The 57,671-nt window shown below is 43.7% G+C and carries 52 protein-coding genes and 1 riboswitch (1 of these 53 running past the window's edge); of the genes, 39 read left to right on the forward strand and 13 right to left on the reverse strand.

The window, feature by feature from the left end:
• Nucleotides 1–42: 42 nt before the first annotated feature.
• On the reverse strand, nucleotides 43–699 hold the full coding sequence (gene upp / locus DKT73_RS13860; RefSeq protein ID WP_111639156.1) for a uracil phosphoribosyltransferase: 657 nt from the start codon (nucleotides 697–699) through the stop codon (nucleotides 43–45).
• A gap of 268 nt (nucleotides 700–967) precedes the next feature.
• Here upp and lon point away from each other — a divergent pair, with 268 nt between their 5' ends.
• Nucleotides 968–3,406, forward strand: a complete 2,439-nt coding sequence (lon, locus tag DKT73_RS13865) for an endopeptidase La (RefSeq protein ID WP_111639157.1) — start codon at nucleotides 968–970, stop codon at nucleotides 3,404–3,406.
• A 148-nt stretch (nucleotides 3,407–3,554) separates the two neighbouring features.
• Nucleotides 3,555–4,934: an MATE family efflux transporter gene (locus DKT73_RS13870; protein WP_111639158.1), complete on the forward strand. Its 1,380-nt coding sequence runs from the start codon at nucleotides 3,555–3,557 to the stop codon at nucleotides 4,932–4,934.
• A gap of 48 nt (nucleotides 4,935–4,982) precedes the next feature.
• Here DKT73_RS13870 and DKT73_RS13875 read toward each other — a convergent pair whose 3' ends face one another.
• Entirely contained in the window at nucleotides 4,983–5,741 is a 759-nt protein-coding gene (locus tag DKT73_RS13875) for a TlyA family RNA methyltransferase (protein ID WP_111639159.1), read from the reverse strand.
• Nucleotides 5,742–5,864: 123 nt separating this feature from the next.
• On the opposite strand from DKT73_RS13875, the gene DKT73_RS13880 reads away from it, so the two are divergent.
• On the forward strand, nucleotides 5,865–6,701 hold the full coding sequence (locus DKT73_RS13880) for a sulfurtransferase (RefSeq protein ID WP_111639160.1): 837 nt from the start codon (nucleotides 5,865–5,867) through the stop codon (nucleotides 6,699–6,701).
• Between the two features lie 66 nt (nucleotides 6,702–6,767).
• Here the strand turns inward: DKT73_RS13880 and DKT73_RS13885 are convergent, their stop codons facing one another.
• A complete protein-coding gene (locus DKT73_RS13885; protein WP_111639161.1) occupies nucleotides 6,768–7,085 on the reverse strand; it encodes a hypothetical protein in 318 nt (105 codons plus the stop codon).
• A gap of 689 nt (nucleotides 7,086–7,774) precedes the next feature.
• On the opposite strand from DKT73_RS13885, the gene DKT73_RS13890 reads away from it, so the two are divergent.
• Complete coding sequence (locus tag DKT73_RS13890; RefSeq protein WP_111639162.1) at nucleotides 7,775–9,601, forward strand: DUF3413 domain-containing protein; 1,827 nt, start codon at nucleotides 7,775–7,777, stop codon at nucleotides 9,599–9,601.
• A gap of 33 nt (nucleotides 9,602–9,634) precedes the next feature.
• On the opposite strand, the gene DKT73_RS13895 is transcribed toward DKT73_RS13890, so the two are convergent.
• From DKT73_RS13895 to DKT73_RS13915, 5 genes are all read right to left on the reverse strand, one after another.
• The gene (locus DKT73_RS13895; RefSeq protein WP_111639163.1) at nucleotides 9,635–10,684 is read right to left on the reverse strand and encodes a glycosyltransferase family 4 protein; all 1,050 of its coding nucleotides are present in this window, start codon (nucleotides 10,682–10,684) and stop codon (nucleotides 9,635–9,637) included.
• A gap of 18 nt (nucleotides 10,685–10,702) precedes the next feature.
• A complete protein-coding gene (locus tag DKT73_RS13900; protein ID WP_111639164.1) occupies nucleotides 10,703–11,488 on the reverse strand; it encodes a glycosyltransferase family 2 protein in 786 nt (261 codons plus the stop codon).
• Nucleotides 11,489–11,609: 121 nt separating this feature from the next.
• Complete coding sequence (gene waaF, locus DKT73_RS13905; protein ID WP_111639165.1) at nucleotides 11,610–12,614, reverse strand: lipopolysaccharide heptosyltransferase II; 1,005 nt, start codon at nucleotides 12,612–12,614, stop codon at nucleotides 11,610–11,612.
• Nucleotides 12,607–13,554 (reverse strand): ADP-glyceromanno-heptose 6-epimerase, encoded by a 948-nt coding sequence (gene rfaD / locus DKT73_RS13910; protein WP_111639166.1) that lies wholly within the window; start codon nucleotides 13,552–13,554, stop codon nucleotides 12,607–12,609. Before rfaD ends, waaF begins: the two co-directional genes overlap by 8 nt.
• Nucleotides 13,555–13,612: 58 nt before the next feature.
• A complete protein-coding gene (locus DKT73_RS13915; RefSeq protein WP_111639167.1) occupies nucleotides 13,613–14,761 on the reverse strand; it encodes an AGE family epimerase/isomerase in 1,149 nt (382 codons plus the stop codon).
• A gap of 96 nt (nucleotides 14,762–14,857) precedes the next feature.
• Between DKT73_RS13915 and hldE the strand changes: the two genes are divergently transcribed.
• From hldE to DKT73_RS13955, 8 genes are all read left to right on the forward strand, one after another.
• The gene (hldE, locus tag DKT73_RS13920; RefSeq protein ID WP_111639269.1) at nucleotides 14,858–16,285 is read left to right on the forward strand and encodes a bifunctional D-glycero-beta-D-manno-heptose-7-phosphate kinase/D-glycero-beta-D-manno-heptose 1-phosphate adenylyltransferase HldE; all 1,428 of its coding nucleotides are present in this window, start codon (nucleotides 14,858–14,860) and stop codon (nucleotides 16,283–16,285) included.
• A complete protein-coding gene (gene msbA, locus DKT73_RS13925) occupies nucleotides 16,286–18,076 on the forward strand; it encodes a lipid A export permease/ATP-binding protein MsbA (protein WP_111639168.1) in 1,791 nt (596 codons plus the stop codon).
• 2 nt (nucleotides 18,077–18,078) lie between these two features.
• Entirely contained in the window at nucleotides 18,079–19,305 is a 1,227-nt protein-coding gene (locus tag DKT73_RS13930; protein ID WP_111639169.1) for a 3-deoxy-D-manno-octulosonic acid transferase, read from the forward strand.
• 22 nt (nucleotides 19,306–19,327) lie between these two features.
• Nucleotides 19,328–19,447, forward strand: a riboswitch (TPP riboswitch).
• An 80-nt stretch (nucleotides 19,448–19,527) separates the two neighbouring features.
• Nucleotides 19,528–20,541: a thiamine ABC transporter substrate binding subunit gene (thiB, locus tag DKT73_RS13935; RefSeq protein WP_111639170.1), complete on the forward strand. Its 1,014-nt coding sequence runs from the start codon at nucleotides 19,528–19,530 to the stop codon at nucleotides 20,539–20,541.
• A gap of 11 nt (nucleotides 20,542–20,552) precedes the next feature.
• A complete protein-coding gene (gene thiP, locus DKT73_RS13940) occupies nucleotides 20,553–22,145 on the forward strand; it encodes a thiamine/thiamine pyrophosphate ABC transporter permease (RefSeq protein ID WP_232827883.1) in 1,593 nt (530 codons plus the stop codon).
• A gap of 58 nt (nucleotides 22,146–22,203) precedes the next feature.
• Nucleotides 22,204–22,836 carry a thiamine ABC transporter ATP-binding protein gene (locus tag DKT73_RS13945; RefSeq protein WP_232827884.1) on the forward strand — a complete coding sequence of 211 codons (633 nt, stop codon included), beginning with the start codon at nucleotides 22,204–22,206 and terminating at the stop codon, nucleotides 22,834–22,836.
• A 423-nt stretch (nucleotides 22,837–23,259) separates the two neighbouring features.
• Entirely contained in the window at nucleotides 23,260–24,153 is an 894-nt protein-coding gene (locus tag DKT73_RS13950; protein WP_111639172.1) for a glycosyl transferase, read from the forward strand.
• Nucleotides 24,154–24,274: 121 nt separating this feature from the next.
• Nucleotides 24,275–25,102 (forward strand): DMT family transporter, encoded by an 828-nt coding sequence (locus DKT73_RS13955; protein ID WP_111639271.1) that lies wholly within the window; start codon nucleotides 24,275–24,277, stop codon nucleotides 25,100–25,102.
• Here DKT73_RS13955 and DKT73_RS13960 read toward each other — a convergent pair.
• The 3 genes from DKT73_RS13960 to DKT73_RS13970 form a co-directional block, all read right to left on the reverse strand.
• Entirely contained in the window at nucleotides 25,099–25,992 is an 894-nt protein-coding gene (locus DKT73_RS13960) for a DMT family transporter (protein WP_111639173.1), read from the reverse strand. The genes DKT73_RS13955 and DKT73_RS13960 overlap by 4 nt on opposite strands.
• Nucleotides 25,993–26,000: 8 nt before the next feature.
• Nucleotides 26,001–26,903, reverse strand: coding sequence for a DMT family transporter (locus DKT73_RS13965; RefSeq protein ID WP_111639174.1), 903 nt, complete (start codon nucleotides 26,901–26,903; stop codon nucleotides 26,001–26,003).
• Between the two features lie 72 nt (nucleotides 26,904–26,975).
• The gene (locus DKT73_RS13970) at nucleotides 26,976–27,701 is read right to left on the reverse strand and encodes a MipA/OmpV family protein (RefSeq protein WP_232827885.1); all 726 of its coding nucleotides are present in this window, start codon (nucleotides 27,699–27,701) and stop codon (nucleotides 26,976–26,978) included.
• Nucleotides 27,702–28,019: 318 nt separating this feature from the next.
• Here DKT73_RS13970 and rpsF point away from each other — a divergent pair, with 318 nt between their 5' ends.
• From rpsF to DKT73_RS14000, 6 genes are all read left to right on the forward strand, one after another.
• Nucleotides 28,020–28,424: a 30S ribosomal protein S6 gene (gene rpsF, locus DKT73_RS13975; protein WP_111639176.1), complete on the forward strand. Its 405-nt coding sequence runs from the start codon at nucleotides 28,020–28,022 to the stop codon at nucleotides 28,422–28,424.
• A 23-nt stretch (nucleotides 28,425–28,447) separates the two neighbouring features.
• On the forward strand, nucleotides 28,448–28,678 hold the full coding sequence (rpsR, locus tag DKT73_RS13980; RefSeq protein WP_013662377.1) for a 30S ribosomal protein S18: 231 nt from the start codon (nucleotides 28,448–28,450) through the stop codon (nucleotides 28,676–28,678).
• A gap of 21 nt (nucleotides 28,679–28,699) precedes the next feature.
• Nucleotides 28,700–29,560, forward strand: coding sequence for a hypothetical protein (locus DKT73_RS13985; RefSeq protein WP_111639177.1), 861 nt, complete (start codon nucleotides 28,700–28,702; stop codon nucleotides 29,558–29,560).
• Nucleotides 29,561–29,582: 22 nt separating this feature from the next.
• Entirely contained in the window at nucleotides 29,583–30,026 is a 444-nt protein-coding gene (gene rplI, locus DKT73_RS13990) for a 50S ribosomal protein L9 (RefSeq protein WP_111605416.1), read from the forward strand.
• Nucleotides 30,027–30,166: 140 nt separating this feature from the next.
• A complete protein-coding gene (dnaB, locus tag DKT73_RS13995) occupies nucleotides 30,167–31,543 on the forward strand; it encodes a replicative DNA helicase (RefSeq protein ID WP_111639178.1) in 1,377 nt (458 codons plus the stop codon).
• A 97-nt stretch (nucleotides 31,544–31,640) separates the two neighbouring features.
• Nucleotides 31,641–33,194 (forward strand): methyl-accepting chemotaxis protein, encoded by a 1,554-nt coding sequence (locus tag DKT73_RS14000; protein ID WP_232827886.1) that lies wholly within the window; start codon nucleotides 31,641–31,643, stop codon nucleotides 33,192–33,194.
• A 105-nt stretch (nucleotides 33,195–33,299) separates the two neighbouring features.
• Here the strand turns inward: DKT73_RS14000 and bioA are convergent, their stop codons facing one another.
• Together bioA and DKT73_RS20315 are read right to left on the reverse strand one after the other, a co-directional pair.
• The gene (bioA, locus tag DKT73_RS14005) at nucleotides 33,300–34,586 is read right to left on the reverse strand and encodes an adenosylmethionine--8-amino-7-oxononanoate transaminase (RefSeq protein WP_111639180.1); all 1,287 of its coding nucleotides are present in this window, start codon (nucleotides 34,584–34,586) and stop codon (nucleotides 33,300–33,302) included.
• Between the two features lie 84 nt (nucleotides 34,587–34,670).
• The gene (locus tag DKT73_RS20315; RefSeq protein ID WP_232827887.1) at nucleotides 34,671–35,147 is read right to left on the reverse strand and encodes a ComF family protein; all 477 of its coding nucleotides are present in this window, start codon (nucleotides 35,145–35,147) and stop codon (nucleotides 34,671–34,673) included.
• 342 nt (nucleotides 35,148–35,489) lie between these two features.
• Here DKT73_RS20315 and bioB point away from each other — a divergent pair, with 342 nt between their 5' ends.
• The 21 genes from bioB to fliM form a co-directional block, all read left to right on the forward strand.
• Nucleotides 35,490–36,560 carry a biotin synthase BioB gene (gene bioB / locus DKT73_RS14015; protein WP_408631196.1) on the forward strand — a complete coding sequence of 357 codons (1,071 nt, stop codon included), beginning with the start codon at nucleotides 35,490–35,492 and terminating at the stop codon, nucleotides 36,558–36,560.
• Complete coding sequence (bioF, locus tag DKT73_RS14020; RefSeq protein WP_111639182.1) at nucleotides 36,544–37,740, forward strand: 8-amino-7-oxononanoate synthase; 1,197 nt, start codon at nucleotides 36,544–36,546, stop codon at nucleotides 37,738–37,740. The genes bioB and bioF overlap by 17 nt, the downstream gene beginning before the upstream one ends.
• A gap of 12 nt (nucleotides 37,741–37,752) precedes the next feature.
• Nucleotides 37,753–38,556 (forward strand): alpha/beta fold hydrolase, encoded by an 804-nt coding sequence (locus tag DKT73_RS14025; RefSeq protein ID WP_111639183.1) that lies wholly within the window; start codon nucleotides 37,753–37,755, stop codon nucleotides 38,554–38,556.
• Nucleotides 38,540–39,352 carry a malonyl-ACP O-methyltransferase BioC gene (bioC, locus tag DKT73_RS14030; RefSeq protein ID WP_111639184.1) on the forward strand — a complete coding sequence of 271 codons (813 nt, stop codon included), beginning with the start codon at nucleotides 38,540–38,542 and terminating at the stop codon, nucleotides 39,350–39,352. The genes DKT73_RS14025 and bioC overlap by 17 nt, the downstream gene beginning before the upstream one ends.
• Nucleotides 39,353–39,361: 9 nt before the next feature.
• Nucleotides 39,362–40,039, forward strand: a complete 678-nt coding sequence (gene bioD, locus DKT73_RS14035) for a dethiobiotin synthase (protein WP_111639185.1) — start codon at nucleotides 39,362–39,364, stop codon at nucleotides 40,037–40,039.
• A gap of 89 nt (nucleotides 40,040–40,128) precedes the next feature.
• Nucleotides 40,129–40,599: a helix-turn-helix domain-containing protein gene (locus tag DKT73_RS14040; RefSeq protein ID WP_111639186.1), complete on the forward strand. Its 471-nt coding sequence runs from the start codon at nucleotides 40,129–40,131 to the stop codon at nucleotides 40,597–40,599.
• Entirely contained in the window at nucleotides 40,599–41,753 is a 1,155-nt protein-coding gene (locus tag DKT73_RS14045; RefSeq protein ID WP_111639187.1) for a sensor histidine kinase, read from the forward strand. The genes DKT73_RS14040 and DKT73_RS14045 overlap by 1 nt, the downstream gene beginning before the upstream one ends.
• A 1-nt stretch (nucleotide 41,754) precedes the next feature.
• Nucleotides 41,755–43,101 carry a sigma-54-dependent transcriptional regulator gene (locus DKT73_RS14050; RefSeq protein ID WP_111639188.1) on the forward strand — a complete coding sequence of 449 codons (1,347 nt, stop codon included), beginning with the start codon at nucleotides 41,755–41,757 and terminating at the stop codon, nucleotides 43,099–43,101.
• Between the two features lie 89 nt (nucleotides 43,102–43,190).
• The gene (gene fliE / locus DKT73_RS14055) at nucleotides 43,191–43,553 is read left to right on the forward strand and encodes a flagellar hook-basal body complex protein FliE (RefSeq protein WP_111639189.1); all 363 of its coding nucleotides are present in this window, start codon (nucleotides 43,191–43,193) and stop codon (nucleotides 43,551–43,553) included.
• A 27-nt stretch (nucleotides 43,554–43,580) separates the two neighbouring features.
• Nucleotides 43,581–45,257 (forward strand): flagellar basal-body MS-ring/collar protein FliF, encoded by a 1,677-nt coding sequence (fliF, locus tag DKT73_RS14060; RefSeq protein WP_111639190.1) that lies wholly within the window; start codon nucleotides 43,581–43,583, stop codon nucleotides 45,255–45,257.
• The gene (gene fliG / locus DKT73_RS14065; RefSeq protein WP_111605402.1) at nucleotides 45,254–46,264 is read left to right on the forward strand and encodes a flagellar motor switch protein FliG; all 1,011 of its coding nucleotides are present in this window, start codon (nucleotides 45,254–45,256) and stop codon (nucleotides 46,262–46,264) included. Before fliF ends, fliG begins: the two co-directional genes overlap by 4 nt.
• Nucleotides 46,265–46,271: 7 nt before the next feature.
• On the forward strand, nucleotides 46,272–47,069 hold the full coding sequence (locus tag DKT73_RS14070; protein ID WP_111639191.1) for a FliH/SctL family protein: 798 nt from the start codon (nucleotides 46,272–46,274) through the stop codon (nucleotides 47,067–47,069).
• Nucleotides 47,070–47,074: 5 nt separating this feature from the next.
• Nucleotides 47,075–48,406 carry a flagellar protein export ATPase FliI gene (fliI, locus tag DKT73_RS14075; RefSeq protein ID WP_111639192.1) on the forward strand — a complete coding sequence of 444 codons (1,332 nt, stop codon included), beginning with the start codon at nucleotides 47,075–47,077 and terminating at the stop codon, nucleotides 48,404–48,406.
• A 124-nt stretch (nucleotides 48,407–48,530) separates the two neighbouring features.
• Nucleotides 48,531–48,962, forward strand: coding sequence for a flagellar export protein FliJ (fliJ, locus tag DKT73_RS14080; protein ID WP_111639193.1), 432 nt, complete (start codon nucleotides 48,531–48,533; stop codon nucleotides 48,960–48,962).
• A gap of 55 nt (nucleotides 48,963–49,017) precedes the next feature.
• A complete protein-coding gene (locus tag DKT73_RS14085; protein ID WP_111639194.1) occupies nucleotides 49,018–50,889 on the forward strand; it encodes a hypothetical protein in 1,872 nt (623 codons plus the stop codon).
• 20 nt (nucleotides 50,890–50,909) lie between these two features.
• Nucleotides 50,910–52,793 carry a hypothetical protein gene (locus tag DKT73_RS14090; protein ID WP_111639195.1) on the forward strand — a complete coding sequence of 628 codons (1,884 nt, stop codon included), beginning with the start codon at nucleotides 50,910–50,912 and terminating at the stop codon, nucleotides 52,791–52,793.
• A 42-nt stretch (nucleotides 52,794–52,835) separates the two neighbouring features.
• Nucleotides 52,836–53,138 (forward strand): STAS domain-containing protein, encoded by a 303-nt coding sequence (locus DKT73_RS14095; RefSeq protein ID WP_111639196.1) that lies wholly within the window; start codon nucleotides 52,836–52,838, stop codon nucleotides 53,136–53,138.
• A gap of 15 nt (nucleotides 53,139–53,153) precedes the next feature.
• Nucleotides 53,154–54,854, forward strand: a complete 1,701-nt coding sequence (locus DKT73_RS14100) for a SpoIIE family protein phosphatase (protein ID WP_232827888.1) — start codon at nucleotides 53,154–53,156, stop codon at nucleotides 54,852–54,854.
• A 61-nt stretch (nucleotides 54,855–54,915) separates the two neighbouring features.
• On the forward strand, nucleotides 54,916–56,559 hold the full coding sequence (locus DKT73_RS14105) for a flagellar hook-length control protein FliK (protein ID WP_111639198.1): 1,644 nt from the start codon (nucleotides 54,916–54,918) through the stop codon (nucleotides 56,557–56,559).
• A 119-nt stretch (nucleotides 56,560–56,678) separates the two neighbouring features.
• Nucleotides 56,679–57,182: a flagellar basal body-associated FliL family protein gene (locus tag DKT73_RS14110; RefSeq protein WP_111639199.1), complete on the forward strand. Its 504-nt coding sequence runs from the start codon at nucleotides 56,679–56,681 to the stop codon at nucleotides 57,180–57,182.
• Between the two features lie 4 nt (nucleotides 57,183–57,186).
• Nucleotides 57,187–57,671, forward strand: partial view of a flagellar motor switch protein FliM gene (gene fliM / locus DKT73_RS14115; protein WP_111639200.1) — the 5' end (the start) only. 490 nt of this gene lie beyond the right edge of the window; only the first 485 of its 975 coding nucleotides appear in the window; its start codon is at nucleotides 57,187–57,189; its stop codon lies beyond the right edge, outside the window.

Raw genomic sequence — 57,671 nt, forward strand, 5'->3', positions numbered from 1 at the left:
AAAAACTGTCAACCTATTTTAGGACGACACAGACGTCGCGGCTTAGCGCGTGCCGTAGATACGATCTCCTGCATCGCCGACACCTGGGCGAATATAGGCGTGCTCGTCAAGTCCTCGATCGATTGAGCCTATGTACATGGCAACGTCTGGGTGGGCGGCTTTAAATGCTTGAATCCCTTCAGGTGCGGCAAACAAACAGATGAAACGAATATCGGTCGCACCCATGTCTTTCATTTTTTCGATCGCCATGATCGCAGAATTGCCCGTTGCAAGCATAGGATCAACCACAATAATGGTACGTTCGTTAACCGAATGTGGCATTTTCAAATAATATTCGACTGGCTGTTTGGTTTCAGGGTCACGATACAAACCGACGTGTCCCACGCGAGCAGACGGTGATAATTTTAATACGCCCTCAGCCAAGCCGTTTCCTGCTCTCATGATGGTAACGATACAAAGCTTTTTGCCTTTTAAAACCGGACACATGGCTTTTTCAAGAGGGGTTTCTATTTCAACGTCAGTCGTTTCTAAATCTCGTGTCGCTTCGTAGCCAATTAGCGTACCGAGTTCTTCTACAAGCATACGAAATTCACGAGTGCTGGTATTTTTGTCGCGAAGACTAGTGAGTTTGTGCTTCACAAAAGGGTGTTTGATCACAAATATATCATTGTAAGCCTTAAGGAGTTCATCGCGGGTCATTAGCCTTTCCTTTTTTGATCACTTTGGAAGTGTGAGATTGATCGAGTTATGTATAAATCATAGCGCTTATAATAACACTAAGTTGGTATTGACCAAATAACTAATCCTGTCTGCACGGTTAGTTGTTAGTGAAGTGAGTAAGGATTGGGAAAAGTATAGGGTGGTGTTGTTTTCGAAAATATTGTCATTACATAGGATATAACCGAGTAGAAAGTAGCAAAGGTCTATTTTTGAAGTTTGAACCTGTAGATTCATTGAGAAATGTATTATGAACGATGACGAACAATATTCAGATGCGCAAGAAGGAAATGAGGTCATGTCAGAAGAGGAGAGTGTGGTAATCAGCGATCCTAGAGGCTTGGCGCTTCCCGATGATGTTTTGCCTGAGACTTTATTTATTTTACCCATCTCAAGCCGTCCTTTTTTTCCTGCTCAGGTGCAGCCTGTCATGGTGGATGCTGAACAATGGGAAGACACATTAGAAAGAATTGCGGAACACCCACAAGCGGCGGTAGGTTTAGTCTATGCCGATAAAAAAGCGAAAAAAGCCCCTTCTGTTGATGAGTTTCGTGCGATTGGTTGCGTTGCGAGGGTGCATAGAGCTGAGAAACAAAACGATAAATTAACGTTTTTAGCGCAAGGTGTGAAACGTTTCGAAGTCATTGAATGGTTGAGTGAAGAGGCGCCTTATTTAGCTCGTGTACGTTACATTACCGATGTGAAGTCCAATGATGATGAATCGAAAGCTTATTCCATAGCGATACTGGATGCGATTAAGCAGTTGATTCGCTTAAACCCGCTATTTAGTGAAGATTTGAGACAATATTTGGGGCGGTTTTCCTTTAATGAGTCAGGCTTATTAGCGGATTTTGCTGCGTCGATTACCTCTGCCGAAGCCGAAGATTTGTATGATGTTTTAGCGACCATTTCTATCCCCGCACGTATGCATTTGTCGCTTACATTGTTGAGAAAAGAGTTGGAAATTGCGCGTCTTCAGAATGAAATAAGCGCAGAAGTGAACGATAAGATCAGCAAGCATCAAAGAGACTTTTTTCTAAAAGAGCAGCTGAAAGTCATTCAGAAAGAGTTAGGCATTTCGAAAGACGATCGGACCTCCGATGTGGAAACCTTTCAAGCCCGGCTGGAAGGAAAAACTTTATCAAAAGCGGTGAACGATAAAATCCAAGAAGAGCTACATAAGCTGAGTATCCTTGAGACAGGTTCGCCAGAATATGGTGTGACCCGTAATTATTTAGATTGGGCAACAGCGTTACCTTGGGGTGTTCATTCAAAAGATAATTTAGATATTAAACTGGCACGCGACGTTCTTGAGTCTCATCATGCGGGGCTTGGCGATATAAAAGATCGCATTGTGGAGTTTTTAGCCCTAGGCGCGCACCGTGGCGAAATGGGAGGCAGCATTTTATTGCTGGTTGGTCCGCCTGGTGTGGGGAAAACGTCCATTGGCAAATCGATTGCAGAATCTTTGAACCGTAAGTTCTATCGTTTTAGTTTAGGCGGTATGCGCGATGAGGCTGAAATTAAAGGCCATCGACGTACCTATATTGGTGCCTTGCCGGGTAAATTTGTTCAGGCGTTGAAAGATGTTGAGGTGGAAAACCCTGTCATCATGCTGGATGAGATCGATAAAATTGGCTCTTCCTTCCAAGGAGATCCAGCGTCTTCTTTGTTAGAGGCGCTGGATCCTGAGCAGAACAGTGAGTTTTTAGATCATTATTTAGACATGCGTATTGATTTATCGAAGGCATTGTTTATATGCACTGCCAACCAGTTGGATACGATTCCGCCTCCTTTGCTGGATCGAATGGACGTTATTCGTTTGTCTGGTTATATCGGCGACGAAAAGCTGGCGATTGCCAAACAGCATTTGTGGCCGAAATTGTTGAAGAAAAACAAACTTCTTAAAAAACAGCTCAATATTACCGACGCGGCCTTACGCCACATCATCGAACATTATGCCCGCGAAGCAGGTGTTCGAGGACTGGATAAGTTGCTGCAAAAAGTATTGCGCAAATGTGTGGTTGAACTGATGACGGGCGAAAAAGAACGCATCAGTATTGGTGTTAAGGACGTTGAAACCTTATTGGGTATGCCTTATTTCCGACCTGAAAAAACATTGCAAGGAGTTGGTGTGGTAACCGGTTTGGCTTGGACTTCCATGGGAGGAGCCACTTTGCCGATTGAAGCCAATAAAGTGCATGAATTAACGCGCGGCTTGAAACTCACAGGTAAGCTGGGCGATGTTATGAAAGAGTCTGCGGAAATTGCTTATTCGTATGTATTTTCTCATACGAAGAGTTATCAGAAAGCCCCTGAGTTTTTTGATAAGAGCCTTGTGCATTTGCATGTGCCTGAGGGAGCAACACCAAAAGATGGTCCAAGTGCCGGTATTTCCATGGCGACTGCGTTGTTATCCTTAGCGAAAGGTGAGCCAGTACGTCGTGGGCTGGCCATGACAGGAGAATTAACCCTGACCGGGCAAGTGCTTGCTGTGGGCGGGATTCGCGAGAAAATCATCGCTGCTAAGCGTAGTAAGATCAGTGAAGTGATTTTGCCAGAGCCAAACCGTCGTGATTTTGAAGAATTGCCAGAATCGGTAAAAGAGGGGATGACGGTGCATTTTGCTGAACGATTCGCGGACGTGGAAAAAATTGTCTTCAATCGAGGAAATACATCTATCCATTAGGGTAGAGAGAGCATAACAGCAAAGTAAATATTTTCTCTCTTCGTTATACATGAGAAAATACCGAACCGGATAAGTTTTGCTTGTCCGGTTTTTTATTGTTTGGCGCGTCATCTGCCTTCTGGACAGGCGTCATTTTTAGGGGAAAACAATGCCCAGTCAGGCAAAACTCACACAAGGTTCAACGTTTAAGCATGTGGTAAGCATGTCAGCCACTGGCGCGTTAGGCCTAATGTGTATGTTCTTGGTTGATCTGGTCGACATGCTGTTTCTTTCTATGCTGGGTGAGAAGGAAGCTGTGGCTGCGGTGGGTTTTGCCAGCACCATTATGTTTTTTACCATTTCTTTGAGCATTGCGGTGTCTATTTCTGCAACCGCCTTGGTGTCAAAAGCCATTGGTGAAGGGAATGTCGAGCTTGCCAAGCGTCGTGCTGTCAATGTATTGGCATTTGGGATGGTATTTTCGTCTGCTGTTGTTTGGTTTTTATGGTCAAATATCCCTCATATTTTATTGTATATTGGCGCAACGGGCCGAACTTTAGATTTAGCCACTGATTATTTGCAAATTCTGGTGATTGGCATGCCAGCGGTTATGATCGGTATGATAGGTTCTGGAATAATGCGGGCCTTAGGCGATGCGCGTCGTGCTATGTATGCCACTCTGGTGGGAGGACTGGTGAATGCGGTGTTGGACCCTATTTTTATTTTTGCTTTTGGATTAGGGGTTCAAGGCGCAGCGATTGCTTCGTTGATTGCACGCTTTTCTATGGTGGCGGTGTCTTATTACGGTGTCGTGCACGTCCATAAGATGCTTGGTGAATTTGATCTGATGGACTTTTTCAAAGATGTGCCAGTCATCTCAATGATCGCAGTCCCTGCTATGCTGACGAATATGTCATCGCCATTAGCAAACGCGATTGTGATGGAGCATACCGCGTCCTTTGGAGACGATGCGGTGGCGGCTGTTGCCATTATTGGGCGGATTATTCCGGTTGTTTTTGGCGGGGTGTTTGCTTTGTCTGGAGCGGTTGGGCCCATCTTGGGGCAGAATTATGGCGCTGGGCGTTTTGACAGGATGCACAGCACCATCAGTAGTGCTGTGGTGTATGCGTTTGGGTATTGTTTGGTATTGTGTTTCGCCTTGTATCAAATACAAGATTGGTTGGTGGTGACTTTTAATGCAACACAAGGCAGTGCTGACATCATTCGGTTCTTTGCGACGTTTGTCTCCTTTAGTTTTTTCTTCCAAAGTTTGTTATTTATTGCGATTGCTGTTTTTAATAACCTAGGTAAACCTTTAACCAGCACCTTATTGAACTTTGGTCGTGCCACATTGGGTACATGGCCATTGATCACTGTTTTCTCCCTTTTTATGGGCGCAGAAGGGATACTTTTTGGGCAAGCTATTGGCTCTGTGATTTTTGGCTGTTTGGGTTTTTGCATGGCGAGAAATTATATTGCTGAGCTGGAAGAAAAAGAAGCTCAAGAAATATTGCCTAGCAACCATCATAGTTATGATGAAATTCTTTGAAAATGCCGTGATTCGTAATGGTGATATGTTAACCTTCTACTGCGTTTACTAGAGTCGGGTGGCCCAAAGTAAAAATTCTTGATTGCCATCCCCGCCTTTAATAGGGCTTTCAATATAACACCTTACGTCAAAGCCAAGCGCACTGACGAACGCTTTCATGTCTTGTTCGAGTTTGTCTACGCGCGGCTTGTTTTTCACAATGCCTCCTTTGCCAATAAATTCCTTTCCTACCTCAAACTGTGGTTTAACCAGAGTAATAAGATGCCCATGTGTCGTGAGCAAACTTGACAGTTGCGGCAAAATTTTAGTTTGAGAGATAAAGGAGACATCCATGACAGCGAGGTCAAAGCCGTTTTCAGGAAAATGTCCCTGTAAGTCTTCAATTGATAAGTGACGCGCATTAATCCCTTCTAAACAGACAATCTTTTGATGGTTACGCAGACGAGGGTCTAACTGGTCATGGCCGACTTCGATACCAACAACTTTTTTTGCGCCGTGTTGAACCGCGCAGTCACTAAAGCCTCCGGTAGATTGGCCGATATCTAGGACGTGGAAGCCATTGATGTTTAATTGAGTATGCCGTAGCGCGCCTTCTAGCTTTAATGCACCGCGAGACACATATTTATCGGCCTCATCCTCGGTAAGGTTAAGCTCGACATCCGAGGCGAGTTTTAAGCTAGGTTTGGTTACTTTTATCCACTGTGAGTTCTGTTTGTACGATATTCGCCCTTCACTGATAAAGGCTTGAGCCTGTGAGCGCGATTTGGCAAGGCCTTGCTCGGTAAGAATTAGGTCGATGCGTAACATAAAAAAAGACTCGATAGTAAGATAACGGTGGTGAATATTAGCAAAAAATACATAATCAAAGTAGATTTAAACCAACAGAAAGGTCTGTTTTAAGACCGTGGATGACTGTCTGAGGAAAAGCCTGTGTTATTAAAAACGCTAATAAATACAAATGAACTGGCCATATTGCTTGGGCAGCCGGATGTAGTGGTTTTAGATTGTCGATTTTATTTGACCGACCACGCTAAAGGTAAGTCTGAATATGATAAGGGCCATATTCCTGGGGCTCTTTTTGTGGATGTACATCATGAGTTGGCCTCAGCAGAAACCGCACAGACTGGTCGACACCCTTTGCCAGATGAAGAGGTTTTCTCGAGGCAGCTGCAAGATTGGGGCATTGATGTCAATTCTCAGGTCGTGGTATACGATGATATGGGAGGAGCAATTGCCGCGCGTGCTTGGTGGATGCTTAGCCAGCAAAATATCCCTGTTCGAGTATTAAATGGTGGTTTTCCGGCTTGGCGTAAGCAAGGTAAAGACATTTCTGTCGTGCCTGGAGTGGCAAAGCCGATATCGAATCAACTTAAGGTATCCTTTCCTTGGGCAATCAGTGAGCAAGCCATTGTTGAAAACCTCGAAACACATCAATTTCAGTTGGTCGATGCACGGGCTGCAGATCGCTTTAATGGCGAAAATGAAACCATCGATCCTGTTGCTGGGCATATTCCCGGTGCCATTAATCGCCCTTTTTTGGATAATTTAGACCCTGAAGGGTATTTTAAACCCGCTGAGCAATTACATGTTGAGTGGCAAGATTGGCTGTCCAATAATGGTGATGGATACGTGTATTACTGTGGATCTGGTGTGACCGCTTGTCATAATGTTTTAGCCCTAAATTATGCAGGAATAGAGGCAAAACAAGTGTATGTAGGATCATGGAGTCAGTGGTCGAAGAGAATGCTAAGAGCATTAACATCGTAATCTTATTTACGTTTGATACACTTAGCCTCAATTAGAGGCTAAGTGGCGTTGTTGCAAGGATGGCGACTATTTCGGCGTGGCACCCGCCATGAAAATTTGCACTTGTTGGTGAGTTTCTCCCCAGATATGTGACTTAATGGCGTGTAAGAAGCGTTCTGCTTCTTTCAAGGTGACAATACCGTCCATTAATTTGATGCCAATGCCTTCTTGGGTGAAGAAAAAGTACCAAGAGTGTTTGTCGATAATGACTTCACCTTCGCCATTATCGTAGCTGATTTGTTGAAAAGGATAGTCGCTGGGAACAAAGCACGCAAGCTCTTGTCCTGCCGCGCCATAGTGTAGATCAGGGATATAGCCTTGACGATCGACCAGTTCAAATTTCATATGGAACTCCTTGTTGTTTTTATGGATATTTGCTTTGGTGTTCTCTATTTACTTACCGACTTTTTGGATGTCATTCAAAAAAAACATGATTTGGCATTTTTAATTATGGTACAAACTGTAAAATAGCGTCTTTTAAGTACAAATTCTATCTTTATAATTAAAGGGTAGGTGCAATGATAATAGCCGTGCCTGAAACAAGCTAGGTTCGCATCTCAAATACTACAATCATCGTCCCTAGGGCGGTTTGGTGAAGGTTGCTAAGCCGTAACTTTCGTTGCATAGCCTAATAATTTAAGGCAAGCGATTGTGTACGAGAATACGACACGAAAAGTCTCTATGGTCGAGTCTATTTTTAAGGATAATTCTAAATTGGTAGGTTTTTTCCGTTTAGTGATGGAGGCTGGATTAGAAAAATTTAGGGCTTCGGCAATTCAGGAAACTATGAAACGTATTAAAGTGAAAGAATAGTCGGTTGTTTATAACCCTTCTCTTTCAGAGAGAGGTTTTTTAATTAAAAAGTAATGAAAATTAGAGAAATATAAAAAATTCTCTTATGTAATTGGTATGAATCGAATGACGGAAGATATCCTTGATGTGAAAAGCAAGGTTTATGCATGTGATTTATGTAGCGTAGATTTTTAAGTAAATATTTTTACTTATACTATTAATCTTATATTTTGGGTTTTGTTATGGCTGTTAGTAGTAAACGTTCTGTTTTTGGCTATTTTTTAATAATTAACATCTTTATATCTATTTTTTTATCTCTACGGTATTTTTCGTTCTTACCAGAGTTTCCGACAGATATATTAGGCGTTTCTTTCATTGTGACGGGCTTAATAGGGCAAATGGCGCTATTGGGGGGAATATTAGGTTTTATTGTTTTTTTCTTCGTTTTCTTGCCTAGAAAAGTATTTTATCTCTTTGTGAGCTTATTTGCATCTGCTGCCTTATTTTTACTGCTGATAGACACCTTTGTTTTTGCTCAATATCGGTTTCATATTAATGAAGTGGTTCTGAAGCTGGTTTTTTCAGGTGATGTGGTCGATTTTTCTATTCTCACTTGGCTGATCGCAATAATTGGATTTTTTGTTATATTGTCTGTTGAATATTTTTTATTGAATTTTCTTACTGCACGTACAGGAAAAATGATCAAAAAAAGATATTTTGTTTCCTTATTTTTTCTATGTATCTTGGCGAGTAATATTATTCACATTTGGGCAGCAGCCAATGCTTATCAGCCTGTTACTATAAGCAAAAGCTATTTGCCGCTCTTTCAGCCTGCTACGGCAAATAGCTTTATGCGTAAGCATGGTTGGATTGATGAAGAAGCATTGGCTCAGCAAAAAGCACTTTCTTTAAAAGTCAGCAGTAATCTTAATTATCCAATAGAAACACTCAGTACTGTTTCTGTAGACAAGCCTGTAAACATTCTATTTTTGGTAATAGACTCGTGGCGTTTTGATACTTTTAATGCGGATAACACACCTAACTTGTGGTCTTATGCCCAAGATGGCGTTGCTTTTTCAAATCATATGTCTACTGGAAATGCCACTCGCACAGGTATTTTTGGCCTTTTCTACGGTCTGCCTGGTACTTATTGGCAGTCAGTATTGTCAAATCAAAAGTCCCCTGTCTTTATGGATAGATTGCAGGAATTGCAATATCAGTTAGGAATTTTTGCCTCTGCCTCTTTGACAGATCCAGAGTTTAATCGAACTGTATTTTCTAAAGTTAATAACTTACGCTTGCGCTCGGAAGGAGACTCTCCAGCCAAAAGGGATGAGAGTTTGACGGAAGATTGGCTACGCTGGTATCAACTCAGAGACAAATCGAAACCGACTTTTTCGTTTCTTTTTTACGATGCTCCACATGGCTATGATTTCCCAAGTGATTTTGATAAAAAATATGAGCCCATGTTGAGTGCCGTTAACTACTTGGCTCTTAATAATGATACTGATCCAACTCTTTTTATGAATCGATATAAGACCAGTGTGCGTTATGTCGATGATTTAGCTAAAAAGGTATTGGATGAGCTAAAAAGAAGTGGTGAAGCAGAAAATACTATTTTGGTTATTACAGGTGATCATGCCCAAGAATTAAATGATAATAAATTGAATTATTGGGGGCATAATAGCAACTTTACAGCGGCACAGATTCATGTTCCTTTTGTTATTGTTGGTCCTGGTTTCTCTTCTAAGAACCCTAGTATTAGTCATACTTTAACCAGTCATGAAGATGTTGTTCCAACATTAATGAAAAATTATCTTGGAGTTAGTAGTCCTGTAGACACTTACTCTGAAGGAATTGATCTATTACACGATAATAGTAGAAGAGACTGGGTACTTTCCTCTAGCTATTCAGGCTATGCCATGATCAGTGATGATAGTATTTTAGAAGTCGGTGCAGGAGGTCAATATAAAATATATGATCTTACTAACCGAGTGAAAAAAGAGGCTGAGCCTAACTATATTTATTTGAAAGAAGCGCTAGAAAGTATCAGCCGTTTTAAAAAATAGTAATAAATTGGATGCTAATAACGGCTGAAGGAATTAACCTTCAGCCGTTATTTTTTGATAAAGAGATGTGTAGCTTTCAGCCATTTTCTTTGGTGTGTAGTTTTCGAGTTGTTTTTTTGCACCTTCTACTAATTTAGCTTGAAGGGGCTTATCATTTGAAAGCCTGATAATGGCAGCTTCTAATGCTGAGCTATCATTTACGGGAACAAGTATTCCTGTTTCATTATCAATAACAATGTCTGGAATGCCGCCGACATTAGAGGCAATAATAGGTACGCCCGCATCCATTACATCTAATAGGGTTGATCCTAAGCCTTCGTTTCGAGAGGGAAAGGCGAATAGGTCAAAGTAGGGCAAATAGTCACCAATCTTTGATTTAAACCCCATCCAACTAACATTTTTCATTTCTTTTGATAAGGATTCGAGTTCATCTTTGTCTGCCCCGTCACCAAAAAAGACAAATTGTAGGTTCGGATGACTTTTTTCCAATAAAGCCGCGGCCTCAATAAGTACTTTTTGTCCTTTGTGTTTGTCAACCAATGCACCCACGTGACCAACAATGGTTTTGCCTGGGAATGCACGTCGGAATCGTTCGCCTTCTTCGGGATTGCTCTCTAAGTGGGCAAGGGTACTCGGAATTTGATAAACCTCCCCCCATTGTTTGTCTCGAATTTGCTTAGCGATAAGCGTTGATATACCGACTAATGCGGACGCATTTCGGTATGTCTTTTGATTTAACCACTTGTCTTTTACGGCGGTGTCCACTCTACGAGTGATGATGTAAGGTGTATTTTTTAAGAGTTTATGGACATAGGCCCAATGTACGGCTTTTGCTTCATGAGCATGAACAATATCGACTTTAGGGGTTGCGTAATGTCCTGAGAGTTGATGATTTGCGATCACGAATGACAAATTATCAACATCAGCTAGCCTGTCTCGTAGAGGCGAATCTTCCCGGCATGCAAGCAGTTGCTTGCTATTAAAGTGCTTTGCAAGTGCTCGAATAAGCAGCTCTGTCTGTCTTTCTCCGCCACGGAAGCCTTTGGCGAGATTGACGTGAAGTACGGTTAACGTTTTGCTCAAGGTATATCGCCTGTTTTATTACCAAATGTTTTTGAAGTCGTCTTGTTGGGTGACGCTGGGATCTCGTTGATATTCAAGTAGCTTTGCGTATTTTAAATAGCTATTTACGGCTGCGCTTAAAGCAACGGTCATTCCATCGACGCCGCCCATAAAGCCTCGCTGAAAAATATACTTGCGGATAAAAGCATTTAGACCATGAGTGAAAGGAGAGAATGCATTAGCTCGTTTGCCTTTTGCATACATTATTTTGGCCGCTCTTCCACTAAAGTTACGGCCTGGTTTAGCAAACAATTCACCAATATTTTTAAAAGAATAATGAATGATGTCCGCATCAATATTTTTTACATTTTTCGTTTGAACACTGGCGTGTTGTTTAACATCTGCAAAGCGGGTTTTGTTTGTATCGTATAAACGGATGCAACGATCAGGATACCAACCGCAGTGTTTTATCCAACGATTACCAATCATGTTTTGTCTGCGAAAAGAATAACCTTCGATGTGAGAGGACTCTAAGTCTAGTTTTAGTATGGCTGCGGTCATTTCTGGTGTTAAGCGCTCATCAGCATCTAAGCTCAATACCCATTGGTTACTGGTATGTTTTAGTGCGACATTTTTTTGTATGCCATCGCCCAAGTAAGGCTGATTTACCACAATAGCCCCTAGACTACGAGCAATTTCGATGGTGTTGTCTGTGCTGCCCGAGTCGACGACAACAATTTCATCGCATACTGTTTGCATGGATGTTATACAGGCTGCGATGTTTTTTTCTTCGTTAAGGGTGATGATATTGCCTGAAATTTTCATGCTTGGCTCTTTAATATATTGACGATATTTCTGAATTATAACCTGCTATACATAGCAAAAATTTTTATAATATATCTAGGCATAGACTACAAAATATGCCCATTTTTAAGCAATACAAGATTCATGGAGAAATCACTGTCCTTATGATCATGTCTGGGGTGAGCTGAGTTTGGCAATTGGTATGACCCAATGGGCACGTTCTTTTAAAACATGGAGAACACTCAAGGTGGAGATTATGAATGGTTTTGTTATTCGTTAGTGGTGGGGTGAATTTTTCGCTGGTTGAGCCATAGATGCCGTGAACTTCTGTTCCTACAGCGGCTGCGATGTGCATCAATCCTGAGTCGTTACTGATGGCTTTTTCGGCCGCCGCGAGGAGATCAATAGCGTCAACGAGTTTCGTTTTACCGCATAGATTATGGGCAAACTCACCCAGCCCCTTGGCTATCGCATCACCATCTTCAGCGTCTTTTGGTCCGCCCAAAACCCATATTTGATAACCTGCGTCGATGGCACTTTTGGCCAGTGCGTGAAAATAGTCAATAGGCCATTGTTTGGAGGGACCAAATTCTGCGCCTGCCATGAGGGCGATGGCTGGTCTATTTGACAGATTATGCTGTTGATAAAGGTTTTTTTGATTCTCTAGGTCAACATTCAAAGCAGGAGGCGGAATATCCAAGGGTGGATAAGCGATCTCTTTGGGTAATCCTAACGACGTAAAGCGTTTAACGGTTTGATTTAAAATATTTTTATCGAGCTTGCGACGCTCATTAAGCAACACAAAACGCTGCTCACCCGTAAAGCCAACACGATGTGGTATCTTAGCAAAAAAAGGAACCAGTGCTGATTTCCATGAGCGAGGCATAACAATAGCCTGATCATACTGTTCAGAACGTAAGGAGTGGCCTAGTGTCCGGCGTGTGCTGATGCCCCATTCACCATGACCTGTTGGTAGAGTAATGGCGTGTCTTACTTCTGGCATGCGAGCTAAAATAGGTGACGACCAGTTAGGGCCTATGACGTCAATAATGGCCTCCTTATCACGCTGTTTTAGGGTAATAAAGAGGCTTTGTGCCATTACCATGTCACCTACCCAGGATGGGCCGACAATTAAATATTTAGCCATGTGTATCGAGCCAACCTAAGTAGTCCTGAACACCTTGTGCTAATCCGCGAAAGTTACCCTTATAACCTGCGTCACGCAGTTTACTGATGTCTGCTTCAGTAAAGCTTTGATAAGCACCTTTCAAGTGTTCAGGGAACGGGATGTATTCAATTTCACCTTTGTTATAATGGGCAATGACGGTTTCAGCGATCGTGCGGAAAGGCTCTGCTTTGCCTGTGCCTAGATTGAAAATTCCAGATTTTTCTGGATTTTCAAGGAACCAAAGTTTGGTGTTGACGAGGTCTTCAACATAAATGAAGTCTCGGCTTTGACCGCCTGCTTCATAGCCATCGTAGGCACCAAATAATTTTGGGTTCTCGCCTGCTAGTACTTGGTTTCGAAGATGGAAAGCAACGCTGGCCATGCTGCCTTTATGCTGCTCTCGAGGCCCATACACGTTGAAATAGCGGAAACCAACGATCTGGCTTTTTGCTTTTGGCAACACAGCACGAATGTATTGATCAAATTGAAATTTGGAATAAGCATACATGTTAAGCGGTTTTTCGTTTTCACGGGATTCTTGGAAAATCGGACCAGAGCCGTAAACCGAAGCCGATGATGCATAAGAAAAGGGGGCGTCATGCTTTAAGCAAAAATCCAAGACCGCTTTTGAATATTGGTAATTTACGTCCATGACATATTTGCCGTTCCATTCGGTGGTCGCTGAGCACGCGCCTTCATGGAACACCGCTATGGGGTTAATGCCCAATGTATCATGCTGGATAGCGTCTAAAAAATCGTACATATCCATGTAATCGGCAATATCAAGATCGGATAAGTTTAGACATTTTTTTCCGTCTGTCAGGTCATCGACGAGAAGGATGTTCTTAATGCCTTTGTTATTTAAGGCTTTGATGATATTGCTGCCAATGAATCCGGCGCCACCAGTGACTATATACATAACTTATGTGTCCTATCGTTGTCTTTGTTAAGTAGGCCTTTACAGCGAGACCCTATACCTAAAAAGAATCTTTTAAATCATTACCCATTTTTGCCCATGCTATCACTTCTGTAAGGCCGAGAAAAATATGATAGCTGCTCGTTCCGGGAAGTGGAAAGTCTTTTGCAGAATTATCGTCATTAAGATATTCATTCCAACGCCCATTTGGCAGTAAATAGAACTCTTGTATAAAGCTTAACGCAGTTTCTACGCGGTGGACTTTTTCTTCTCTACCGATTGGCATAACGGTGATGGCCTTAAGGTATTCGGTGATAGGCCAAATACGTTTTTCTTTATCGATAGGTAAATAGGTATTACCGTCTATTTGATTATATATCCCGCCGTTTTCAGCCAATCCATGCTTTGTTGCTGTCCGCCATAACTCTTGTGCTAAATCTGTGTAGTCAGAATTCGGCAATATTTTATTAGCTTGGTAAAGCAACCACACCCATTCAAAGTGATGGCCAGGTTCGACTTGATGACCCGTTTTTTCGTCCAGCTGCCAGTCAGCGCTGAAGAACTCACGTAAAGTTTTTGTTTCTTTGTGATAAAAATGCTTCATTGCCAGTGAGAGCAGAGAGTGAATGGCTTTTTTGTAATCTTCATCTTGCGTTGTTTGGAATGCGGCAACATAGCCTTCTAATAAGTGCATATGTGGGTTTTGGCGACGAATTTGTGTCTCATCAACGGGATAAGACTCATAAAAGCCCCCCGACTGTGCTTGCATATTATCCAATAAGAAACGGTGCGTTTTTTTCATTAAGGTAAGGGCACGATCATCTTTTGTTACCCTATAGTAGTGGCTAAAAGAGAGTAGCACAAAGGCAAGCGCGTAAGCGTCTGACTGCCTATCTTTGATAGAGAGATCGTCGTTTAATGAAAAAATCCAGCGTTTGTTAACATAGTAGTGCGTGACGATAAAATGAAAAAGAGCGGGCAGCATTGCTTCCCATTCAGGTCTATTTCTGAGCTGGCAGGCGTGACTAAAAGTATAGAGTTGACGGCATTGAGTTAATAAACGAACGCGCCCAACAGCGTTGTTTGTCCAGTTATGCGTCATGCTCTCATAGCTGAACCCTTGTTCTGTATTGATGCCGTGAAGAGACCAATTTTTCAGTAGACCATCGAATACAAAAGATTGGCTGGATAAAAGAGCGGAATTCAGCATTGTGTAAAAGCCTTATTTCGTATGTTTTAGTTATGTCCAACTTGGTGAGGGAGTATGATAAGATGAGTGCCTCTAAAAATCGATTATTATGTGGCTATGAACTCTTCGTATCTAAATTTTAAAGATAAACACATCCTAGTTGTTGGGGATGTCATGTTAGATCGCTACTGGCATGGCGGTACCTCACGCATTTCTCCTGAAGCGCCTGTGCAAGTAGTGAAGGTCTCCAATATTGAAGATCGCCCTGGTGGTGCAGCGAACGTTGCGCTTGGTTTGGCCAAATTGGGGGTGTCTGTCACCTTAGTGGGTGTGGTCGGCCAGGATGAGAATGCTGATATTCTTACTCAGTGTTTAGAAAAAGAGGGAGTAAACTGTCGCTTTATTCGCTCAGAAAACTTGCCAACCATTACGAAATTGCGAGTAATGAGTCGTCACCAACAGCTTATTCGTTTGGATTTTGAAGAGCGTGAAGACAGTCTTTCACAGAATGAAGCATTAGCGAAAGTCGTGAAAGAATGTTTACCTGACTCTGATGCGGTGATTTTTTCCGATTACGCAAAAGGCGCTTTAGCGGATGTGCAAACGCTGATTAAGCTGTCTAATGCCGTGAACGTTCCGAGTTTTGTTGATCCAAAGGGCAATGACTTTTCAATTTATCAAGGCGCGACCTTGGTAAAACCAAATTTGCTTGAATTCGAAATGATTGTTGGTAAATGTCATTCGAGTAAAGAGTTAGAGGCAAAAGCCAAGGCGCTTCGTGAACAATTTGGTTGGAAAGCCTTGTTGGTAACGCGTGGTGAAGAGGGGCTGATTTTGTTCAGTGAAGGTAAGCCTCCTTTTTCATTGGCGACCGCTGCCAAAGAGGTCTTTGATGTGACTGGCGCTGGCGATACTGTGGTCGCTGTGCTGACGGCGGTGTATGTAACAAGTAAGCGTTTTATTGATGCGGTGGAGTACGCCAATCAAGCGGCTGGTTATGTCGTTGGTAAGCTAGGAACCGCTTCCATTAGTGCAGAACGACTGGACGCAATTATGTTTCAGCGCTCGCACAGTACAAATTTTGGTGTGTTGTCTCCAGAAGATTTATTGGCGCAAATAAAGTTGGCGCAAATGAACGGAGAAAGAATTGTGTTTACCAACGGTTGCTTTGATATTCTTCATCCAGGCCATGTTGCCTACATGAAGCAGGCCAAAGCACTTGGTGATCGACTTATTGTGGCGGTTAATACCGATGCCTCGGTGAAGCGTCTTAAAGGGGAGAAGCGCCCCATTAATAACTTGATTCACCGTATGTCAGTACTTGAGGGGGTCGGTGCGATTGATTGGGTGACCTGGTTTGACGAAGATACACCGAAAGAAATTATTGAATTTTTAACGCCTGATGTTTTGGTGAAAGGCGGTGATTACACCATAGAAACCATTGTTGGTGCTGAGCATGTGTTGGCTCATGGTGGTGAGGTGAAAGTGTTAACTTTTGTTGATGGGTATTCCACCACGGCGATTATCGAAAAAGCGAACCTATAAATGCAAGATAAAGAAAACATTGAGACTGAAATACCGCTTCAAAAAGTTCCCGCGTCTAGCGTGCAAATCTATTTTCGTCTATTAGGCTATGTGCGTTCGTCTTGGGTGTATTTGCTGCTTAGCGTCATAGGTTATGTTATTTACGCTGCAATGGAACCTGCCTTAGCGGCTCTTTTAAAGCATATTGTTGACATCGTTTCTGCGGGTAATATTTCCGAGAGTCGACTGTTAATTCCAATGGCAATTTTAGGGGTGTTTATTGCTCGTGGTGTTGGTACCTTTTTAGGCAACTATTTTATGGCCAAGGTCGCCAATAATGTGGTGTTTGATTTGCGGACCCATATGTTTAATAAACTTGTGCTTTTGCCTTCTAGTTATTATCACTCCATCCCTACAGGTCGGCTGCTCGCCAAGTTAACTTACGATACCGAACAGGTTATTGGCTCGATCACTCAGGCAATACGGGTCTTATTGCGTGAAGGTCTAACCGTGGTGGGTTTATTAGGTTATATGATCTACATGAACTGGCGTCTCTCCCTGTTATTCTTGTTGGTCGTGCCCTTAATCGGCTTGGTGGTTTCTTATGCATCTAAACGGTTTCGTAAGCTGAGTACGCGTATTCAAAATGCCATGGGTGGGGTGACAGACGTCGCTTCCGAAGCCATCAAAGGGCATGAAGTGGTGAAAATTTTTGGTGGCAGTGAATACGAGATTGAGCGCTTTCATAAAGCGGCTCATGAAAACCGCCGCTCTCAGTTAAAAATGGAAATGACTAAGTCTCTTAATATTCCGATTGTACAGTTTATTTTGGCTGTCATGATGGCCATTTTGATCTGGTTTGCGTTGAGCCCATCCATTAGTTCTCATATGTCTCCAGGGGATTTCATCGCCTTTTTGACGGCGGCTGGTATGCTCGGTAAGCCGATTCGTCAATTAACGGATGTAAACAGCATTTTGCAAAAGGGTATTGCTGCCTCTTACAGTATTTTTGATTTTCTTGATCTGCCAGAAGAAGTCGATAAAGGACAAGCTACAACGACTGCTTTTAAAGGTCATATTGAATGGCGTGATATGTCATTTAAATACCCCGGTGCGGAGAAGCAAACGCTGACCAATATCAATTTGTCTTTGCCAGCAGGCAAGACCTTGGCATTAGTAGGACGTTCGGGTAGTGGTAAGTCGACCATAGCAAATCTGATTGCTCGTTTTTATGATGTTGATGATGGATTGTTAAGCATAGATGGTGTGGCGATCAATGATTATAAGCTAACCGAATTGCGTTCTAATATTGCTTTGGTCAATCAGCAGGTTGTGCTTTTTAATGGCACCATTCGAGAGAATATCGCTTATGGTTCCTTGCGTGATACCGCGATAGAGAATGTGGTCGAAGCAGCGAAAGCGGCCAACGCATGGGACTTTATTCAAGAATTAGATCATGGCTTGGATACTATGGTTGGCGAGAATGGCGTGTTGTTATCGGGTGGTCAGCGTCAGCGTATTGCGATTGCGAGAGCCATATTAAAAAATGCGCCAATTTTGATTTTAGATGAAGCCACTTCGGCACTGGATACGGAGTCCGAGCGGGCTATTCAGGCGGCGTTGGATGGGTTGATGGCGAATCGCACTACCATTGCTATTGCTCATCGGTTATCCACCATTGAGAACGCGGATATTATTGCCGTTGTGGATCATGGTGAAATCATAGAGCAAGGTTCACACAGCGAATTGTTAGCGAAGAATGGTGCGTATGCACAACTTCATAATCAGCAATTTAGTGAGATACCTCTGTAGTTATGTGGTTATATCGAGCGGTACTCTTATTATTGACGCCTATTGTCTTGTTAAAAATTCGACAGTTCAAAAAAAATTATACAGCTTACCGTGCCAAAGAGGCGTTTGGTTTTTGGCCTTCAGTAGAAGCCGATTTATGGATTCATTGCGCGTCGGTTGGAGAAGTGCTGGCTGTTCGGCCATTGGTGCTGCAATGGCGTGAAAAATTTCCTACTCGTCGTCTTTTGATGACGACAATGACGCCAACAGGGGCGGAGCAAGTGGCTAAGGCGTTCCCATTCGCTGAGCACCGTTATTTGCCGATGGATTGGCGTTGCAGTGTGAAAAGAGCCTTGAAGCAATTAACTTGTAAGCATTTACTGGTTGTTGAAACGGAGCTTTGGCCTAATTTATTACAACAGGCAAAACGACAGGGGTTGCGTGTTGAAGTGGTTAACGCACGCTTGAGTGAGCGATCTTTCTTGCGATATCAAAAGTTTTCGCTGGTGTCTCGTCCTTTGTTTGCTTTGCCAGATTGCTTTTTGGCTCATGCTCAAGCGGATGCGGAGCGCTTTGACGCTCTGGGTGCAAAAAAAGTGTTGGTGACAGGCAGTATTAAATTTGATCTTGCTGTGTCAGCTGAGGTATTCCAAGCAAATTGGCGTCGCCAGCTTGGTTCTCGCTTTGTTTGGGTCGGTGGAAGTACTCATCAGGGTGAGGATGAAATGTTATTACGCGCTCACAAGGCGCTTTTACAGAAACAGTCTAATGCTTTGTTGTTGCTTGTTCCTCGTCATCCTGAACGCTTTGAGGCTGTGTATGCTCTGGCTAAGCAGTCATTTGATCGGGTGGCACTTCGCAGTCAAATTCCGCTTGCGCAATGGTCTGATTTTGATGTGGTCATTGGTGACTCCATGGGGGAGCTAATGTATTACTATCAGGCATCGGACATGGCTTTTGTCGGCGGCAGTTTGATTAAACGAGGAGGGCATAATCCTATTGAGCCAGCTTTGCTGGGTAAAACCATTTTGGTTGGTCCTTACACCTTTAACTTTGCTGATATTACCGATCAGCTATTGCAAGTGAATGGTGCGGTTCGTTGCCAAGATGCGGAGCAGCTTGAAAGTGTTGTGCTGGATCTTGCTGGCCAAGCTTCCCAACGTTACCGATTGGGACAAACGGCCTTGCGTTTTGCTGAAAAAAACCAAGGAGCGGTCACTCGTGTGTTGACGGAAATAGACTTCCGTTGAATGACTCTTTACAATAAGCGTTCAATATCTCATGGGGTGCTTTAGCATTTAATACGTGCTAGAGCTGAGAAGCGGTTTTATCGCTAACCCACCGAACCTGATCCAGATTATGCTGGCGTAGGAATCGAGATAGCAAGTTACACTGCCGATATTTATGGGTAGCACAACCGTATCACTTGCCATTTCCCCTGTACGCCGCTCACTTATTTTAGGAGCGACACCTTGAAGACATCTTCGTTAAATACTCTTTTCACTGCAGCCGTTGTCAGTTTTGGCGTGACTTTTTCGCCTTTGATGTTTGCTAAAGACACTCTCAATATATATACCTATGATTCGTTCGCGTCGGACTGGGGGCCGGGTCCTAAAATAAAAGCCAATTTTGAGAAAGAGTGTGCATGCGAAGTTAATTTTGTCGCGTTGGACTCTTCTGTTGGTATTTTGTCTCGTGCTCAGCTAGAAGGTAAATCGTCTCAGGCGGATGTGTTGCTAGGGTTGGATCTTAATTTAATGGTGGCGGCTGAGAAAACCGGGCTATTGGCGGAGCATTCTGTTGATACCTCTCATGTCACGGTTTCTGGTGGTTGGTCGGATCGTTTTTTTGTCCCCTTTGATCACGGGCATTTTGCGTTTATTTATAACGCTGAAACGCTTCAAACTCCACCCACTAGCTTAAAAGATGTGGTTGATAATCAGAGCTTGCGCGTGATCTATCAGGATCCAAGAACCAGTACACCAGGACTCGGATTGTTGTTATGGATGAAATCGGTTTATGGTGACGAGGCGGCAGATGCATGGCAGCGTTTGGCACGTCATACTGTGACCGTCACGAAAAGCTGGTCGGATGCCTACAGTATGTTTTTGAAAGGTGAGGCGGATGTGGTGTTAAGTTATACTACCTCACCTGCTTACCACATAGTTGCTGAAGGTGAAACTAAGTATCAGGCAGCGATGGCAAGTGAAGGGCATTATCCGCAAATTGAAGTGGCTGCGATGATGAAGAATGCGCCTCATCCAGAATTAGCAAAGCAGTTTATGGCGTTTATTTTACAGCCTGGCTTTCAGTCGACTGTTGCGACAGGAAATTGGATGTTACCAGTGATTGCTTTAGATGAAGCCTTGCCAGCGGCCTTTGACAGTGCTTTGCAACCCAGTAAAAATCTAGTGTTGCCAGCAGAAGAGGTTGCTGATGATCGTCGCGCTTGGGTGGATGAGTGGCTGAATGCCACAACTCGATAATAGGCGTTAGCTTGTTGTCTTTTCGAGCGATTAAAACGTTATTGCCAGCACTTTTGGGTGTTGGCTTTTTCCTTTTGATGGGGGCGGCCAGTTTGTCGGCTCTGTTTCGGTATAGTGAACCACATTCATGGTTTGGCTTTCTTCAGCAGCCTTATCTTTGGCGTGTGGTGCGCTTTTCTTTATGGCAGGCTTTGTTAAGCAGTGGATTAAGTTTGTTGTTAGCGATTCCGGTTGCTTCCTGTCTCATTCATCGTCAGTTTTATGGACGTGCAGCGTTACTGCAATTGTTTTCTGTGTCTATGGTTGTGCCAACGATTGTGGCCATTTTAGGATTGGTTGTGGTATATGGTCGTGCAGGGTGGTTTAACCAATTGTTTGGGGTGCAAGTTCCTTTATACGGTTTAACGGGTATTTTATTGGCCCATGTTTTTTTTAATATGCCCTTGGCTGTGCGTCTCTTATTGCAAGGATACGATTTGATTCCCTCAGGTCAATGGCGGCAAGCTTCACAGTTGGGCTTTTCTCGCTTGGCGGCCTTTCGCTGGATCGAATGGCATTATATGAAAAAAGTTCTGCCTGGCGCTTTTGTGTTGATTTTTATGTTGTGTTTTTCCAGCTTTGCTGTGGTATTGAGCTTGGGGGGAGGGCCAAAGTTTAGTACGTTGGAAGTAGCTATTTATCAGGCACTTAGGTTTGATTTTGATCTTAATAAAGCCAGCTTTCTGGCTCTGTTGCAAGTGTTTATATGCACGTTTTTTGCTGCCATTGTGTATCGAATAGCCCCTGTGAATCGCCAAGATGTGAGCGTTTTGCGGGCAACAAGCTATTTACTCAAAGATTCTCTCTGGGCGAGATTCGTGGATTTTGTGGCGTTAGGATGTGCTTTTGTATTGGTGATTCCGCCTTTTCTAGCGATTTTTGAGCCGATTTTTTCCCCTCTTTTTTTGGACACCTTACTGTCACCAGCTCTTTGGCGAGCAGTATTGGTTTCTTTGCAAATTGCTATTCCTGCTGCCTTGATCAGTTTATTGCTTGGCGTGTGTTTTAGTGTGTTAGCGCGTTTTTGTGTGGCGCGTCGCTATGTGGCAAGTTTGCCAAATAAAATTGAGCATCTGGGGAATATGATTTTAATGGTGCCTGGCTTGGTGATAGCCACAGGGTTGTTTTTGACCTTACGAGAGGTAGGATGGGGGCTTGAGTCGAGCTATTGGGTCGTGGTGTGGGTGAATGCGGTAATGGCGTTGCCATTTGTGCTGCGTGCCTTAATGCCAGTTATGTACCAGCAAGAAAGACGTTTTCGAAATGTGTACCTTAGTTTGGGGGTTCAGGCGTGGTCTCGTTGGCAACTGGAGTGGCCTTTAATTCGCAAGGGGGTGGCGCAAGCATTTGGTTATGCATTGTTGCTTTCTTTAGGTGATATGGGCGTTATTGCTTTGTTTGGTAGTCAAGGTTTGGTGTCTCTGCCATTGTATTTGTTCCAATTAATAGGTGCCTATCGCCTAGAAGAAGGCTCTTGTGTGGCGGTTGTGTTGATAACGCTTTGCTTGTTGTTATTCTACTGTGCAACGCGTTTTATCGGAGGTAGGTCGCTTGCTGAGCATTAATCTTTTGTATGATTGGGAACGTTTTCATGCACATTATTGCGTGAATATTGAGCCCGGTATGACCACTTTGTTGGGTGCCAGTGGCGAAGGAAAAAGTACGCTTTTGCATCTGTTAGGTGGTTTCTTAGAAGGGCGTGGGGGGCTTTTTTTCAATGAGAAGTCGTTGCTTTCATTGCCCGCCTACGAAAGACCGATATCGACCTTGTTTCAAAGTGATAATTTATTCCCACAATTAACCGTTTGGCAAAATGTGGCAATAGGTTTATCACCTTCTCTTTCTTTAAGTAGTGAGCAAAAAATCAGAGTTCAATGGGCGCTTGAAAAAACTCAATTAGTTGATAAAGCAAAGCGTTTTCCACAGGCGTTGTCTGGTGGACAAGCACAACGAGTCGCTATTGCGCGGGCGCTTGTGCGGAAAAAACCTATCTTGTTATTGGATGAGCCTTTTAGTGCTTTGGACCCCTCTTTGCGAGAAGAAATGCTGCATCTGGTTAATGAGGTAACAATGGAGTTTGGCTTAACGACTCTATTAGTATCCCATTTGCCCTATGAGGCTAGTCTGGTGGGTGGGCGAGTAATCTTGATTGAGCAGGGGCGAATAGCGGCCCATGAGCCAGTGTCTGTGCTTTCTCAGCTAGACCCTCATCCGTTATTTTTAAACTACCTTGGTTTGTCCAGGGTGGGAGCGTAAGTGCTTTAATAACCAATCAATTTGCTCATTTTTCAATCTATATCGATGTTTTATGGCGAAAATTACAGCTCAATTTTGAATACATCTATTGCGTATTAGTTAAGTTCTCATCTTTCTGTCTATTTTATGAGCAATAATGTTGGGCCTCACCGCTCGGAAAACGTTCACGCTCTCGCCCTGTTGGTATACTCAACAAAGAATTTAGTGAACTTATTTGGCTAAATTCTGATAGGTTACATTTTCTAAAAAATAGTTTTTCAGTCAGGTATAATGTAGGTGTTTCTTTTTTTTAAAAAAACTGTATATAATTAGTGGATTGATTACTGTGTTTTTATGATGTCTTTTACCTTTACTTTTAAAATTGAAAAGATTTTTATATTGACTCGATTTTTATTTTAAAATATGCATGATTTTGGAGGAGATATGATATCTAGGATTATTAAGAAAATCAAACAAAGGAAAATTATTTTTCGTAATATGAGGGATATTCAGTCTCATATTAAAACTGAGGTGAGGATTGAATATCTTCAGAATATGGCTCTCAACTCAGATAGAAAATTAATTGCTGACGAATGTAAGCTTGATAATCAAACAATTGTTAGTTTGACAACGTTTTCAAAGAAAATCCATGAAGTGCACCTGGTTATAGAGTCAATTGCTCAGCAATCAGTTAGACCTGATAGAGTAATTCTTTGGCTAGATGAAAACGAGTTTTCAAGTGAAAATATTCCAAGATTACTTTTAAATCAAGTTGACAGGGGGCTTGAAATAAAGTTTTGTCCTAATTACAAGTCTTATAAGAAAATAATTCCTGCATTAAAACTTTATCCGGATGCATATATTATAACTATGGATGATGATGTTTTATATTCCAATAATACAATAGATATTCTAATAAGAGAGCAGAAAGCATTTCCGGGTGAAATAATTGGACATAGAGGGCATCGAATAAAATTTAATGAAGACCATACTCCTAAACTATATAAGGAGTGGGATTATGATATTTTAGATGAAGTTAGCTCGCATGATGTAATGTTAACAGGTTGTGGAGGGATAATTTATCCACCAAATTCGTTGCACTCTGATGCGGTAAATGTTGATTTATTTCAGTATTTGAGTCCGACTGCAGATGATTTATGGCTTAAAATAATGGCAATAAAAAATGATACACTATGTAAAAAAACCTCGTATTCTGATGGTGGTTTGGCTCTAAAGAGAAATAGAGATATAGGTCTTGCAAGTTTTAATGTAAAGAAAGGTGGTAATGATTCTCAATTTGAAAAATTAATAGATTACTATAATATTAGATTCCGTTAAGTATTTAAAATAGCTAATGTGATATTCATAAAATTGAAAATGAATTTATTGGTGTTAGATTTTTTTTATATAGAGCGACGTACCATTGGACGATCATGAGTTATTGAAAAAAGGCATTGTGATGACAATGGCTTACGCATTTATTATGTCGATTACTGCGTTGGCAGCCAAGCAGGCGCAAACCATGATTGCGGTATCAGCCTTGGTTTTCTGGCAAAGTTTATTCTGTGCCTTAATACTTCTGCCTCAAATGCGTGGACGCTGGCAAAAACGGCCCTTTTCTGTGTGGAAAATTCATTTTTTGCGCAGTTTTGGTGGTTTTGTTGGTTTTCTTTTTTATTATTGGGCGCTGAATCATATTCCTCTGGTGGAGGCGTCTTTACTTCGAGCTTGCGCGCCATTGTGTGTGCCTTTTGTGGTGCTAGTGCTTCATAGGATCAGGATTCCAAAGGCTCGTTGGCTGCCGCTTATCATCGGTTTTATTGGTGTGGCATTTGTTATTCAGCCTACGCCGGAGCATTTAAATCCTTGGCACCTGGTTGGTTTTGTTTCTGCGATTGGCTTGGCATTGTCTATGGTGACAACGCGTATGTTGTCTCAGCAGGTGTCTGGTCAGGAAACGTTATTTGTGTATTTTTTTGTGTCGACGCTGTTGTCGTTGCCTTTGCTGTGGATTCAAGGGGAGTCATTGATTTTGCCCCTAGAGGTATGGCCCTTGGTGGCGATTGTAACGATCACCTTGTATGTTGGTATGTATCTTTATAATTTGGCTTATACCTATGCACCGGCCAGTATTGTCTCACCTGTAAGTTATGTGGGGGTCGTGTTTAGTGGTTTTTGGGGGTGGGCTATTTGGGGGCATGTGCCGGACGTTTATGCCATTCTGGGGATGCTGTTTATTTTTTCCAGCATATTGATCAGTACCAGAATGGCGCGAAATAGAGGTTAGGTTGTTTTTTGCTGTTTCTTATTTAGTACGGTGGCTACAAAGATTCCTGAGAAGATTAACAAGATCCCGACATAGTGAAAGCTTAGCAGGATCTCATCTAAAAAAAGCACGGACAGGCCAATACTAAAAACGGGCAGTAAATGAATAAAGTGTCCTGCGGTAGCGGCGCCTAATTTTTGTACTCCGGTATTCCAGCACAGGAATGCGCCGATGGATGCAAACAATCCCATATAAAGAATGGCGGCCCAATTACTGAGACTAAAATCAGCAAGAGTACTGTCTGAGAAAAGAAAAAACAGCGGTGCTTGAAAGGCAGTACCAATGAGTGCCGTGCAAGCAAAGAAACCGATTAGAGACATGCCTTGTGGTCGTTTAATGATTAGTACTGAATAAATAGCCCAGCTAATGGCTGCAGTAATAATCCATAAATCGCCTTGTGAGAAGCTGAGGTGTAAAAAAGTATCAAGACTGCCGCGGCTGACAATGGTGATGGCGCCAAGCGTGGAAATTAAGATGCCAGTGTTTTGCAGCCAAGAGGTTTTGCTGCCTAATAGTATGCGAGCGGTGATTAAAATCATCACGGGCATAATGGAGTTGAGCAGCACGGCATTAGTGACCGTGGTTGAAGTGAGCCCTATGTACAAAAATAAATTATAATTACAGATACCAAGCCAGCCGAATAATACTAATAAAGGCCAATTTTTAGCGATGATGTGACGCTCTGACCAGAGCTTGTGGTAAGCGAACGGCAGAATGATCAGGCAAGCAAGGGCCCAACGTAAAAACGAGATCGAGAAAGGGTCTATGCCACTTGAGACCGTTATTCGCCCTAAAATGTAGTTACCTGACCAGAAGAAAATCGGCAAAAGTAAATAAACGAACGCTGGCATGCAAAGTCCTATGTTGAGTGTTTGGTTTTTTTTGAGATGTTTTGTACGAACAGTCCGATGAGGATGCAAGCTAAACCTATTAGAGTAGAGCGTAAAATAGGTTCTCCGGCAAATTGCGATAGCCAAATAATAGACAGCAGGGGGGATAGAAAAATCAGATTTGCCACTTGGCTGGCGTTGTTTGTCAATTTCATGGCTTTATTCCACAGAACAAAACTTAACCCCATTTCAAATAAGCCAATATAAATGGCGCCCCATAAACCATCTTGGTCCCAATGCGTTAATTCTCCTGTCAGGCCTGCATAGAGAATAATAATGGGTAAGGCAAATGTGAAGTTCAGTGTTAGGCCAATGAGGCTAGGGCGCTTATCTTTGGTGTTTAGTAGCCAATAAAGGGCCCAAATGATGGTACTAATAAGTGCAAAGGCGACACCAGAAACATTAGAAAACTCTAATGAGGTAATCTGCCCGCGAGTTGAAATGTATAAGACGCCAAAATAGCAGGCTCCAGCGGCAATATAATCCGCGACTTTTAAGCGTTGCTTGAGAATAGGGACAGCCATAAAGCTCAGCATGATGGCCCAGGTGTAGTTGATGGCTTGTGCTTCTTGGGCCGGCAGTGTGTCATAGGCTTGCAATAATATGAGGTAATAAAGAAAAGGGTTAATAGCACCAAAAAGTAAAGAGGACTTCCATGATTCTCTTGCCAATTGTAAGAGGGATTTTATTTCACCTTTATAGATAACGAGACCGATTAAAAAGATCAGCGACACAATATTGGCGACAAGTAGCAGTTGTGTTGGTGAGAAATGCCTAAGGGATAATGAGAAAGCGGTGGCAACCGTTGACCAAAGTAACACGGCCCCAAGCCCAAATAACATGGCTTGAGAGTTGTTGGATAGTTTGCTCATTAGGTTTGTTCCAAAAGCCTTCGTGCGTGTTGTTAAGGTAAATTTAGATAGTGATTGTCCATGTTTTTGGCTTTAAAACGATACACTCACACCGGCCAACAAAGAGGTAATGCTGTTGTCTTCGATAATAGGGCTTTTTAAGATTTTGTCATCAAATTGTGTATGGCTGATACCAAGCAACAGATTGACATTGTCGGACAGTGAATAGACGCCTCTGACGCCATATCGAATGGAAGAAACGGCCTCTGTATCATAGGCATTTATTGCACCACCAGTTCTATTAGACTCTGCCTGAGATACGCCAAATAAATGATTGCTCATTTTGCTGTCCATATAGCGATAAGCAATGGAGGGTATTACTCTCCAGGAACCAAGAGGAATAGGGTAACCAGCGGATATTTGAGCATAGTATCCGTCGTGCTCACCACTCACGTCCTGTGCCACCTTTGTGGTAACTGGTCCTAGCTGATAGGACGCAAATGCCATGATGCTGGCGTCGCGATCATCAAGTTGTCTAATATTGGCATTGTCTGAGTCATCGGGATCGAATCCTGTGCTTTCGTAAGAAAGACCAATCGCTATATTTTGAGGGGATTGCTTAGGAAAAAAACGATAACCTACTTCTGGTAAACGCAAAAAAAAGTGATCTGACTCATAGCTTAGGTTTGGCAAAAAAGTAGACTCGGAGTCCGTGTCTTTATAGAGAGACTCTGACTTGACCACAATGATGCCCAAATTGGTTTCGGCTTGGGCAATGGCTGAGGTTGTCAATAGTAGAGCTAAATAGGCTTTCTTCATGATATCCATGTCCGTCAACAGAGGTAAGTCGAGAAATTAAGTACAAACAAAAATCAAATTGATTCTAGGGTCTTTGATTAGGGCTGTAAAACCTTTTCTTGGTGTGCATTTTTTTTGCTTTTTTTGCCTGAGTGAGGCCTGAGTGAGGAGAGTAACGCTGCCTTTTATTATGGGTTTTATGGGTTGGGGTGTTGATTTCGTTTACTTATCGTCCATTCGTGCTATATAATGCGCGTCCCTGTAAATCAATACTCCTTGTCTCACAGCTTTATCACAGGGGAAGCAAGCGTGGAGACTAAGAACCCATAAGGAGCTTAAATGCGTCATTATGAAATCGTCTTTCTGGTTCACCCAGATCAAAGCGAGCAAGTACCAGCAATGGTAGAGCGTTACACTAACCTAATCAAAGAAGATGGTGGCCAAGTTCACCGTTTTGAAGATTGGGGTCGTCGTCAACTTGCTTACCCAATTAACAAAATTCACAAAGCACACTATGTTCTTATGAACATTGAGTGTTCTGACAGTGTTTTGTCTGAATTAAACGACACGTTCCGTTACAACGATGCCATCATCCGTAATTTGGTGATTCGTCGTAAAGATGCGGTAACTGACGTATCTCCTATTAAAGCTTCTGAAGGTCGTGAAGATCGTCGTTCTGCTCCTCAACGTGAAGAGCGTCACCACGACAATTCTGACGAAGTATCTGAAGAATCTGAAGATTAATCTATTTTTATTAGGAGACACTCATGGCTCGTTTTTTCCGTCGTCGTAAGTTCTGCCGTTTTACAGCAGAAGGCGTTAAAGAGATCGATTACAAAGATCTAGACACACTGAAAGGTTACATCACTGAAACTGGTAAAATCGTTCCTAGCCGTATTACTGGCACTAAGGCTCGTTACCAGCGTCAGCTAGCGACTGCCATCAAACGCGCTCGCTACATTGCTTTGCTTCCTTACACTGACAGCCATTTCAATTAATAGGCTGAAAGAAGTGCTTTTATGAGTGGTTTAGCGAAATGGGTAATGAAAAAACGTCTTAATGCCATTATTGGTGTGATGGCGTTTGGTCTGATCCCTATGATGTTTTGGCTGGCCGCTGCAATCTTAGGATTGGTGGTGCTTCGTAAAGGTGTAAAAGAAGGAATACCTGTATTAGCTTGGGGATGTTTGCCAGCCTTTGTGCTGTGGATATACCAAGGTGATGCAACGGCACTTCTGGTGTTGGTTGATGTGATGTTGTTGAGCTATTTGCTTAGGTCAACAATGTCATGGAGTTGGGTGTTATTAGCTGGCAGCTTTTTGGCGGTCGTTAGCACTTTACTGCAACCTCTTTTGATGGCTGATGTTTTGAACTTAGCGGTAGCGTTGGTTCAAAAAGTATTGGTATCAGAAGGTGTTGAAGTTCCTGATAAAGACTTGATCTTTCACCAAGCGGTGATGGCTGTGTCCATTTTTCAAGTGGTGATTGCTGTTATTGCGCTGTTTTTGGCAAGAAAGTGGCAAGCAGGGCTCTATAATCCGGGCGGTTTACGCACGGAGTTTCATCAATTAAGGTTGCCGGTTGCGTTTAGTTTGGTGTTAGGTGGAATGATTCTTGTGGGGGAATCCTTAGGTGGATCCTTTACTATTCTATCTCAAGCCGCTATTCCTGCCTTAGTTTTGCCGGGGCTTGCTCTAGTGCATGGTATTTTAGCAAAAAAAGAAATTGGGGTTGTTGGACTGATCGCATTTTATCTTGTGGGATTTTTCGTTTTGAATGTGTATTTCGCTAATGTGTTAGTGGCACTTTGTGTGATTGACAGTTTTGTGAAGATACGTTCTCGAATCCAGGGTAAGGCGTCCAACTCAAGTGATAGCTAATGATTAATTAGAGGTGATCGAGATGGAAGTTATTCTACTCGACAAAGTAAACAAGCTAGGCGGTATTGGTGACGTTGCAGTTGTTAAACCAGGCTATGCTCGTAACTTTTTGATTCCGAACAAAAAAGCTGTAATGGCGACTAAAGCTAACTTGGCTAGCTTTGAAGAGCGTCGTGTTGAACTTGAAGCACAAGCTGCAGAGCGTAAAGCGGCTGCTGAAGCGCGTGCTCAATTGCTAGAAGGTAAAACTTTCACTATCGCTGCAAATGCTGGTGATGAAGGCAAGCTTTTTGGTTCAATCGGTACTCGTGACATCGCTGATGCTATTTCTACGCAAGTAGCGGTAGAGAAAGCTGAAATCCGTCTTCCAGAAGGCGCGATTCGTCACACAGGTTCTTTCGAAGTAGACGTTCAACTTCACGCTGAAGTGATTGTAACGGTTACTTTGTCTGTAATCGCTGAGTAATTTGTTTCGACAAATTGCTTAAGAGAGATGCGAATCTTTCTTAAATAAGAGAAGGGTGTCTTGCTATTGCAAGATGCCCTTTTTTTATTAGCGTGATAAGCTAATCTTTCTGTTTTTTTGTCTCTGTATGGGTGTTTTGCGTGCAACTAAATGATTCTGAAGTCGCTTCTATTAAATTACCGCCATATTCTATTGAAGCTGAGCGTTCAGTTGTCGGTGGTCTGATGCTCGATCCTCAGGCTTGGGAAAGAGTGTCTGAGCTGGTAATTGCGGATGATTTTTATCGTCCAGAGCACAAATTGATTTTTACGGTGATTGCACGTTTGGCCGATGAGTCTGAGCCAATTGACGTGGTGACTATTGGTGAGCGGCTGGATAAGCGCGGGGATCTCGAGTCGATCGGTGGGATGGCTTATCTTATCGAGGTCGCGGAAGCGACACCCAGCGCATCAAATATTGCCGCTTATGCGGATATCGTGCGAGAGCGCTCTATTTTACGTCGCCTTATTTCCACGACGAATGAAATTTCTGCGCGAGCTTTTCATCCAGAAGGTATGACAGCAGCAGAAGTGCTGGACGAAGCTGAGCGAAAAATATTTCAAATCGCAGAGGGCGGTGAGAAAAAAGGTGGGCCACGAATTGCCGCGGACATTCTGAGCGCCACCGTCGATAAAATTGATGAGTTGTATCATCAGGAAGGTGCGATTACGGGGTTGAGTACTGGGTTTACGGACCTAGATGCCATGACTGCGGGTATGCAGCCATCAGACTTGATTATCGTGGCCGGTCGTCCGTCTATGGGTAAGACAACCTTTGCGATGAACTTGGTGGAAAATGCCACCATGATCAGTGAAAAACCCGTTATCGTATTCAGTCTGGAGATGCCTGCAGAAGCATTGATGATGCGTATGTTGTCTTCTCTTGGTCGAATTGATCAAACACGCATGCGTTCTGGGCAACTGGTTCAAGAAGATTGGGATAAATTAATGTCTGCGGTGAAAATGCTCAAAGACCGTAAGCTATTTATTGATGACACGGGTGGTATCAGTCCTACCGAGATGCGCTCTCGTGTGCGTCGTATTGCTCGTGAGCACGGTGGTGTTGCTATGATCATGGTCGATTACCTTCAATTAATGCAAATTCCTGGTTTTACAGAAGGTCGTACCAATGAAATATCGGAAATTTCTCGATCCCTCAAGGCGATTGCTAAAGAGATGGAATGCCCTATGGTGGCGCTCTCTCAGCTTAACCGTAGTTTGGAGAATAGGCCAAACAAGCGTCCAGTGAACTCAGATCTACGTGAATCGGGTGCGATTGAGCAGGATGCGGACGTTATTTCTTTTGTTTATCGTGATGAGGTTTATCATGAAGACACGCCCCACAAAGGTATTGCTGAGATTATCATTGGTAAGCAGCGTAATGGTCCGATTGGTACTTGTCGTCTAGCGTTTGTCGGTAAATATACTCGCTTTGAGGATTTGGCGCCGGATGCTTATCGAGATTTTGATGACGAGTAAGCCTTTATTAGTGTATTTTTACATCATGCTTTAAAACAAACCACCATACGGGTGGCAAAAATAATTACTATAAGATCGAGATGTGTTTATGCGAAAAATGCCAGTAACAAATAAAGAAAATGATTTTCCTGAAAGCTATGTCTTAGTTTCTAGTACCGATGTGAAAGGACGCATTACGTTTGTTAATGATGTTTTCTGTGAAATTGCAGGTTATGAGCGTGACGCTCTGATTGGTAAGGCTCATAACATCATTCGTCATCCTGATGTCCCGGCGGCGGTTTTTGCTGATATGTGGGCCAATCTTAAGCAAGGCAAAAGCTGGATGGGGTTGGTGAAAAACCGTTGTGAAAATGGTGATCATTATTGGGTGAGTGCTCACGTAAGTCCGTTGCTGGATGGTAGTAAAGTGGTGGGGTATGAGTCTGTGCGTCGCAAAGCAACGCGTGATGAAATTCAGCACGCACAGTCCGTGTATGATCGTATTAATGCTGGAAAGGGGTTGGTTCCAGTTGGAGTTAAAGTTGCCTCATACTTGAGTAATGTGTCCTGGCCGGTGATGCTTTGCTTTCTTTTGTTGGCGTTGGTTGGGTTGTTGTCAAACCACTTAGCTTTACAAGTGTCAGCGCCGGTTCTTGCTTTGTTAGGGCTCATTTTAACGTATTATCAAAGTCAGTCACTAAACGCAGTGGTGTCTGGTTTGTCGGCTGAAGCTCGGAATCCCATTGGTCAATATTTATACTGCAAGACGGTGGGTGCTAAAGCAGCGGTTAAGTTTGCAAAAATTCATCAAGAAGCCGCTGGCAATACTTTCAGATACCGTTTAAAAGAAGGTGCTCAGCAGCTTCGCTTGAGAGCGTCTGAAGCCAAGAGTAGTGTGACCGCTAACCTGAGTAATTTTAATAAGCAGCGCGATACTTTTCAGGGGGTCGTGGCGGCCAGTTCGCAGCTTCTATCGAGCGTGACGCACGTAGCGGAACATGTGCATGTTGCTGTTGAGGCGACAGAGTCTGTGGGTGAGTTGTCCCGTCAGAGTCGTTTGCTTGCTCAGCAAACAGGTGAAACCATGCGACAGGTGTATCAAGATATTTCTGAAGCAAAAAAAGTTGTCGCTATTTTGGCAGAGCGCAGTGACAGCATCAATGAGGTGGTGAATTCCATTAGTGGTATTGCAGAACAAACCAACTTGCTTGCTTTAAACGCCGCAATTGAGTCCGCGCGAGCGGGTGAGGCAGGGCGTGGTTTTGCTGTGGTGGCTGACGAAGTTCGTGCATTGGCTATTCGTACTCAGAATGCCACGCAGAGCATTAATAGTATGACAGAAGAATTAAAGAAGAATACCTTAGATGTTACCAATACGATAGACAAAGGCACTGCGGTTGCTCAGCAAGGGGTTGATAGTGTCAACGACGTGGCTCAAAAAATGAACGACATAGAAGCGGCTATTCGACGTGTCGTAGAAATGACTGCTCAGATTAATGTTTCTTCTGAAGAGCAAGCCAGTGTTGCACGTGATCTAAATGATAAAATGCAAGAAGTGGACGCGTTGAGTATCAATAGTATTGAACGTGCTGGAAATATTGTGACAAACATCAGCCACATTGAAGAAGAGGCTTATGAGCAAGGCAATCTTGCAGAGCGTATGAAGCAGTAATATGTCAGGTTTGTCGTAGGTCGTGCTTTAGCGCGTCAAGGGTTAGGCTTTTGACCGTCTAAAGACCGACCTACAATTCATTATTCAACCTTCTGATCTGGTGGGTTAACAAGGCTCTTCACTTACTACTTGGTAGATGGCCTTAGCCAATGCTTGCACCTGTTGTTGGCTAATAACATAAGGCGGCATTAGGTAAATTAGCTTACCAAAAGGACGTATCCATACGCCTAATTCGACGAATTTAGGCTGAATTTCATGTAAATTAACCGCTTTTTTTAATTCAACAACCCCAATGCCACCAAGGCAGCGGACTTCTTTTACCTGCTGAAGTTTTTCGCAGGGTGAGAGCGCGTCCTTCATCCAAGCTTCTAGTTGGGTGATTTTTTCTGGAATATTATATTCGCTCAGAAGTGAGAGGCTTGCGTTGGCGGCGGAGCAAGCAAGTGGGTTGCCCATAAACGTTGGTCCATGCATGAAAACGCCACCTTTATCGCTGATGCCAAGCGCGACTCTGTCGTTTGTTAAAGTTGCCGCCAGTGTCATATAACCACCTGTCAAGGCTTTGCCAACACACATAATATCGGGACAAATATTACTGTGATCGGTGGCGAAAAGTTTACCGGTACGGCCAAATCCAGTAGCAATTTCGTCGAAAATGAGCAATATGTCGAACTCATCGCACAGCGTTCTGATGTGATTTAAATACTCAGGATTGTAGAAACGCATGCCTCCCGCATTTTGTACAACAGGCTCGATGATAAAGCCTGCAATGCGCGTATGGTTCTTCTTAAATGTGCTGCGAATCTCATCTAGATATCCGGCTTTTATGGGTTCGTTAATGCCGGTTGGTGGTGGTGAAACAAAAAATTGTTGTGTTAGTGTGCCAGTGAATAAATTATGCATGCCGTTCTCTGGGTCACACACTGACATGGCCGCGAAAGTGTCACCGTGATAGCCGCTTTTGGGGGTGACAAAAAACTGCTTGTCAGGTTTGCCTTGGGTGTTCCAATATTGAATGGCCATTTTTAAGGCCACTTCCACGGACACTGAGCCTGAGTCAGAGAAAAATACACGTTGTAGTTCATCTGGTGTGATGGCGACCAGCTTTTCGGCCAGCTCGATCGCAGGTTTATGAGTTAATCCGCCAAACATGACATGAGAAAATTGTGCTAATTGTGCTTCGATGGCCGCATTTATGGCAGGATGATTGTAGCCATGAATGACGCTCCACCAGGAAGACATGCCATCGATTAAGGTGCGTTCATTATTAAGCGTGATTTCACAGCCAGACGCTTTTTCGACAAGGAAGTGGGGGCTTGGATGACTCATCGATGTGTAGGGATGCCATAGCCGTTGCTTGTCTAATTCTAGGTATTCTTGATCTGTTTTCATTGTCTTTACTCTCACTTTGTTGGGCGCATACTAAAGCAAAGTAAGGTGCGATGGCTAGGTGGTCATACCATCATGTTTTTTTCGCTATTTGTCTGGAGTTCGAGCGATGAGCCATATATCAACCCGTTTCGCGCCGGCTTTTAGTAAGAGTTTGACGCAATGCTCTATGGTGCTTCCCGTGGTCATGATGTCATCAAACAAAGCGACATGTTCGGCTATGGCGCCATTGATCAAATAGCTGTTTTGAGGGTTTTTCAGTCGCTCCTTTCGAGCCAGTGAGTGCTGAGCGTGTGTGTTTTTAACTTTCTTAAGAGGATTGGTTTTAGGTAATGAGGGGCACTGTTCTCCTAGGTGTTGTTTGAGGGTTTTAGCCAGTTGCGTTGCGATGGCTTGGGTTTGACAGAATCCACGCTCTTTAATGCGGTTTGGATGGCTGGGGACATAAAGGATTTGCTCGGGCCAACTTTGCTTTGAGTATGAATCAATAAGGTGTGCGCTGAGCAACTCGGTGAGCGGTCTTATGTAGTGTGTCCCTTGGTTGAATTTAATACTATGGATCAATGTCTTTATGATTCCTTCGAACCGATAAGGGGCGAAGCATAGTTGATAGGTTGGAAGACTGGTTTGGCAGTGTCCGCATAAAATATTTGGCAGGTGAGTGGGGCGTTTGCAATGCAGGCAGTGGGTTAGGTTGAGAGGAAAGCCTTCATGGCAGGTTTTGCATATTGTGCTTTGGCAATGAGTTTGGCAAAGATAGCATTGGTTTAAAAATATACTCTTGTAAACCTGCGTTATTTTTGTGGTTGACAGTTTCTTCCAGTCCATTAGTATTGCTCCATTCATTTTTTCTGGATCGAGGATACTATGTCTTTAAGTGCGTCTACAAATGTGTCTGCAGCGAACATGTCTGCAAACGCTCTGTCTTCAAGTCGTCCGAGTGCGCCGCGCTTTGACTGGACTCATGCTGAAATAAAAGCTTTGTTTGATTTACCTTTCATGGATTTGATGTTTCGTGCACAGACGGTTCATAGGGAAAATTTTGCCCCTAACCAAGTGCAAGTGAGCACGCTTTTGTCAATCAAAACTGGTGCTTGTCCAGAAGATTGTAAGTATTGCCCGCAAAGTGGTCATTACAATACAGAGCTTGAAAAAGAAAAGTTAATGGAGGTGCAAAAGGTATTAGAAGAAGCGGCGCTGGCAAAAGAAAAAGGCGCCAGTCGTTTTTGCATGGGCGCAGCCTGGAAGCACCCTTCAGAGAAAGATTTTCCTTATGTACTTGAAATGATCAAAGGTGTTAAATCGTTAGGTTTAGAGTCTTGTGTGACATTAGGGACGTTGAATGACGAGCAGGCGAAGCGTTTATCGGAAGTTGGTTTGGATTATTACAATCACAATCTCGATACCTCTGCGGAGTTTTACGACAGCATCATCACGACACGAACTTATCAAGACCGTTTGGACACCCTTTCTCGTGTTCGTGATTCCGGTATTAAGCTTTGCTGTGGCGGTATTATGGGGATGGGAGAGGAGCAAAAAGATCGCGTAGGCTTATTGCGTCAGCTTTCTCAAATGACACCGCACCCAGAAAGTGTGCCCATCAATATGCTGGTTAAAGTAGAAGGGACGCCACTTGAAAATGTGGAAGATCTGGATACATTTGAATTTATCCGTACCATCGCTGTGGCGCGTATTTTGATGCCTCAGTCTCATGTTCGGTTGTCTGCTGGTCGTCAAGGGATGAATGAACAAACGCAAGCCTTGTGTTTCATGGCGGGCGCCAATTCGATTTTCTATGGCGAGAAGTTGCTCACAACCGGCAACCCAGAAGCAGACAAAGACATGGCCTTGTTTGCGAATTTGGGTATTCAGCCAGAGAAGCGCGAAGAGCACTCGGACGCAGCCGTCGCTGAAGCCATTGCGGCACAAGCAGTGAAACAAGAAGAGTCTAAGTGGTTTTATGAAGCCAGTGTCTAATACACCCGCTTGGCTGTTGGCGGCACTTGAAGAGCGTCGCCAACAAGATTTGATGCGTCGAACCGTGACGCTAAATAGCCCTCAAATTCCGCATACTCGAATACACTCACAAGATTACACAGCGTTTTGTTCAAACGATTATCTTGGTTTGGCCAATCACCCTAAACTGATTAAAGCGCTGAATGATACGGCGCAAATCTATGGGGTTGGCGGTGGTTCATCGCATTTGGTGTGTGGGCATTTAGCGCCACATCAGGCGCTTGAGGAGGCGCTAGCCGAGTGGCTCGGTTATGAGCGCGTGATGTTGTTTAGTACTGGTTATATGGCGAATCTAGGTGTGATATCGGCGTTGGCAGATAAACATCGTCCTGTCGTGCAAGATAAGCTTAATCATGCGTCTTTAATTGACGGTGCTGTGTTGGCACAAGCGCCTTTGCGTCGCTATTTGCATGGTGATGTTGCGAGTGCGCAGCGACTGCTCGAAAAGTCGACTTCATCTGGGTTGTTGGTCACGGATGGGGTGTTTAGTATGGATGGTGACATTGCCCCTATGGCAGAGTTGTCTCAGTTGGCTAGCCAGTATGGTTGGATGCTTATGATGGATGACGCCCATGGATTGGGTTGTCTTGGTGAAAATGGAAGAGGGTGTTTGGCTTTAGAAGGGTTGGATGCAACCAGTGTTCCTCTCTTGGTTGGTACCTTTGGGAAAGCGTTTGGGACAGCGGGGGCGTTCGTAGCGACTTCTCATGACTATGCGGCGTATCTGACGCAATTTGCTCGCCCTTACGTTTATACCACGGCGATGTCGCCTGCCATGGCGGGCGCTACGTTGGCTTCATTACAGATTATTCAATCAGCAGAAGGTCAAGACAGGCGGGATAGGTTGGCTCGGCATGTCGCGTATTTTCGTCGAAGAGTTCAGTCATTGCCTATTACGTTAATGCCTTCTGATACCGCGATTCAGCCGATTATTATCGGCGATAGCAAAGCGGCACTGGAAATAAGTGAACAATTAAAAATGCGTGGTGTTTGGTGTACGGCCATTCGTCCTCCAACCGTGCCAGTGGGACGTGCTCGTTTAAGAATTACCTTAAGTGCTGCCCACTCTGATGACGATTTAGTGTTATTATGCGACTCACTCGAACAGGTTTTAACCGCGAAACTTTTCAACGCACAGTAATAGAGGGACAGTATGCGAGCACGTATTGAAACAGAAGCTTTTGGGGATTCGTCTAATCAAGCCATTTTTATGGTTTCAGGTTGGGCGATGCCGAAAGAGGTAATGCGTTCCTTTGCTCTGCGCCTGAGTCAGCGATTTTATGTTGTTATGGCAAATTTACCCGGTATTTCGCTTGATGAGCAATGGATATCACGCTCCCGTATTGGGCCCAACTACGACATTGATGCGTTATCTGAGCAACTCATTGATGCCGCTCCTAATGAGGCATGGTGGATTGGTTGGTCTTTGGGGGGGATGGTGTCGGCGTATGTTGCTGCACGTCGTTCTAGTTGTGTGCTGGGTTTGATTACCCTGTCTTCTTCGCCCAGTTTTATTAAGCGAGAGGGTTGGGATAATGGGATGTCGGTAGAGGACTTTGATGCCTTTTCGGCCATGGTTGAACAGTCGCCAGAAGAGGGTCTTAAGCGCTTTGTGATGTTGCAGGCGAAAGGCGCTCTTAATGAACGCGCTTTGGTAAAACAACTGCAGGCTTTTTTGCCTGTTAAAACCTTGAGTCGTCCTGCTTTGATCGGTGGGCTTAGGTTGTTAAAGGCGCTGGATGTGCGTCGTGAGTGGTCGCTTTTAGATCTTCCAAATTTACACATATTAGGTGGCAAAGACACCTTGGTGTCCAGTCAATCACTTGCACAGCTGGTTGATACCAATCCTTTGCAACACTGTGTAGTACTGTCCAATTGTGCACATCAGTCTTTCCTTGAAGAGGAAGAAGAATGTGTGCGTCATATAGAAAACTTTATCGATGCTAATAACCCCTGATATATCGACGCTTAGTTACAAACGACAGTTAGCTAAGCGTTTTGATCGTGCTTCTCGATCTTATGATTCTTATGCAGATTTCCAAAAAATTGTACTAGACCGTCTGTTGGCTATGTTGCCTTTAAGCCAGGCTGATGTCGTGTTGGATTTAGGGACAGGAACGGGACAAGCGCTGGGCATCTTATCGCAGCAATTAAAACCAAAATGCAATATTGCACTCGACTTGTCGCCACAGATGTTGACTGTAGCACGTGAGCGTTTCTCTGCTTTGCCAAATCTTCACTGTGTTTGTGCGGATGCTGAGCGGCTGCCATTTCAGGAGAAATCGTGTGATTTGGTTTTTTCGAGTCTGGCTGTCCAATGGTGTCTTAGCCCATTGGATTTATTTAACGAGCTTTTTCGAGTGACGAAACCTGGTGGTTATGTGGTTTTCTCCACTTTATCGCAAGGCTCCATGCCAGAGATCAGTCAGGCTTGGGTTGGTCTGGATAGTCAAAGGCATGTTCACGACTATATGGCGCAAGATGCGCTTTTGGACTGCATTAAGGCCTCTGGGTTGAACCTTTTGTCTTCTCAGTTATCTGATATTTTGATGTGGTTTGATTCACCTGAGGCGGCTATTTATTCATTGAAAAAAGTGGGTGCCAGTCTGATTGCTGGTGATGCGCATTCCTCTGTCTCTCCGACTAGGTGGAAGGCATTTCTGCGCGAATATGAAAAGCAGCGTGATGAGCGTGGGGTTCCATTGAGCTATCAAGTGTCTTTTATTGTGGCTCAACGGCCGGCCATTGTTTAGGAGTAATGGGTGAAAAAACGTTTTTTTGTAACGGGTATTGATACCGATGCGGGTAAGACCTACGTCACGGTGGGTCTATTGGAGGCAGCAAAACGTGCTGGCCTTAAGTCAATTGGACTAAAGCCGATTGCTGCTGGTGCTGAGCTTATCGAAGATTGCTTACGTAATAGTGATGCATTGCTGATGCAGCAGGCAAGTAGTGTGAAGATTGCTTATGAGCAAGTAAACCCTGTTGTATTAGAGGAAGCGATAGCGCCTCATATTGCGGCTATGAAGGAGGGGCGTTTGGTGACGGCTTCCCGACTAGAAGGGTTTATAAAAGGTACCCTGCTTACACCTCATGATTTTGCTTTGATAGAGGGGGCCGGTGGCTGGCGAGTGCCTTTAAATGATAGAGAGTTTTTGTCCGATCTGGCTAAGTCGTTGCGTTTTCCTGTCATTCTTGTCGTTAATATGAAGCTTGGCTGTCTGAATCATGCTATTTTGACCGCAGAAGCGATTGTTCGTGACGGTTTGTCTTTGGCTGGCTGGGTTGCCAATACTGGCAAAGAAAAAATGCCGAGCTTTGAAGAGAATCTTGCGAGTCTCACTAGCCGATTATCAGCGCCTTTGCTAGGTGTGCTGCCGTGGCATGAAAATCCACTTGATTCGCAACAAGCGTTTGATGATATGCTGTCAAAACTATAGAATTTTTCGATAAAAGTTTGCGCTACAGCTTGTAAATAGACAATGAAAACACATTATGACTGGCGTATTTTTATGGTTGAGGTGAGGGTGTGAAAGCTTGGTTGTGCGGTTTAGATGACGAAGAAATGTCGAGTGTTTCCAGTATCTTAACATTTATTGGTATTGAACATAGTACGTCGTTGACAGCGTTTCATTTGCCTGACTTTGTTGTCTTAGGAAAGGTCATATCGTCTTTTGAACTGGATGAGATGGTGCCAGTGATTTCTTTGAATGAATCTAGGGAAGTGGAGGGCGATTATAACGTTTGGTTTTGCCCCTTGCCGTGGCGATCACAGACCTTATCGTCCGTTCTAAAAGAAATTAAGCAGCTGCATACTTTTCCTCAGGCATCTGGGGTGAATTTGAATTTGCATGTTCGTCATTTAGAGGCGTTATTGATTCGCCAAGCTTTGGTCTCTACTCAAGGTGTGGTGTCTAAAGCCGCTCAAAATTTACAAATACAACGCACGACTCTCATTGAAAAAATGCGTCGCTATAATATTGATAAATCGGAGTTTTAGTGACAAAAGATGAAGAAATAGCGGAGTTAAAAGCCGCGTTTAAAGCGTTTTCTGAGTCTTCTGATGTATTAGCTAAGTCTTACCTTGACCTTCAACAAGAAGTGGTTCGATTGTATGAACAATTGGAAAAGTCAGAAAAAGACAAGCGTCAAGAGCAAGATAAGAATCGTGTGCTTGTGCTGCAGTTTCAGCAGCTTTTTGAATCCATGCCTGTTGGTGTCTTATTGTTGAACGAGGAAGGGGTGGTGGTCATGGCAAACCCCGTAGCAGGCAGATTGTTTAATCTTTCTCTCATTGGTCAGTCATGGAGTGCCATTGTTCCATTAAGTTTTCGTCCACAAAAGGACGATGGTCACGATGTGAGTATGGTAACAGGGCGTCGTGTTCGAGTTGAAACCGCTTCCTTGGGTAACGTGCCAGGGCAATTGGTTATTTTAGTGGATTTGACGGAAGCTTATTTGCTGCAGAAAAAGTTGAGTCACCATGAGCGACTGTCCAATATGGGGAAAATGGTGGCGGCGTTAGCCCATCAAATTAGAACGCCACTGTCTTCAGCAACTTTATACGCTGGGCATCTGCAGAAACCGGATCTCCCTGCTGTTATGCGCCAAACTTTCGCCAATAAATTAGCGGATAGGTTGGCGAATATTGAAAAACAAATTCGGGACATGTTGATCTTTTCACGCAGCGAAATAAAGCTAGACGAAACGGTTGCTATTGACGACTTTGTTAAAGAGTTAATTTTGCATTGCGAAGAAATTTGTGAGCAAAAAAATATGCGCCTTGAGGCCGAAGGGTGTGATTTCCTGGCCACAGATTGTATTCAATGTAATAAAGAAACATTACTGGGAGCACTGCTTAATTTGTTAAACAATGCTATTGACGCTCAATCCGAAGGGGATTTGGTGCGATTGCATTGGCGTCATGACGAAGGTTATGTGACACTGATTTTTAAAGACCGCGGTATTGGTATGTCTAAGGCGCATTTAGAGCATGTGCAAGAAGGCTTTGTCACCACGAAACAACATGGAACGGGGTTAGGGTTAATGGTTGTTAAGGCCATTGCGAGAGCCCATCATGGGAAATTTGAAATAGACAGCATAGAGGGTGCTGGCACGACCGCCAGTTTGATGCTTCCTCTTGTAAGGGTATGAAATGTCTGATGTTAAGTTATTAATTGTAGAAGATGATAAAGGGCTTGCTGAAGCATTGGAAGACACGCTAATGCTCGCCAACTATCAGTGCAAAATGGTGTACAGTGCTGAGGAAGCCATTATTGCTTTAAAGCATAATACATTTGATATGGTGGTCTCGGATATTAATTTACCGGGCATGGACGGCTATGGGTTACTGCGTCATGTTATTGATACCTACCCAGAATTGCCCATCATGTTAATGACGGCTTATGGTGATATCGCGCATGCAGTAGAGGCCATGCGTGATGGTGCTGTTGACTATCTTCTTAAACCTTTTCAAGAAGAAGAGTTGCTGAACGCCATTGCTAAGTACACAGTAAAGGCTGCTACCTCGTCAACGCCTCGCCCTATTGCTAAAGATCCCTCAAGCATAGCGTTATTAGAATTAGCAAAACGTGTTGCGGTGACCGATTCAACCGTGTTGATTTGCGGTGAAAGTGGCACAGGTAAGGAAGTATTGGCGCACCATATTCATCAGCACTCTAATCGTCCAAATGCGCCATTTGTGGCGATAAACTGCGCTGCTATTCCTGAAAATATGTTGGAAGCCATTCTTTTTGGCTATGAAAAAGGTGCTTATACTGGCGCTGTGTCTTCACAGGCGGGTAAGTTCGAACAGGCTAACGGCGGCACACTGCTGTTAGACGAAATCACGGAAATGGATGTTGGGTTACAGGCTAAGTTATTACGTGTGTTGCAAGAGCAAGAAGTTGAGCGTCTTGGTGGCAAGAAATCCATTCCGTTAGATGTGCGTATTATTGCCACGACAAACCGTGATTTGGCTGAATATGTCCGTGAAGGTGGCTTTAGAGAGGATTTATACTATCGATTGAATGTCTTTCCATTGCGTTGGTTGCCAATTCGCGAGCGTAAAGGTGATATTTTACCAATTGCGCAACATTTGTTGGCTAAACATGCTGCAAAAATGCGCATCAATGGGGCGGTATTAAAGCCTTCTGCGCAAAGTAAATTAGAATCCCACCCTTGGCCTGGTAATGTTCGGGAATTGGATAACGTGATTCAGCGGGCACTCATTCTTAGTCCTAATGCGCAGATTAATGAAGATCATATTGCGTTTGATATGATGAGTTTGGCGCCGGCATCGAGCGTATCGGAAGTAGAAGAAGACAGTGCCGCTTCGATTCTGGGGAAAGGTGTTCAGCAGCATGAATTTCGTATTATTGCGCAAGCCTTGCTTGATGCGCATGGAAAACGTAAAGTCGTTGCAGATAAGCTAGGCATTAGTCCTAGAACTTTACGCTATAAAATTGCCAAAATGCGTGAAAGCGGTATCGATGTCGATTGATTTTTGTGTCTTGTTTTCATTCGCTTTATGCTAAGCTGTGTATGAGCGTTATGTTAAGTAATATAAATGTGATTTTTTAGGTGAATAACATGATTTCTGGTCGACCAGACATTAATCAGGTGTTGTCCCAAATGAGGGATATGCGGTCGCAAGTTCAAGCGCCGAGTTCTCCTGTGTCTAACATTGCCAAGGTGGGTGGTGAAGAGGGAAGCGGCCAGACAGTTGAGCGTGCTGATTTTGCAGAAATGTTGAAAAATGCCGTTAATAACGTAAACGCTTTGCAAAAAGAATCTACACAATTAGCCCAATCTTATGAACGCGGTGACGAAGGGGTTGATTTACCTCAAGTTATGATTGGTCTACAGAAATCGAGTGTGTCATTTGAAGCAATGACTCAGGTGCGTAATAAACTTGTAGACGCGTATGAAAAAATCATGAATATGCCTATTTAGGCGTAATAAACCGCTTGGCGCTTTTTAATGGATAATGTCCCTGCAGAACAATCGGAGCAAAAGCTCTACTTAGAGTTAGTTACCGGCTTTAATAAGCTGACTGTTATTCGTCAGCTGGCATTAATGGTCGGCTTGGCTGCATCTATTGCAATCGGCTTGGCGGCGGTTTTATGGAGTAACGGGCCAGACTACAAGCCCGTTTTAAGCAGTATTACAGACTATAATGCCGATCAGATCGTTGAAATCCTCAGTGTTAACAACATCCCTTTCAAATTAGACCAGAATACAGGCGCTTTGCTTGTTGAGGCCGATTACTACCATCAGGCACGTTTAAAGCTCGCGGGCTCTGGTATTGTTTCCGACAACATTGTTGGCATGGAAATAATGGATCAAGAGCAAGGACTGGGCACCTCGCAGTTTGTTGAAACGACTCGTTATAGACGAGGGTTAGAAGGTGAATTGAGCCGGACTATTTCTAGTTTGCAAAGTATCAAAAGTGCTCGCGTGCATTTGGCGATTCCAAAAGAGTCGGTGTTTGTTCGCGATACACGCAAGCCTTCCGCCTCGGTATTTTTAGAATTGTATCCAGGGCGACGCTTAGACAGAAGCCAAGTGGAAGCCATTGTTAACTTGGTCGCATCGAGTATTTCTCAGCTAAGTGACAAAGATGTCACGGTTGTTGATCAACGTGGCACATTATTGACAGAGAAAGACACAGATTCTGAATTGTCAGTGGCTGGCAAACAGTTTGATTACGCTCGAAAAGTAGAAGATGTTTTATTGCAGCGGGTGAATAACATCCTTGGTCCAGTGATTGGTCAAGGGCGCTTTAAAGCGGAAGTGTCAGCAGATGTTGACTTTACAGCCGTTGAAAAAACAGATGAGCAGTATAACCCTGATTTGTTGGCATTACGTAGTGAACAAACCTTAAGAGAAAACCGTGGCGCTGGCGCTAATACAGGGGGTATTCCTGGTGCCTTGACCAATCAGCCTCCGGGAGCGGTCTCCGTTCCTGAAGCGGTTGATGAAAATGGCGCACCGATAGGCGGAAATTCGACAGGTACAAATCGGCAGTCCCGCGAAGAGACAACACGTAATTTTGAGCTTGATCGAAGTATTAGTTATACCAAGCGTCAACAAGGTATGGTGAGACGTTTGTCCGTGGCCGTAGTGGTTGATGATTTAGTCAGCTTGAATCCCGATACCTCTGCTATCGTGAGAACGCCGTGGAGCGACGATGAACTTGGGCGTTTAACGCTGCTGGTTCGTGATGCCGTAGGTTACGATCCTTCTCGTGGTGACAGTGTGAGTGTGATTAACTCTCCATTCGCATTGCCTGATCCTGAGGAGCCAGAGGTTGAGTTGCCATTTTATCAGCAGGCGTGGTTTTTTAGTTTAATACAGCCAACCTTAGTTGGTATATTTGTGCTTGTTTTGCTATTGGTCGTGGTTCGCCCAATTTTGAAAGCGCTTAGCGACCAAAATAAAATTGCCGTTACCGAAGATACCGAAGCGGCGATATTCTCGGATGAGACGGATGAAATTTCAGATGATCAGGTCTCTCTTGTCAGTGCTGAAGATATATTGGTGCCCGGTTCTCCTGAGAAAATTGATCGCCAGTTAAATGCGATTCGTGGTCTGATAGCAGAAGAGCCAGAGCGTGTTGCTCAAGTGGTTAAACAATGGGTAATGGAAAGTAAATGAGTGAAAACCAAGGCGCAGAATTAAGTTCCGTTCAAAAAGCAGCCGTTCTTTTGATGTCGCTGGGTGAGTCGGACGCTGCGCAAATTCTAAAGCACATGGGGCCTAAAGAAGTCCAGAAAATTGGTCAAACCATGGCCCAGCTTTCTAACATTCAGCGTCACCAAGTTGAAAAAGTCTTGGATGACTTTTTGGTGTTGGTGGGCGATCAGACAGGCTTAGGTTTGGGAGCGGATGGCTACATTCGGAATATGCTTCGCGAGGCGTTAGGTGAAGAAAAAGCGGGCAGTTTGATTGATCGGATTTTGCTTGGTGGCAATACGACGGGTTTGGATACCTTAAAATGGATGGAATCTCGCGCGGTTGCCGATGTTATTCGTTATGAGCATCCGCAAATTCAAGCGATTGTTATTTCTTATTTAGACCCAGATCAAGCTGCCGATATATTGGCAAACTTTGATGAGCGTGTCCGTTTAGATATTGTTTTACGTGTTGCCGCATTAGAGACGGTTCAGCCAGCCGCGTTACAAGAGTTAAATAATATATTGGAACGTCAGTTCTCTGGAAACAATTCAACTCAATCAACGACGATTGGTGGTGTTCGTACGGCAGCTAACATCATGAACTTTATTGACAGTTCAGTAGAGTCTGAGTTGATGGAGTCTATTCGTGATGTGGATGAGGATTTGGCCAATACCATTCAGGATCTGATGTTTGTCTTTGATAACTTGCTAGAAGTAGATGATCGTGGCATCCAAATTATCTTGCGGGAAGTGGAATCCGAAACCTTGATTCTTGCGCTTAAAGGCGCTGATCCAGACATGCAAGATAAGATTTTCAAAAACATGTCCACTCGTGCTGCTGACATGTTGCGGGACGATTTAGAGGCAAAAGGCCCCGTCCGAGTCAGCGAAGTGGAAGTGGCTCAGAAAGAAATATTGGCCGTGGCCAGACGCCTTGCTGAGAACGGGGAGATTGTCCTCGGTGGCGGCGGTGAGCAGATGGTTTAGTTAGGTTATGTCTGATAAACAAGAAAAAAATGAGCGCAAGTTGACCGCTTACGAGCGCTGGGAGCTTCCTCATTTAGAAAGCAACAAGCCGAGTGACTCCGGCCCTGCCATGCTCATTCAAAGAGACACCATAGTCACCACAGAAGAGGTGGATCAAGATTCTTTGGTGTACGAGCCTCTTACCGCGTCTCAATTAGAAGAAATACGCAGTGCAGCCTACGATGAAGGCTTCATTCAGGGGGAAGAAGAAGGGCACAAAAAAGGCCATTCTGATGGCTTTGCGAAAGGAGAGGTCGACGGTTTTGAAAAAGGCCATGAAGAAGGTCGGCTAATAGGGTTGGAAGAAGGTAAGGCACAAGCTCGAGAGCTCGCTCAGACTCAATTGGCGTCTATTGAGGCCTTATTGACGAGTGTTGCACAAGAAATAACTTCGCCTCTGGAAGAAAGTCGCACTGCGGTTGAAGACATTTTGTATCACTCCATGACAAGAATAATCGAGAATGTTTGCTTGCTGAAAATGCAGCAAGAAGGCCATAAGGTTTTAAAAGAACAATTAACACGAGTATTTGATGAGATTGGTGAATACGAAGGGCGCATTCGATTAAGATTGCACTCAAATGATATTCTTATTTTAGAAGAGCTTGGCATCCAAAATAGACTCGCTTTGCAAGTCGAAGTCGATGACGCTTTGGTCAGCGGTAGCTTTGTCATAGATTCTAAATCTTTTCATATTGATGGCCGCCTTGAGCAAAGATTAGAAGCGGTTTTTGAAGAGCTTCGCCACCTTTCATTGCTTGATAGCTAGTTGCCATGCCAACCCTTACCGAACGTTTTAATAAACTCAGTAGTGTGTCCGTTTCCGCGTTACCTCCTCAGCTTGAAGGTAAAGTGACCCGCATGGTTGGTTTGACTATGGAGGCGGTAGGCTGTGTGGTCGCGTTAGGTGATCGTTGTTCTGTTCAGGTTCGAAAAGATCGCTGGGTTGAATCAGAAGTAGTTGGGTTTACAGGGGATCTGACGTATCTGATGCCGACCGAAGCCATTGAAGGTATTTCTCCCGGTGCGCGAGTGCGTCCTTTGCTTGGTGACAGCAGGATGCCTGTGGGTGATGAGTTATTGGGGCGCGTTGTGAATGGTTTAGGCAAGCCACTGGATGGTAAAGGTCCCATTAAAACCAAAGATTCAGTGACCCTGCATGGCAATGTTATTAATCCTTTGCAGCGTAAGCCTATCAGTGAACCTTTAGATGTTGGCATCAAGGCCATTAATAGCTTGTTGACTGTTGGCAAAGGGCAACGATTAGGGCTTTTCGCCGGCAGTGGTGTGGGCAAGAGTATGTTGCTTGGCATGATGACAAAATTCACCGAAGCGGACATCACTGTTGTGGGTCTTATTGGGGAGCGTGGGCGAGAGGTAAAAGAATTTATTGACCAAATTCTTGGTGAAGAAGGCTTAGCTCGTTCTGTTGTGGTTGCTTCACCAGCGGATGACTCTGCTCTTATGCGATTACGAGCCGCGATGCTGGCGACGCGTATTGCCGAGTATTATCGAGATCAAGGCAAGAACGTGTTATTGCTAATGGATTCTTTAACGCGATATGCGCAAGCACAACGAGAAATCGCCTTGTCTGTCGGTGAGCCTCCTGCCACGAAAGGTTATCCGCCATCTGTGTTTTCAAAGTTACCCCAGTTGGTAGAGCGGGCTGGTAACGGTTGTGAGGGCAGTGGTTCGGTGACGGCCTTTTATACGGTTCTGACCGAAGGCGATGATCAACAAGACCCCATTGCTGATGCTTCAAGGGCTATTTTGGATGGACATATAGTGCTATCTAGGCGTTTAGCAGAGGAAGGTCATTATCCTGCGATTGACATCGAAGCGTCTATTTCACGAGCAATGCCGCACATTGTTAGTCAAGATCACTTGTATGGCGCGATGCGTGTCAAACAGCTTTATTCTAAGTTTCAGCAAAATCAGGATCTTATTTCGGTAGGGGCCTATGCTCGAGGTAGCGACCCAGATTTAGATCAAGCGATCATACAAATGCCCGAAATTCGTCATTTTTTACAGCAGTCTTTGACGGAAAGTTTTACCATTGATCAAAGCTTAGGGGCGTTAGTGGCGGCGATGACAAAAGGGCAGTAGACGAACGCTGACAAAAACGTCTACCATTCATTTCATTAACAAGACGTTTTGTACGACCATGATAATTGCTTGTTTTTTGTCTTGCTTGTTATCCGCTTAACAATTTTTAGGTAAGGGGAGAAAAATGAAAAAATCCCGTCGAATGCAAATTTTAGTGGATCTTGCTCAACGAAAAGAAGATCTTGCTGCTAAACAGCTTGCTCGAGACAAAGCAAAAGTACAACATGATCTGCAAAAGCTGAATGAATTAAAGGATTACGCTGGACAATATGAGTCAGAACGTAACCTTTTGGGTCTCAGTGCGTACCTTACAACAAATTATCAGCACTTTGTTGACCGTGTTCAGCAGGCTATTGTTCAACAAGAAGCCGCTGTGGGCAGAGCAGAGCAGCAAGCGGATATGAGTATGCGTCGCTGGTTGCAAACCCGTACCAAAACCAAAAGTATGGACTGGTTGAAAGAGAAAAGCCACAAAGCTGAATTAGCGGTTGAGGCGAAACAAGAGCAACGTCAGAGTGACGAATTTGCTATGCGACGTTTTTTAGACTCAATGTAACGCGCTTTAAAACGTTTTTTTATCATAACCGCTTAGCCTATTGCTAGGGTGAAATATGGCTCGACAGGATAATGGAATCATCGATTTGTCTTTGCCGATTTCGGATATAGAAAAGGCGTTGTACGATTATGCCCATTCTCCACTGCGTGGTTTGCAGACGCTTCACTTAGCACTCTTATCTTTTCAAAAAAACACTCAGATTTGCCTCTTTGATCCCCTTTATCATCAACGCTTGGGTTCTTTAATCGCCGCGACTGAGCAACTTTTGTTATCTGGTTCTCCCTATGTGGAACGCTATCATAAGGCTTTTTTGTCTTCAGCGGATGCGCTTGCTCAAATAGCGATGGCGTGTCAGTTTAGTGAAGGCCGTGCAGAGTCACTGCAGTACTTGTTGTTAGCTGATCGTTCTTGTTGGCAAGACGTTCTGTCGGTTTTAAATGAAGAGACGGTTTTCCCCAGCCAGATGAACTATCTGGCCAGATTCAGTATGAGGCAATCTGAATCTGTGAGTGTGGATGTTTATCTGGCAGCACTTGCTTGCGCTGGACGGGTATCCTTTGATTTAGAGGCGATCAATGGTAAAACCGTTAAGGGGCAGTTTAGGTTAACCACTGCGCAGTCTTTGCCGTGGCTTGAGACTAAATTCCCTGAATTGCAGTGGCAAGAGGTGTCAGCTGATGCGGAGCTGTCTTTAAGAGCTTTGTGTGAATTCAGTTTTTTGCCAATTTTTCAAAACACATCGATGCAAAGAGATGCTCGTTATCGGTTGCTGGAGCAGTACGAAAAGGCATTTAAACAAGCCTTTTATCAGCCTTTTAGTCAATTCTTTCCGTCAGACGATTCTGCCATAGAATGGCCGAATCGTTTGGTCCCGATTGCGAATGTCGCGACTAGCTTAGAAATAAACGAGGGTGTGAAGTATTTTCCTCTAAGACATGGTGGAGCTTTTTTTGTTGGGTCCTCTGTCTTGGGTCAGGAAGTGCCGAGTGTGGCTTATCTGAGTCGATTAGGGCATGATTTTTTGGCGTATTTTTTATATGAGGTTGATACGGGGTTTGGGCGATTTGTGTTTGATCGTGCCGAGTGCCTTGGGACTTACGCTGTTATTGATCAAAATCTGAGTATCGACGGGGAGTGGTCATTATTTCATGTGGCCGCTGATATTCAGGCTAAGCTAGTGTTAACAATGAGTTTATTTTCTGCTGTTGGCGCCGCCTTTTGTTTGCTGCCTCAGTATGTTGATCAAGTATTGATCGTTAGACAAGGCGGGCAGTATTTTGCATTGCCCTATTCTGCTATTCGTGAGGTGGAGGGTGTATGCTCTATTATGTCTACCCCACGTGCCTGGGTAAAAAATGTTTGGCTGAGTAGAGATAATGGGGTGTTGATAGAGCCTTGGTTATTTCATTTTGATAGCTTACCTGTCGTTAGTGGTCAGCATGAAGTGAATAAACGAATGTTCACTTATAAGAATGGTTATTATTTTGGTTTTCTCTGTGGCAGGATGTTTTGGATCGAAGCGGCGTTGGTATTCGCACTGTTGCCATACCAGTCGCCTTTTTCTGTGGTTTATCGTGACGATGAGACATTCAGTTCGAAATCTTTCATTGTTCATGACGGTCGTTGTTTTGATAGAGTGCTCCCTAAAGATTTCGCGAGTGACGTATCGGCGGCACCGAGGCAAAAAAAAGGTTTCTCGATGATTCTTGAGGGAATGGGGGAGTCCGTTGTTCTGCCCTTTGTCTCTTGTGATTGGTGTGCGTCTTTGCCTGATGCCCGTTATGTTCGTGAATTTACCATGTTTCAAGAGTTGTTTTGCCACAGTGAAGGAAAACGTCATCTGATGTCCTCACAGGGGGATGGCATGGTGATTGATAAACAGAATTTTTTGTCTTTTATTGCTGGCTTTCAGCCTCTTTATCATTAGTTAAAAAGTGATTATAGATTATGAATACATTACATTTACCCTTTGGCGTGCCACGAAAAGAGCTGATTAATGCCTTGCAAAAAGGGTTGGTTATTGTGCTGTTTGCGATGTTATTAGCTTTTGCTGGTATGTATTTTCTGGTGAATAGTAATTTAGAACGTCAGGATATTCAGCAGGGAAAATTGAGTGAATTACTGGGGTTGGTGCACAGTGCAGAAGAGCATTGGTTGCAGTGGTTATTAGTGGAAGACCGTCAAACCTATGACTTAGAAGAGGATTCTCATTTCTCAGCGAGCTATTTACATCAGAGATTGGTAAGTGAATATGGTTTAATTGAGCTCAATCTCACACGTTTCGATACGATGCTTGAGGCGGATCTTTCATCCTCTATTGCGTTATTGGATGGATTATCGCAAAAAGAGCTTGATACATCTTCTTTGACGGATGAAGAGCGACGCGCTGTGTATCGTTCTTTTGAAACGCTAGAGTCGATTAGTGATGGACTGTTACAGATTAGAGTGAATGTGGAGTATGAGCGTCAGGCTTTTTCCCAGACGTTGATTTGGATTCATATTGCTCTGTTTGTCGTGATTGCTGCGATTATTTTGTTCTTGTGTACTCGGTTTGCTCGACAGTTGCGCTCTGGATTGTCTGCTTTGCACTATGTGGTTGATCATCGTAAACGAGGTCATGTTTCGGCACATCCTCCTCGAAATGTGATTGATGAGTTTACAGACCTAGGTCATTTGGTGGATAACGAATTGGCCTCACGAGATTTCGATATCAGCCAGCAAAGCGAAAATCTCAATTTAATTGAAAAAGCATTGGCCGAAGTCGACGAACCATTTTTGGTGACCAATGAACGAGGAGATATTGCTTGGTTAAGCGCTGGTGCTGAGCGATTGTGGTTTCGAAATACATCGTTGTTTGAATCATTGTTTGGTATTGATGCAGGGTTAGATGATCCGACAGGAGAGCGTATAGCAGACTCCATTTTATTGTCGGATGAAGCGTTGAAGCTTAACTTATCGGATGGTGTGTACTGGTTAAGTGTTTCTTCTTTTCTTTCAGATCAGCCTGTTGAAACAGAAAATTTGCAGCGCTTCATTTCTATTCGTTCAAAATCCGACACGGCAGAATTGGAGATTCTGCACCACAGTTTAAAATTACTTGAACAAGACGTATGGAGTGTGCCAATTCGCGTATTGCGTCAGGAGTCTCCTTATGCAGGGTTTGCTACGTCTTTAGAAATCATACGTCGAAAAGTAATGACGTTGTTTGACTTTCTTAATGCCGCCTTAATGCGAACAAATCCCATTGTAAAAATTACTAAACTACAACAAATAGCATCCCTAATTGACGAAAAAACAGATCACAATGAGGCATCAGTAAATGAGTTGGTTCCAATGACTCATTCATCGTTCGAAGGTATGCAGGTTGAGCTGAATACGATGGCTTGGCTTTCTGGGCAGGTGAGAGACTCTTTTATACTGGGTTATGAATTGGTTTTGCAGCGTTTAGCCTTGGTTGAGAAAGACTTGTCTTCCGATGTTTTTCTCCTAGGTGAGGTTGAACGTTATCTTAACGAAGTTCGCGCTGGTGTATTGAATAGTCTAGCGGCCACTGAAGGCGAAAGTGAAAGTGTTCGTCGCCGTTTTGCCGTTGATATAGAGCACGATATAAGTCAGGTGCAAGAGCAAATTGAAGGCATGAAGTCTATGGCGGCCTCAACATTGTCTTTGCTGGAGTCAGATCGCAGTGTTGGTGTGGCGCGTTTAGAAAGAGCCAGAGAATCTGTTTCTGAGATGATTGACCGCATTCATGACTTGATGGCGAAAATGCCAGCTGATGTTTCCGTCGATGCAGAAGAAAATGTATCGGCACAAAAATCTAATGATGAGTAAAATGAGTGGTAATATTTTCCACTCTTACTTGAGGAGTAGGCTGTGGTTGAACGCTTTTTTGATAAAAAAACAGGGTGCCTGACCATTACCATAAATGGTCGATTCGATTACAGCTGCCATAAAATGTTCAAAGAGGCTTTTACGAGTGTCACTACAGCAGCGTCGTATGATGTGAATTTGGCGGATGTTTCGTATTTAGATAGTTCTGCCCTTGGCATGTTATTGTTGCTGAGAGATCACGCGGGTGGCGATAGGGCTCAGGTTCGTTTGCTTCATGCTAATGGGGCAGTGTTAGATATTCTTAAGATTGCAAACTTTCATCGCCTTTTTAATATTGCTGAGTAGTGTTGTATGGAGCAAATGTTAACCATATTAATTGCAGATGATAATCCGTCTGATCGTATTCTATTAAAAGCCATTTTAAGTCAATTTGGTCATAAAGTAGTTACTGCTGTCGATGGGCAAGATGCGATTGATAAATTTGATCCTCATACCATCCAACTGGTTTGTTTGGATATCAAAATGCCTCACAAAGATGGTTGGGAAGCGGCATTTGAAATTCAGCGTATTGCTGGTGATGTATTTGTTCCAATCATTTTTCTGTCTGGTGTGTCTGATCCTATTGCCTTATCTAATTGTTTGCGAATTGGGGGGACCGATTTCATTTCTAAGCCCTATAGCCCAGCGCTGATTACGGCAAAATTAAATGCCATAGTGCGTTTGTTGGTTATGCAAAAAACCCTTGAAGAACAACGTGATGCGATGCGATCCTATAATGAGCAACTGCTCAATGACCAAGATATCGCAAAAGTCGTTTATGAAAATATAACCCACTCGAATTGTTTGGAAGATCCAGCCTTATCTACTTTCCACTACGGAACTCATACTTTTAATGGTGACGTCATTCTTGCGGCTTATAAGCCTAATGGCGGGATGCATCTATTATTAGGGGATTTTACTGGCCATGGCTTGTCTGCTGCCATTGGTGCTTTACCCCTAGCTGATATTTTCTTTGAATGGACCAAAAAAGGCTTTTTGATGCGGCAGATTATTCCTGAAATAAACGCGCGTCTCAAACGAATTTTGCCCGCTAATATGTTTTGTAGCGCGGTGTTTATTGATATCAAAGTCAATAATAAAAGCATTGAAATATGGAATGGAGGTTTACCGGATGTATTGTTTTTTTCTAAAAAAGCGAATCAGCCAATCAGGTTTTCCTCAAAAAACTTACCCTTAGGTGTCTTGTCTCCTGATGCGTTTGAATCTCAGATCGAAGCGGTTTCTTTTCTCCCTGGTGATAGGTTGATGGCGTTTTCGGACGGCGTTTACGAGGCGCTGGATGTTTCTGGGAAGATGTTTTGCCATTCTGTTCTTATGCCACTTTACCAAGGACATGTGGCTGCAGACCAATCAGTAGATTGGTTAATTGAGCAATTAGAAACCGAAGGTGTATTGAAAAATCCACATGATGATATCTCATGCCTTAGTGTTCGCTTGGACGCCAGTATCGGTATTGACTCTTCTGAAAGCGAATATTCGCGAGCGCATCATGAGGCCCCAGCTGATTTCTCGTTTGAATATGTTTTGAATGCCGACTCGTTGCGCAATACAGATCCTTTACCTTATGTGTTGCAAATTTTGACCACCGTACCGGGGTTAAGCAGTTTCTCTAGTCAAATATTTATGATCTTGTCGGAGCTTTATTCAAATGCGCTTGAGCATGGCGTATTAAAACTCAACTCTGAAAAGAAAAACTCAATTGATGGCTTCTCTCAGTATTATGAAGAGCGTGAGAGTCGTTTGGCTAGCTTAACGAGCGGCTACGTCAAAATTTCCGTTAAAGTCACGTCAGAAGGGCATAATCGATCGCTTGTTTTGTATGTAGAGGACAGTGGTTCAGGGTTTGATTTTAAGGGCGTGCATTTTGACATATCTAACACTGAATTATTGTATAACCGTGGCTTGGCTTTGTTGGATCAGCTTTGCAGTAAGTTAGAGTTTTCTAAGGGGGGAAGTGCGGTCACCGCTTATTACGATTGGCAAGTTGGTCTAAATGGTTAAAGGCGTCTATAAATAGATTGGCCTTGCAATTGCATACTATTCTCTATTGCCGGAGAAAATTATGCGCACAGATTCCAATACAGTATTGTCTTTATCGCCAAGTGTTCCACCTAAAAAAGCAACTTTGGCTAAATCTTCTTCTGAGAGCGGTGTGGCTTTTGCGAAAGATTTTCATAATGCTAAGGAGGCTAATCATGTCAAAAAAGAGACCGTCGTCAATGATTCGCCTGGATCTAATAGTAAATCTTCCTCATCTTCTCTTGTTAAGCCTTCGTCTGCTGGGTCTGCAACTGCTGATTCTGCGTCTGCAACTGTTGAGTCTTCCGCACAATCTGGCGGCCAAACTTCCTCTTTAGTGAGTGATGAAAACAAAGCCACTGGCTTAACAGTAGAGTCCTCTTCGAGTACTACAGCGGTGACGAATTCGACGGCTAAAAGTGGCAAAGCTTTGCAGCTCGAGGGTGAAAATTTACCTGTTAACGGTTCGGCTGTCTCTGTTGAAAACCTAGTTGATCCGTCATCTGAATCAAAAATACAGCGACAAGAAGAGACTAGTGCAATGACTCCGTTGCAACTTGGTGATGGTTCCACCGACGCTGTTGACGCACTGGCAAAAGACAATAAGGTGGCGAATCCAGCAGCAGTGTTGGGGGCATTAGGTGCTGGTGCTGGCGTGTTAGCCAGCGGTACAAATAAGCAGGCAGCAGCGGTTCCATTAGACAAAGCAGGTCTGCCGCCAGTGGATGTTGATGAAAATATTCCAGCTCCTTCTCTGGATCAAGAAAATGGAGAATTGTCTTGGGTGTTGTCTCAAATGGACGCATCGGTTGCTAAGGCTGCGCCAATAGAAAAAGTGACAGAAGGTGTCGCGCTAGATGCTGGTAAAGCGGCTACCACAGCATTAGCAGCGGGCGCTTTGGTTAATGTTGCCAATAAAGAAAGTCGATCAGGTGTCGTTCCATCGCCTTTATTGGATTCAGCTACTGGTGATGTTGCTTTATCTACAGAGGTCAATAGTGACTCAGCAGAGACGTTGCTTGGGGAAGATGGCGTGTTAATCAACGAACCTATCGAGTTACGTAAAAAAGAACAAGAGGCTATGATAGGTCGCATGTCCGCGCAAATGGACGGTGCTACAGCCGATGATGCGCTAGGTGGGTTAAATAGCTCCTTACAGAACCATAATCTCAATCGGGCTGCTCAGGGGGCGGCTGTGGCAGCGACTGTTGTTGCACAAAATCCTCAGCAAAATTTAGCCATGAGTGTGCCGCCTGGGCACCCAGGATGGGCCGGGGAAATGACTCAAAAAGTGGCTTGGATTGCTCGTGATGGTGGTCATACTGCGCATATTCGATTAGATCCGCCCGAACTGGGCAGCCTCACGGTCAAAATTTCGGTAGACAGTGACTCAAACACTCAGGTTAGCTTTGTGGCCGCTACGCCGCAGGCGAGGGATTTGTTAGAAGGTCAGATGGCACGTTTGCGAGAAATGTTGGCTCAGCAGGGCATGGATTTAAGTCGAGCGGATGTTGATGTGTCACAACAAGACGCGTCGAGTGCGCAAGAGCGTGGAAATTATCGAAATAGTGGCGCAAATCAAGGAGAAGTAGCCATCAATGATGACCTTGATAATGACCTTGATAATGAGCTTATGGCGAACAATGTTTCTTATGTGTCGGCATCAGGCGTTGACTACTATGCGTAAACTTACGAGAAATTGATGGTGATACGTTTGATTCTTTGTAGAATAGGGTGCTGTTCGGGATAGGATGCAGTAAGCGTTCGTTTTAAAGAAAGAATTTGATATACCTAAGGTTTGTTAATATGGCTGAAGATGGTTTAGATATTGGTGCGGAAGAAGGTAAGTCTGGCGGTAAGAAAAAGCTCATTATTATTGTTGCACTGCTTCTTGTGTTAGCTGGAGGAGGCGCGGCGGCTTACTTTTTTCTTTTCAGTGGGCCAAGTAATGAGGGGGCGGCCGAAGCGGATGTCGCTGCCTTAGCGAATGAGCCATCCATTTATTTGGCTTTGGATCCTGCTTTCACAATAGATTTTATGGTAGATGGCCGTCAGCGTTATGTGCAATTGAACATGGCGGTTAAGTCAAAAAATGCGGCTCAAGTGAATGCGGTAAATTTGCATATGCCTCTGATTCGTAACAGTCTTGTTTTGTTGTATTCCAGTCAGTCGTTTGATGAGTTACAAACGGCAGAAGGGAAGGCCGCCCTAAAAGTCGCTGCGCTTGATGCCATCAATGGTATATTAGAGCAAGAAACAGGGCAGGGCGGTATTGATGCCGTATTATTTACTAACTTTGTGATGCAGTAAGATTATGTCAGCTCAAGACTTATTATCCCAGGATGAAATCGACGCCCTTTTACACGGTGCTGATGAAAAACCTGCTGAAGAGGATAATCGAGATGCCAACGGTGTGGCGTCTTATGATATTACCAGTCAAGAGCGTATTGTGCGTGGGCGAATGCCCACCTTGGAAATGATAAACGAACGTTTTGCGCGCTATACTCGTATCAGTTTGTTTAATATGTTGCGGCGCACGGCGGATGTGTCATCGGGTGGTCTTCAAGTCATGAAGTTTGGTGAATACGTTCACACGCTTTATGTGCCTACCAGTTTGAATTTGGTGAAATTTCGTCCTTTAAGAAGTACGGCACTTTTTATACTCGATGCTAAGCTAGTATTTAAATTAGTGGATAACTTTTTTGGCGGCGACGGTCGACACGCTAAAATCGAAGGTCGTGAGTTTACGCCGACGGAAATTCGTATTGTACAGTTGATGCTCGAGCAAGTTTTTAAAGA

The organism is Marinomonas shanghaiensis, assembly GCF_003259175.1.
GTDB classification, from domain to species: Bacteria; Pseudomonadota; Gammaproteobacteria; order Pseudomonadales; family Marinomonadaceae; genus Marinomonas; species Marinomonas shanghaiensis.

Coding starts and splice junctions, on each gene's coding strand:
- upp (WP_111639156.1), bottom strand. CDS start 699: ATGACCCGCGATGAACTCCTTAAGGCTTACAATGATATATTTGTGATC.
- lon (WP_111639157.1), top strand. CDS start 968: ATGAACGATGACGAACAATATTCAGATGCGCAAGAAGGAAATGAGGTC.
- DKT73_RS13870 (WP_111639158.1), top strand. CDS start 3,555: ATGCCCAGTCAGGCAAAACTCACACAAGGTTCAACGTTTAAGCATGTG.
- DKT73_RS13875 (WP_111639159.1), bottom strand. CDS start 5,741: ATGTTACGCATCGACCTAATTCTTACCGAGCAAGGCCTTGCCAAATCG.
- DKT73_RS13885 (WP_111639161.1), bottom strand. CDS start 7,085: ATGAAATTTGAACTGGTCGATCGTCAAGGCTATATCCCTGATCTACAC.
- DKT73_RS13890 (WP_111639162.1), top strand. CDS start 7,775: ATGGCTGTTAGTAGTAAACGTTCTGTTTTTGGCTATTTTTTAATAATT.
- DKT73_RS13900 (WP_111639164.1), bottom strand. CDS start 11,488: ATGAAAATTTCAGGCAATATCATCACCCTTAACGAAGAAAAAAACATC.
- waaF (WP_111639165.1), bottom strand. CDS start 12,614: ATGGCTAAATATTTAATTGTCGGCCCATCCTGGGTAGGTGACATGGTA.
- rfaD (WP_111639166.1), bottom strand. CDS start 13,554: ATGTATATAGTCACTGGTGGCGCCGGATTCATTGGCAGCAATATCATC.
- DKT73_RS13915 (WP_111639167.1), bottom strand. CDS start 14,761: ATGCTGAATTCCGCTCTTTTATCCAGCCAATCTTTTGTATTCGATGGT.
- hldE (WP_111639269.1), top strand. CDS start 14,858: ATGAACTCTTCGTATCTAAATTTTAAAGATAAACACATCCTAGTTGTT.
- msbA (WP_111639168.1), top strand. CDS start 16,286: ATGCAAGATAAAGAAAACATTGAGACTGAAATACCGCTTCAAAAAGTT.
- DKT73_RS13930 (WP_111639169.1), top strand. CDS start 18,079: ATGTGGTTATATCGAGCGGTACTCTTATTATTGACGCCTATTGTCTTG.
- DKT73_RS13945 (WP_232827884.1), top strand. CDS start 22,204: ATGACCACTTTGTTGGGTGCCAGTGGCGAAGGAAAAAGTACGCTTTTG.
- DKT73_RS13950 (WP_111639172.1), top strand. CDS start 23,260: ATGATATCTAGGATTATTAAGAAAATCAAACAAAGGAAAATTATTTTT.
- DKT73_RS13955 (WP_111639271.1), top strand. CDS start 24,275: ATGACAATGGCTTACGCATTTATTATGTCGATTACTGCGTTGGCAGCC.
- DKT73_RS13960 (WP_111639173.1), bottom strand. CDS start 25,992: ATGCCAGCGTTCGTTTATTTACTTTTGCCGATTTTCTTCTGGTCAGGT.
- DKT73_RS13965 (WP_111639174.1), bottom strand. CDS start 26,903: ATGAGCAAACTATCCAACAACTCTCAAGCCATGTTATTTGGGCTTGGG.
- DKT73_RS13970 (WP_232827885.1), bottom strand. CDS start 27,701: ATGAAGAAAGCCTATTTAGCTCTACTATTGACAACCTCAGCCATTGCC.
- rpsF (WP_111639176.1), top strand. CDS start 28,020: ATGCGTCATTATGAAATCGTCTTTCTGGTTCACCCAGATCAAAGCGAG.
- rpsR (WP_013662377.1), top strand. CDS start 28,448: ATGGCTCGTTTTTTCCGTCGTCGTAAGTTCTGCCGTTTTACAGCAGAA.
- DKT73_RS13985 (WP_111639177.1), top strand. CDS start 28,700: ATGAGTGGTTTAGCGAAATGGGTAATGAAAAAACGTCTTAATGCCATT.
- rplI (WP_111605416.1), top strand. CDS start 29,583: ATGGAAGTTATTCTACTCGACAAAGTAAACAAGCTAGGCGGTATTGGT.
- DKT73_RS14000 (WP_232827886.1), top strand. CDS start 31,641: ATGCCAGTAACAAATAAAGAAAATGATTTTCCTGAAAGCTATGTCTTA.
- bioA (WP_111639180.1), bottom strand. CDS start 34,586: ATGAAAACAGATCAAGAATACCTAGAATTAGACAAGCAACGGCTATGG.
- bioB (WP_408631196.1), top strand. CDS start 35,490: ATGTCTGCAAACGCTCTGTCTTCAAGTCGTCCGAGTGCGCCGCGCTTT.
- bioF (WP_111639182.1), top strand. CDS start 36,544: ATGAAGCCAGTGTCTAATACACCCGCTTGGCTGTTGGCGGCACTTGAA.
- DKT73_RS14025 (WP_111639183.1), top strand. CDS start 37,753: ATGCGAGCACGTATTGAAACAGAAGCTTTTGGGGATTCGTCTAATCAA.
- bioC (WP_111639184.1), top strand. CDS start 38,540: ATGCTAATAACCCCTGATATATCGACGCTTAGTTACAAACGACAGTTA.
- DKT73_RS14050 (WP_111639188.1), top strand. CDS start 41,755: ATGTCTGATGTTAAGTTATTAATTGTAGAAGATGATAAAGGGCTTGCT.
- fliE (WP_111639189.1), top strand. CDS start 43,191: ATGATTTCTGGTCGACCAGACATTAATCAGGTGTTGTCCCAAATGAGG.
- fliF (WP_111639190.1), top strand. CDS start 43,581: ATGGATAATGTCCCTGCAGAACAATCGGAGCAAAAGCTCTACTTAGAG.
- fliG (WP_111605402.1), top strand. CDS start 45,254: ATGAGTGAAAACCAAGGCGCAGAATTAAGTTCCGTTCAAAAAGCAGCC.
- DKT73_RS14070 (WP_111639191.1), top strand. CDS start 46,272: ATGTCTGATAAACAAGAAAAAAATGAGCGCAAGTTGACCGCTTACGAG.
- fliI (WP_111639192.1), top strand. CDS start 47,075: ATGCCAACCCTTACCGAACGTTTTAATAAACTCAGTAGTGTGTCCGTT.
- fliJ (WP_111639193.1), top strand. CDS start 48,531: ATGAAAAAATCCCGTCGAATGCAAATTTTAGTGGATCTTGCTCAACGA.
- DKT73_RS14085 (WP_111639194.1), top strand. CDS start 49,018: ATGGCTCGACAGGATAATGGAATCATCGATTTGTCTTTGCCGATTTCG.
- DKT73_RS14090 (WP_111639195.1), top strand. CDS start 50,910: ATGAATACATTACATTTACCCTTTGGCGTGCCACGAAAAGAGCTGATT.
- DKT73_RS14100 (WP_232827888.1), top strand. CDS start 53,154: ATGTTAACCATATTAATTGCAGATGATAATCCGTCTGATCGTATTCTA.
- DKT73_RS14105 (WP_111639198.1), top strand. CDS start 54,916: ATGCGCACAGATTCCAATACAGTATTGTCTTTATCGCCAAGTGTTCCA.
- DKT73_RS14110 (WP_111639199.1), top strand. CDS start 56,679: ATGGCTGAAGATGGTTTAGATATTGGTGCGGAAGAAGGTAAGTCTGGC.